The 57,671-nt window shown below is 71.5% G+C and carries 50 protein-coding genes (2 of these 50 only partly in view); 18 read left to right on the forward strand and 32 right to left on the reverse strand.

Annotation, left to right across the window (positions count from 1 at the left end; all coding sequences use genetic code 11):
• Nucleotides 1-615 carry the start of a xanthine dehydrogenase small subunit gene (locus tag HNQ07_RS05430; protein WP_229831863.1) on the reverse strand. Its footprint begins 792 nt before the window's first position, so 615 of the gene's 1,407 nt are visible here — the first part of the coding sequence; it begins with the start codon at nt 613-615; the stop codon falls past the left edge of the window.
• Between the two features lie 399 nt (nt 616-1,014).
• Between HNQ07_RS05430 and HNQ07_RS05435 the strand changes: the two genes are divergently transcribed.
• The 5 genes from HNQ07_RS05435 to HNQ07_RS05455 all read left to right on the forward strand — a co-directional run bounded on the left by HNQ07_RS05435 (nt 1,015) and on the right by HNQ07_RS05455 (nt 7,778).
• Nucleotides 1,015-2,418: an MBOAT family O-acyltransferase gene (locus HNQ07_RS05435; RefSeq protein WP_184109933.1), complete on the forward strand. Its 1,404-nt coding sequence runs from the start codon at nt 1,015-1,017 to the stop codon at nt 2,416-2,418.
• Nucleotides 2,419-2,435: 17 nt separating this feature from the next.
• Nucleotides 2,436-3,602: an alginate O-acetyltransferase AlgX-related protein gene (locus HNQ07_RS05440; protein WP_184109934.1), complete on the forward strand. Its 1,167-nt coding sequence runs from the start codon at nt 2,436-2,438 to the stop codon at nt 3,600-3,602.
• A gap of 39 nt (nt 3,603-3,641) precedes the next feature.
• Nucleotides 3,642-4,247, forward strand: a complete 606-nt coding sequence (locus tag HNQ07_RS05445) for an alginate O-acetyltransferase AlgF (protein ID WP_184109935.1) — start codon at nt 3,642-3,644, stop codon at nt 4,245-4,247.
• Nucleotides 4,248-4,312: 65 nt separating this feature from the next.
• On the forward strand, nt 4,313-5,971 hold the full coding sequence (locus HNQ07_RS05450) for an alginate O-acetyltransferase AlgX-related protein (protein WP_184109936.1): 1,659 nt from the start codon (nt 4,313-4,315) through the stop codon (nt 5,969-5,971).
• Nucleotides 5,972-6,128: 157 nt separating this feature from the next.
• Nucleotides 6,129-7,778: an FAD-binding dehydrogenase gene (locus HNQ07_RS05455; protein ID WP_184109937.1), complete on the forward strand. Its 1,650-nt coding sequence runs from the start codon at nt 6,129-6,131 to the stop codon at nt 7,776-7,778.
• Nucleotides 7,779-7,928: 150 nt separating this feature from the next.
• Here the strand turns inward: HNQ07_RS05455 and HNQ07_RS05460 are convergent, their stop codons facing one another.
• Both HNQ07_RS05460 and kynU read right to left on the reverse strand, forming a co-directional pair.
• Entirely contained in the window at nt 7,929-8,765 is an 837-nt protein-coding gene (locus HNQ07_RS05460) for a tryptophan 2,3-dioxygenase (protein WP_184109938.1), read from the reverse strand.
• The gene (gene kynU, locus HNQ07_RS05465; protein WP_184109939.1) at nt 8,762-9,994 is read right to left on the reverse strand and encodes a kynureninase; all 1,233 of its coding nucleotides are present in this window, start codon (nt 9,992-9,994) and stop codon (nt 8,762-8,764) included. The genes HNQ07_RS05460 and kynU overlap by 4 nt, the downstream gene beginning before the upstream one ends.
• Nucleotides 9,995-10,268: 274 nt before the next feature.
• Here kynU and HNQ07_RS05470 point away from each other — a divergent pair, with 274 nt between their 5' ends.
• Nucleotides 10,269-11,546, forward strand: a complete 1,278-nt coding sequence (locus HNQ07_RS05470; protein ID WP_184109940.1) for an AMP-binding protein — start codon at nt 10,269-10,271, stop codon at nt 11,544-11,546.
• A 51-nt stretch (nt 11,547-11,597) separates the two neighbouring features.
• Here the strand turns inward: HNQ07_RS05470 and HNQ07_RS05475 are convergent, their stop codons facing one another.
• The 3 genes from HNQ07_RS05475 to HNQ07_RS05485 form a co-directional block, all read right to left on the reverse strand.
• Nucleotides 11,598-12,473 (reverse strand): hypothetical protein, encoded by an 876-nt coding sequence (locus HNQ07_RS05475; RefSeq protein ID WP_184109941.1) that lies wholly within the window; start codon nt 12,471-12,473, stop codon nt 11,598-11,600.
• A 135-nt stretch (nt 12,474-12,608) separates the two neighbouring features.
• Entirely contained in the window at nt 12,609-13,943 is a 1,335-nt protein-coding gene (locus HNQ07_RS05480; protein ID WP_229831862.1) for a sensor histidine kinase, read from the reverse strand.
• A complete protein-coding gene (locus HNQ07_RS05485) occupies nt 13,940-14,623 on the reverse strand; it encodes a response regulator (protein WP_184109942.1) in 684 nt (227 codons plus the stop codon). Before HNQ07_RS05485 ends, HNQ07_RS05480 begins: the two co-directional genes overlap by 4 nt.
• A gap of 165 nt (nt 14,624-14,788) precedes the next feature.
• Between HNQ07_RS05485 and HNQ07_RS05490 the strand changes: the two genes are divergently transcribed.
• From HNQ07_RS05490 to HNQ07_RS05525, 8 genes are all read left to right on the forward strand, one after another.
• Complete coding sequence (locus tag HNQ07_RS05490; protein WP_184109943.1) at nt 14,789-16,225, forward strand: TolC family protein; 1,437 nt, start codon at nt 14,789-14,791, stop codon at nt 16,223-16,225.
• Entirely contained in the window at nt 16,222-17,268 is a 1,047-nt protein-coding gene (locus tag HNQ07_RS05495; protein ID WP_229831861.1) for a TolC family protein, read from the forward strand. The genes HNQ07_RS05490 and HNQ07_RS05495 overlap by 4 nt, the downstream gene beginning before the upstream one ends.
• Complete coding sequence (locus HNQ07_RS05500; protein WP_184109944.1) at nt 17,265-18,620, forward strand: efflux RND transporter periplasmic adaptor subunit; 1,356 nt, start codon at nt 17,265-17,267, stop codon at nt 18,618-18,620. The genes HNQ07_RS05495 and HNQ07_RS05500 overlap by 4 nt, the downstream gene beginning before the upstream one ends.
• Nucleotides 18,617-19,354, forward strand: a complete 738-nt coding sequence (locus tag HNQ07_RS05505) for an ABC transporter ATP-binding protein (protein WP_184109945.1) — start codon at nt 18,617-18,619, stop codon at nt 19,352-19,354. Before HNQ07_RS05500 ends, HNQ07_RS05505 begins: the two co-directional genes overlap by 4 nt.
• Nucleotides 19,351-20,679 (forward strand): ABC transporter permease, encoded by a 1,329-nt coding sequence (locus HNQ07_RS05510; RefSeq protein WP_184109946.1) that lies wholly within the window; start codon nt 19,351-19,353, stop codon nt 20,677-20,679. The genes HNQ07_RS05505 and HNQ07_RS05510 overlap by 4 nt, the downstream gene beginning before the upstream one ends.
• An 11-nt stretch (nt 20,680-20,690) precedes the next feature.
• Entirely contained in the window at nt 20,691-21,287 is a 597-nt protein-coding gene (locus tag HNQ07_RS05515) for a hypothetical protein (RefSeq protein ID WP_184109947.1), read from the forward strand.
• Nucleotides 21,288-21,459: 172 nt separating this feature from the next.
• Entirely contained in the window at nt 21,460-22,512 is a 1,053-nt protein-coding gene (locus HNQ07_RS05520; protein WP_184109948.1) for an Atu2307/SP_0267 family LLM class monooxygenase, read from the forward strand.
• 96 nt (nt 22,513-22,608) lie between these two features.
• On the forward strand, nt 22,609-22,914 hold the full coding sequence (locus HNQ07_RS05525; protein WP_184109949.1) for a hypothetical protein: 306 nt from the start codon (nt 22,609-22,611) through the stop codon (nt 22,912-22,914).
• A gap of 7 nt (nt 22,915-22,921) precedes the next feature.
• Here the strand turns inward: HNQ07_RS05525 and HNQ07_RS05530 are convergent, their stop codons facing one another.
• From HNQ07_RS05530 to HNQ07_RS05550, 5 genes are read right to left on the reverse strand one after another with little or no spacing between them, the layout of a single operon-like run.
• A complete protein-coding gene (locus tag HNQ07_RS05530; protein ID WP_308430869.1) occupies nt 22,922-23,977 on the reverse strand; it encodes an aldo/keto reductase in 1,056 nt (351 codons plus the stop codon).
• A 17-nt stretch (nt 23,978-23,994) separates the two neighbouring features.
• A complete protein-coding gene (locus tag HNQ07_RS05535; RefSeq protein ID WP_184109950.1) occupies nt 23,995-24,300 on the reverse strand; it encodes a UBP-type zinc finger domain-containing protein in 306 nt (101 codons plus the stop codon).
• A 15-nt stretch (nt 24,301-24,315) separates the two neighbouring features.
• The gene (locus tag HNQ07_RS05540) at nt 24,316-25,980 is read right to left on the reverse strand and encodes an FAD-dependent oxidoreductase (protein WP_184109951.1); all 1,665 of its coding nucleotides are present in this window, start codon (nt 25,978-25,980) and stop codon (nt 24,316-24,318) included.
• Between the two features lie 7 nt (nt 25,981-25,987).
• A complete protein-coding gene (locus HNQ07_RS05545; protein ID WP_184109952.1) occupies nt 25,988-26,428 on the reverse strand; it encodes an SRPBCC family protein in 441 nt (146 codons plus the stop codon).
• 22 nt (nt 26,429-26,450) lie between these two features.
• On the reverse strand, nt 26,451-27,422 hold the full coding sequence (locus tag HNQ07_RS05550) for an acetylxylan esterase (protein WP_184109953.1): 972 nt from the start codon (nt 27,420-27,422) through the stop codon (nt 26,451-26,453).
• A gap of 114 nt (nt 27,423-27,536) precedes the next feature.
• Here HNQ07_RS05550 and HNQ07_RS05555 point away from each other — a divergent pair, with 114 nt between their 5' ends.
• On the forward strand, nt 27,537-27,767 hold the full coding sequence (locus tag HNQ07_RS05555; protein ID WP_184109954.1) for a hypothetical protein: 231 nt from the start codon (nt 27,537-27,539) through the stop codon (nt 27,765-27,767).
• Nucleotides 27,768-27,816: 49 nt separating this feature from the next.
• A complete protein-coding gene (locus tag HNQ07_RS05560) occupies nt 27,817-28,053 on the forward strand; it encodes a hypothetical protein (RefSeq protein ID WP_184109955.1) in 237 nt (78 codons plus the stop codon).
• A 2-nt stretch (nt 28,054-28,055) separates the two neighbouring features.
• On the opposite strand, the gene HNQ07_RS05565 is transcribed toward HNQ07_RS05560, so the two are convergent.
• From HNQ07_RS05565 to dgoD, 3 genes are all read right to left on the reverse strand, one after another.
• A complete protein-coding gene (locus HNQ07_RS05565) occupies nt 28,056-30,104 on the reverse strand; it encodes a diguanylate cyclase (protein WP_184109956.1) in 2,049 nt (682 codons plus the stop codon).
• A 37-nt stretch (nt 30,105-30,141) separates the two neighbouring features.
• Entirely contained in the window at nt 30,142-33,141 is a 3,000-nt protein-coding gene (locus HNQ07_RS05570; RefSeq protein WP_184109957.1) for a bifunctional diguanylate cyclase/phosphodiesterase, read from the reverse strand.
• 93 nt (nt 33,142-33,234) lie between these two features.
• A complete protein-coding gene (gene dgoD / locus HNQ07_RS05575) occupies nt 33,235-34,383 on the reverse strand; it encodes a galactonate dehydratase (protein WP_184109958.1) in 1,149 nt (382 codons plus the stop codon).
• A gap of 100 nt (nt 34,384-34,483) precedes the next feature.
• Here dgoD and HNQ07_RS05580 point away from each other — a divergent pair, with 100 nt between their 5' ends.
• Entirely contained in the window at nt 34,484-35,266 is a 783-nt protein-coding gene (locus tag HNQ07_RS05580) for an SDR family oxidoreductase (RefSeq protein ID WP_184109959.1), read from the forward strand.
• Nucleotides 35,267-35,317: 51 nt separating this feature from the next.
• On the opposite strand, the gene HNQ07_RS05585 is transcribed toward HNQ07_RS05580, so the two are convergent.
• From HNQ07_RS05585 to HNQ07_RS05670, 18 genes are all read right to left on the reverse strand, one after another.
• On the reverse strand, nt 35,318-36,361 hold the full coding sequence (locus HNQ07_RS05585; RefSeq protein ID WP_184109960.1) for a phosphatidylglycerol lysyltransferase domain-containing protein: 1,044 nt from the start codon (nt 36,359-36,361) through the stop codon (nt 35,318-35,320).
• A 107-nt stretch (nt 36,362-36,468) separates the two neighbouring features.
• A complete protein-coding gene (locus HNQ07_RS05590) occupies nt 36,469-37,317 on the reverse strand; it encodes a hypothetical protein (protein ID WP_184109961.1) in 849 nt (282 codons plus the stop codon).
• Nucleotides 37,318-37,668: 351 nt separating this feature from the next.
• Nucleotides 37,669-39,606 carry a putative bifunctional diguanylate cyclase/phosphodiesterase gene (locus tag HNQ07_RS05595; RefSeq protein WP_184109962.1) on the reverse strand — a complete coding sequence of 646 codons (1,938 nt, stop codon included), beginning with the start codon at nt 39,604-39,606 and terminating at the stop codon, nt 37,669-37,671.
• A 210-nt stretch (nt 39,607-39,816) separates the two neighbouring features.
• Nucleotides 39,817-40,650, reverse strand: coding sequence for a 5-deoxy-glucuronate isomerase (iolB, locus tag HNQ07_RS05600; protein ID WP_184109963.1), 834 nt, complete (start codon nt 40,648-40,650; stop codon nt 39,817-39,819).
• Entirely contained in the window at nt 40,647-41,687 is a 1,041-nt protein-coding gene (gene iolG / locus HNQ07_RS05605; RefSeq protein ID WP_221274807.1) for an inositol 2-dehydrogenase, read from the reverse strand. The genes iolB and iolG (HNQ07_RS05605) overlap by 4 nt, the downstream gene beginning before the upstream one ends.
• The gene (locus tag HNQ07_RS05610; protein WP_184109964.1) at nt 41,680-42,507 is read right to left on the reverse strand and encodes a class II fructose-bisphosphate aldolase; all 828 of its coding nucleotides are present in this window, start codon (nt 42,505-42,507) and stop codon (nt 41,680-41,682) included. Before HNQ07_RS05610 ends, iolG (HNQ07_RS05605) begins: the two co-directional genes overlap by 8 nt.
• Nucleotides 42,504-43,514, reverse strand: coding sequence for a 5-dehydro-2-deoxygluconokinase (iolC, locus tag HNQ07_RS05615; RefSeq protein ID WP_229831860.1), 1,011 nt, complete (start codon nt 43,512-43,514; stop codon nt 42,504-42,506). The genes HNQ07_RS05610 and iolC overlap by 4 nt, the downstream gene beginning before the upstream one ends.
• Nucleotides 43,511-44,461, reverse strand: a complete 951-nt coding sequence (locus HNQ07_RS05620) for a TIM barrel protein (RefSeq protein ID WP_229831859.1) — start codon at nt 44,459-44,461, stop codon at nt 43,511-43,513. The genes iolC and HNQ07_RS05620 overlap by 4 nt, the downstream gene beginning before the upstream one ends.
• A 37-nt stretch (nt 44,462-44,498) precedes the next feature.
• Nucleotides 44,499-46,388: a 3D-(3,5/4)-trihydroxycyclohexane-1,2-dione acylhydrolase (decyclizing) gene (gene iolD / locus HNQ07_RS05625; RefSeq protein ID WP_184109965.1), complete on the reverse strand. Its 1,890-nt coding sequence runs from the start codon at nt 46,386-46,388 to the stop codon at nt 44,499-44,501.
• Nucleotides 46,385-47,458, reverse strand: a complete 1,074-nt coding sequence (gene iolG / locus HNQ07_RS05630) for an inositol 2-dehydrogenase (RefSeq protein ID WP_221274808.1) — start codon at nt 47,456-47,458, stop codon at nt 46,385-46,387. Before iolG (HNQ07_RS05630) ends, iolD begins: the two co-directional genes overlap by 4 nt.
• Nucleotides 47,459-47,530: 72 nt before the next feature.
• Nucleotides 47,531-48,364 (reverse strand): ATP-binding cassette domain-containing protein, encoded by an 834-nt coding sequence (locus HNQ07_RS05635; protein ID WP_221274809.1) that lies wholly within the window; start codon nt 48,362-48,364, stop codon nt 47,531-47,533.
• Complete coding sequence (locus HNQ07_RS05640; protein ID WP_184109966.1) at nt 48,361-49,404, reverse strand: ABC transporter permease; 1,044 nt, start codon at nt 49,402-49,404, stop codon at nt 48,361-48,363. The genes HNQ07_RS05635 and HNQ07_RS05640 overlap by 4 nt, the downstream gene beginning before the upstream one ends.
• 96 nt (nt 49,405-49,500) lie before the next feature.
• Complete coding sequence (locus HNQ07_RS05645) at nt 49,501-50,424, reverse strand: sugar ABC transporter substrate-binding protein (protein WP_184109967.1); 924 nt, start codon at nt 50,422-50,424, stop codon at nt 49,501-49,503.
• 120 nt (nt 50,425-50,544) lie between these two features.
• A complete protein-coding gene (locus HNQ07_RS05650) occupies nt 50,545-51,537 on the reverse strand; it encodes a LacI family DNA-binding transcriptional regulator (RefSeq protein ID WP_184110224.1) in 993 nt (330 codons plus the stop codon).
• A 352-nt stretch (nt 51,538-51,889) separates the two neighbouring features.
• A complete protein-coding gene (locus HNQ07_RS05655) occupies nt 51,890-52,885 on the reverse strand; it encodes a tyrosine-type recombinase/integrase (protein WP_184109968.1) in 996 nt (331 codons plus the stop codon).
• A gap of 97 nt (nt 52,886-52,982) precedes the next feature.
• Nucleotides 52,983-53,705 carry an ABC transporter ATP-binding protein gene (locus HNQ07_RS05660; protein WP_184109969.1) on the reverse strand — a complete coding sequence of 241 codons (723 nt, stop codon included), beginning with the start codon at nt 53,703-53,705 and terminating at the stop codon, nt 52,983-52,985.
• Nucleotides 53,702-55,510 carry a branched-chain amino acid ABC transporter ATP-binding protein/permease gene (locus tag HNQ07_RS05665; RefSeq protein WP_221274811.1) on the reverse strand — a complete coding sequence of 603 codons (1,809 nt, stop codon included), beginning with the start codon at nt 55,508-55,510 and terminating at the stop codon, nt 53,702-53,704. Before HNQ07_RS05665 ends, HNQ07_RS05660 begins: the two co-directional genes overlap by 4 nt.
• Nucleotides 55,507-56,556: a branched-chain amino acid ABC transporter permease gene (locus tag HNQ07_RS05670; protein ID WP_229831858.1), complete on the reverse strand. Its 1,050-nt coding sequence runs from the start codon at nt 56,554-56,556 to the stop codon at nt 55,507-55,509. Before HNQ07_RS05670 ends, HNQ07_RS05665 begins: the two co-directional genes overlap by 4 nt.
• A 590-nt stretch (nt 56,557-57,146) precedes the next feature.
• Between HNQ07_RS05670 and HNQ07_RS05675 the strand changes: the two genes are divergently transcribed.
• Nucleotides 57,147-57,671, forward strand: the 5' portion of a protein-coding gene (locus tag HNQ07_RS05675; RefSeq protein WP_184109970.1) for a LacI family DNA-binding transcriptional regulator. 483 nt of this gene lie beyond the right edge of the window; the window shows 525 of its 1,008 coding nt (coding positions 1-525); the start codon lies at nt 57,147-57,149; its stop codon lies off the right edge, out of view.

Here is a 57,671-nt window from a genome sequence, read left to right on the forward strand (position 1 = left end):
CAGCAGGTCCAGCGTTTCTCGCAGGGTTGCGGGGCGGTGAAATTCGCCGTCGGCGGCTTTGACGTGTGTGGTCGCCACGGCGGGTGCCGGCTGCGACCGCCGGGAGGCCAGCGGATCACCGTCCTCTGGCGTGCCCAGGGCGTGCGCGGCGTCCTGAATGGGGCGGTAGCCGGTGCAGCGGCACAGGTTGCCGCTCAGGGCGTGGATGTCAAAGCCGTTCGGCGCGCCGTGCTGCCCGGCCTCGCGGTCCGCGCGGTAGTACTCGGCGGCCATGCTGACCACGAAGCCCGGCGTGCAGTACCCGCACTGGGAACCGCCGCGCACCGCCATCTCGCGCTGGGCCGGGTGCAGGTGCTGCGGGCTGCCCAGGCCCTCGCTGGTCACGATCTCGCCGCCGTCCAGCGCGGCCAGCGTGAGCAGGCAGGCGTTCACGCTGTCGAGCCGCGTGTTCCCCCGGCCGTCGTCCCGGGCCACCAGCACCGCGCACGCGCCGCACTCGCCCTCGGCGCATCCTTCCTTGCAGCCGGTCAGGCCCTCGGCGCGCAGCCACTCCAGCACGGTCGTGTTCACGGCCGCGCCCGCCCGCCTGGGCGCGCCGTTGACGGTGATCGTCACGTTCTCCACCTTCCCTCCGTGTCCACTTGGGACGGAACACCCGGCGTCCACGCCCGTCAGCCTGGCGTGCCAGGGACGGACGCATGGTTCACGCCGGACGCGGTGTCGGGGGCGGGCCGCTGGTTATCCATGCAGAACAGCGGCCTGATTGGAACTGCCCCCAGCATAGCCCGCGCCGCGCGGAAACGACAGGTCGCCGTCTGGGCAGGGTGTCACGGGCGGGTGACCGGGTGAAAGGTGCTCACCACTTTCACTGGTCTTACGGTCAGCAGTCGGCAAGTTCATGAAGCTGCAACGTGAAAAACACCGTGTTGCAGGGCATACCCGTGAGATTCCAGTTGTAATCCTTTGCATACGTTCGGGTCAGGCGTCCGCCCCGCTTCCTCCCACGGTGAACTCATGGTCTTCAGCTCCTACATCTTCCTATTCGCATTCCTGCCCGCCTTCCTGCTGGCCTACGGCCTGACACCCGCCCGCTGGCGGTCGTGGACAATCCTGGCCGGCAGCCTGCTGTTCTATGGCTGGACCCAGCCGGCGTTCCTACTGCTGCTCGTAACCGTCATCGTGGTCACGTACGTCCTCGGCGGCCGGGTGCTCGCCACGCAGGGCCGGGCGCGCTGGGCGTGGCTGACTGCCGGCGTGGTCGTCAACCTCGGCCTGCTCGGGTACTTCAAGTACGCGAACATGACCGTCTCCAGCATGAACGGCGTGCGCGACCTGTTCGGCCTCGACCCCCTGACGTGGACGCACGTGGTTCTGCCGATGGGCCTGTCGTTCTACATCTTCCACGCCATCAGCTACCTCGTGGACCTGCACCGCGGGACGGCCAGGGCGCCGAAGAACATCGTGGATTTCGGGGCCTTCGTGAGCCTGTTTCCGCACCTCGTGGCCGGCCCGATCCTGAAGTTCCACCTGCTGGCGGACCAGTTCCGGGAACGCACCCATACCCCGGAGCAGTTCGCGCTGGGCGCGCAGCGTTTCATGATGGGCCTGAGCAAGAAGGTGCTGCTCGCCGACCCGCTCGCGCCGCTGGTCAACGCCGCGTACTCCGCTCCCCACCCCGGCGCGGCGGACGCGTGGCTGGGCAGCGTCGCGTACACCGTGCAGCTGTTTTTCGACTTCAGCGGCTACAGCGACATGGCCATCGGCCTGGCCCTGATGCTCGGCTTCAAGTTCCCCGAGAACTTCCTCGATCCGTACACGGCCACGTCCATCACGGCGTTCTGGCAACGCTGGCACGTCAGCCTGGGCACCTTCCTGCGCGAGTACGTGTACATCCCGCTGGGCGGCAACCGCCACGGCCTGACCCGCACGAACCTGAACCTGTTCCTGACCATGGCGGTCGGCGGGCTGTGGCACGGCGCGAACTGGACGTTTGTGCTGTGGGGCATGTGGAACGGCGGCTTCCTGGTGCTGGAGCGCGTGCTCAAGAAGAAATTTGGCCGGCCCCCGCCGCCCGTGTGGTACGCGGTGCCCAAGGTCATGCTGATCATCATCCTGGGCCGCGTGCTGTTCCGCAGCGACAGCGTCGCGCACGCCGGCGAGGTCTACCGCGCCCTGGCAGGCTTCAACGGCCTGAACTTCACGCCGGACGTCGCGTTCACCGTCACGCCGGAGCGGCTGGCCGTACTGGCGGCCGGGATCGCCGTCGTGTACGTCTCGCCGCTGTGGCGGTCGCGCAGCGCGCAGCTGCGGCCTGCCCTGGTCCGTACGGCGCAGTACGCGCTGACGCCGGTGTTCCTGCTGGCCGTCGCCACGCTGGCCGCGCAGCACTACGCGCCGTTCCTGTACTTCCAGTTCTGACCGCCGAGGACCGTGCCATGACGACGAACCCCACCACCCTCACCCGCCCCCCGACCCGCAGCGCGCCCCGCCGGGTGCTAGACGCCGCCCTCGCGCTGCCCCGGCCCCTGCTGGTCACCGGCGTGGCCTTCGCCGCCACGGTGGTTGGTGGGACCCTCGGCGCCCTCAGGGGCGCCCTGGTCACCGATGTCCAGCACCCGGTGACCGTGACGGCGTCGGCCCTGCTGTCCGGCCGGACGTTCCATGCCGCCGAAGCGCGCCTGGACGCCACCCTGCCGGGCCGCTCGGCGCTGGTCGCCACCGCGAACACCGCGCGCTACCTCACCACGCGCGGCGCGAGCGACGAGGTGCGGCTGGGCCAGGGCGGCTGGATCTTCCTGGCGTCCGAACTCGCCCCGCACCCGGACGCCGCGCGGCATATGCAGCAGCGCGCCGACCTGACCGCGCAGCTTGCCCGTGTCCTCGCCGCGCGTGGCGTGACCCTGCTGGTGGCCGTCAGTCCCAACAAGAGCCGGGTCGAGGCCGCCCACCTGAGCGGCGGCGCGCTGCCCGCGTGGCTGCGGGCGGAACCGGGCTACCGCGAGTACCAGGCGCTGCTGCGCGCCCGGGGCGTGCTCACCGCCGACCTGCTCACGCCCATGCAGGCCGCCGTGGCCGGCGCTGACCAGTACTACCGCACCGACACCCACTGGAACCAGGCGGGCGCGCGGACGGCCGCGCGGGCGGTGGCGGCCCGGGTGCGCGCGCTGGCCGGCGACCTGCCGCCGGCGACCTTCCGCACCACCGCGGCTCCGGCCACGCCCCGCACCGGCGACCTGCTGCGCCTGATGGGCCTGCACGTCGTTCCGGACGCGTTGCGTCCCCCCACCGACACCGAGGCGACCGAGACGACGGTCAGTGACGGGGGTGGCGGCGGCCTGCTGGGCGACGCACCCCAGGTGGTGCTCGCCGGCAGTTCCTACGGCCTGCGCGGCAATTTCGAGGGCGCCGTGCAGACCGCGCTGGGCAGCGCCATCACGAACGTGAGCCGCGAGGGGGCCGACTTCAGCGGCAGCCTCCGCTCGTACCTGCGCGACCCCGCCTTCACCGACACTCCACCGCGCGTGCTCGTGTGGGAGATCCCCGAACGCTTCCTGCCGCTCCCCGTGGCCGCCGAGGACCATGCTCCTCTCGCTCCGTTCTGAACCCGTCCGTCGCCTTCCCGTCACCCCTGTGAGGTTCGTATGCGCCACCATTCACTGATCCTGCCCGCCCTGCTCCTGCTGGGAATCGCCGCCGCTCAGGAGACCCTCTACGCCCCCGCTCCGCCCGCCGGGTCCGCGTTCGTGCGCGTGGCGAACGCCGACGCGGCCACCGCCGTGACCCTGGACGGCAAGGCCACCTTCCGGCCCGGCGCGCAGGCCGTAAGCGCCTATGTCGTCGTGCCGCAGGGCGCGCACACCTTCCGCGCCGGCAGCGCCACCCTGCGCGTGAACGTCGCGGGCGGCCAGTACCAGACACTGGTGCTCCAGGGTGGCAAGCTGCGCGCCCTGGACGCCGAACTGCCGGGCACCGTCACCCGTGCCCGCCTGACCCTCTACAACTTCAGCGACGCGCCCGCCTCGCTGATGACGGCCGACGGCCGGACCCGGCTGCTCACGGACGTGCCAGCCGGCAGCGTGAAATCCCTCAGCGTGAACGCCGTCAGCGCCGCGCTGGGCGTCTTTGCCGCCGACAAACCCGTCCAGACCTTCCCCACCGAGGCGCTGCGCGCCGGCGCGAGCTACAGCGCCTTCGTGTTCGGCGCCCACGCCGACCGCACCGCCGTGTTCGTCACGCCCGGCAAGTGACCGGCGCCCGCCGCTCCTCCCCGCCCACCCCCGTCATCCCGACCCATCTGCGAGGACTGCCCACCATGCCCCGGACCCTGCTGACCCTGACCGCCGCCCTGCTGCTCGCCCTGCCCGCCGCCCGCGCCGCCGCGCCCACTCCCGCCACTGACGTGCCCGCGAGTTGCGGCGACACCCTGGACAAGAAGGCCTGGATGTTCCAGGGCGAGCACGGGTACTTCTTCTACGGCGACGAACTGTCGGGCCGCTGGATGAACCGCCCGTGGGCCGACGCCCGCGCCGCCTTCGTGCCCGGCGCCGTGAAACTCGCCGCCGCGCTGAAAGCCCAGGGCGTGACGCTGGTCCTGGCCCCCGTGCCGCCCCGCTCCTTCGTGGCCGCTGAACAGCTGCGGGCCAGCAGCCCCACCCAGAAGACCTTCGACGCGAAGGCCGCGCAGGCCTTCTACACCGGCCTGGTCGCGGACCTGCGGGCGGCCGGCGTGCCCACCGCCGACCTGCTGACCCCGGCCCTGAAGCAGGGTGACGCCGGGCTCTTCCGGCAGGACATCCACTGGACGCCCGAAGGCGCCCAGACGGCCGCGCAGGTCGTGGCCGAGACCGTCAAGACGCTGCACATGCCGCTGGACGCCGCACCGTTCGTGAGCCTGAAGGCCGGCACGGTGACCCGGCAGGTGCAGGACCAGCCGGTGCTGGGGCAGATCGCGGCGCTGTGCTCGCTGACCGTCGCGCCGGAGACGTACGGCGACTACCAGACCCGGCCGGCCGGCCCCCTGGTCGCCGCTCCCGGCAACTTCGGCGCGAGCGAGGGCACGGTGCGCTGGGCCTTCGGTCCGGCCGCAAGCGTGTCGTACGCCGTGCCAGCGGCCGCGTCCGTCACCGTGACCGCCACCTTCGAGACGCCGCTGGACGGTCAGTCGGTCGAGGTGACGGCGGGCGGCAAGGTCATCGACACGATCGCAGGCCTCAAGAAGGGCGACAACGTGACGCGCACGTGGACGGTGGACGCCCGCGCCGGGGTGAACAGCGTGGAGTTCCGCTTCGCGGACTACAACGGCGGCAAGACGACCTTCGCGCCGGGCGACGGGCGCCCCATGGCCGTGATCTTCAAGAAACTGACCGTGTCGGCGGGCGGCGCGGTGTCGGACCTCGTGAAGGGCGACAGCGCGGGCAGTGGTCTGCTGGGCGGAGCGGCCGACGTCGTACTCGTCGGCGCGAGTTCGTCGCTGCCGTCCTTGAACTTCGGCGGCTTCATCCAGGAAGCGCTGGGCGCCCGCGTGGACAACGTGTCCTACGGCGGGGCCGGTGTGTTCTCCAGCCTCAAGGATTACCTGCTCGACGACGCCTACGCGCAGAGCCGGCCGAAGGTGCTGATCTGGCAGGTGCCGCTGCTGGGCGGCGCTGACACCGCTGAGTCCGACCTGCGCTTCGTGGAGGCCGCCGCCCTGAACGCCAAGGGCGGGACGGCCGCCCGCGGCTCCGGCAAGGTGGGCGTGGACACGGCGACCATGACGCCCCGCGCGGTCCGGGTGCATACCGCCGACGCCACCGTGACGGCCGTGACCGTCACCGTCACCACCGACGCGGGCACCAGAACGTTCACGGTGGCCAACTCCGACCGCATGACGCACCGCCAGGACTTCCTGCTGAGCCTGGGCGGCCTGGGCAAGGTCCAGCGGGTGGACGTCAGCGCCGCCGGCGCGCTGGAACTCAATGTGATGCCCTGAGCTCCCCGTGCGGCGTGGCGGCAACGGGGGCATGGGTGGCCCGGTCCCGCCACGCCGGCCGTTCCACCGCTCCAGGGCGTGACGTTCGTACAGCCGGAACAGGAGCGCCGTACGGCAGAATGGGTGCCGAACAGGGTGACGGATCGGGGAGGCGCACGTGGACGCGGACATCATCGTGGTGGGGGCCGGACTGGCCGGGCTGGTCGCCGCGGCCGAGGCGGCCGACGCCGGCAGGCGTGTCCTGCTGCTCGACCAGGAGGGCGAACAGAACCTCGGCGGGCAGGCCTTCTGGTCGTTCGGGGGGCTGTTCTTCATCGACTCGCCCGAGCAGCGGCGCCTGGGTATCCGCGACAGCCGGGAACTGGCCGGCCGCGACTGGGACGCGACCGCCGGCTTCGACCGGGCGGACGACCACTGGCCGCGGCAGTGGGCGCAGGCCTACCTGGATTTCGCCGCGGGCGAGAAACGCGCGTGGCTGCACGCGCAGGGCGTGCGCTGGTTTCCCATGGTCGGCTGGGCCGAGCGGGGCGGGCAGGGCGCGGCGGGACCGGGCAACTCCGTGCCGCGCTTTCACGTCACGTGGGGGACCGGCCCCGGTGTGGTCGAACCCTTCGCGGCCCGTGTCCACGCACACGTCGAGGCCGGGCGGATCACGCTGCACGTCCGGCACCGGGCGCTGGGGCTGACCTTTACGGGCGGCGCGGTCACGGGTGTGCACGGTGAGGTGCTGGAACCCTCGCGGCTCGAGCGGGGTGAAAGCAGCTCGCGCGCGGCCGTCGGGGCCTTCGAGTTCCGCGCGGACGCGGTGATCGTCACCTCCGGCGGTATCGGCGGGAACCACCGGCTGGTGCGGCAGTACTGGCCCACCGAGCGCCTGGGCCCCGCGCCGGACACCATGGTCTCCGGCGTGCCGCGGCACGTGGACGGTGAGCTGCAACAGGCCGTGCACGCCCAGGGTGCGCGGCTGATCAACGCCGACCGCATGTGGCACTACACCGAGGGCGTGCGCAACTGGCACCCGGTCTGGCCGGGCCACGGGATCCGCATCCTGCCCGGCCCGAGCAGCGTGTGGCTGGACCCCGGCGGACGGCGCCTCCCGGCCCCGCACTATCCGGGCTTCGACACGCTGGGCACGCTCACGCACATCGGCACGCACGGCTACCCGCACACGTGGTTCGTGCTGAACCGCGCGGTGATCCGCAAGGAGTTCACGCTGTCGGGCAGCGAGCAGAACCTCGACCTCACCAACCGCGACGTGCGCGCCGTGCTGGGGCGGGTGGGGGGCCGCGTGCCGCCGTCCGTGCAGGCCTTCATGGACAAGGGCGCGGACTTCGTGGTCGCGCCCACCCTCGACGACCTGCTGCGGCGCATGGACGCCCTGGCTCCCGACGCCGGCCTCGATCCGGAACGCGTGCGGCGCGAACTCCGCGACCGTGACCTGCAGATCGCGCACCCGGCCAGCAAGGACCCGCAGGTCGCGGCCATCCGCGGCGCCCGCGCCTACCTCAGCGAGCGGCTGGTGCGCGTCGCCAAACCCGCCCCCCTCCTGAACCCCGGCGACGGCCCCCTGGTCGCCGTGAAGCTGAGCGTCCTGACCCGCAAGTCCCTGGGCGGCCTGGAGACCGACCTGCACTCGCGCGTGCTGGGCCAGGACGCCCAGCCCATTCCCGGCCTGTACGCGGCGGGCGAGGTCGCGGGGTTTGGCGGCGGCGGCGTGCACGGCTACCGGGCGCTGGAGGGCACCTTCCTGGGTGGGTGCCTGTTCAGTGGCCGGGTCGCGGGCCGGGCCGCGGCCGGCGTTGACTGAGCAGCGCTCGCGCGCTCCGCTTCGCAGGAGGACAGGGTGTCGTTCACGGTGACGGCGCGCCGCCGCGTGACCGACGGCGCACGCCCGGACCCGGACCGGGAGCGGCTGTTGTCCTGAGCGCGCCCGGTCAGCCCGGTCCCGGCTACAGGATCACAGGTTCGTGCGGACGTCCCACAGTTCCGGGAACAGCACGACGCCCAGTACCCGCTGGAGGTAGCCGCTGCCGCTGGTGCCGCCGCTGCCGCCCTTCATGCCGATGGTGCGCTGCACGGTGGTCAGGTGGTTGAAGCGCCAGCGGCGGAAGTTGTCCTCGACGTCCAGCAGCTTCTCGGCCAGTTCGTACAGCTCCCAGTGGGTGACCGGGTCGCGGTACACCGTCAGCCAAGCCGCCAGCACGGCCGGGTGCGACGCGGGCGGCTGCGTCAGGTCGCGCTCCAGCACCGCCGCCGGCACGTCCAGACCGCGGGCGGCGAGCAGCCGCAGCGCGAGGTCGTACACGCTGGGCGCGCGGAGCGCGGCGTCCAGGCGGGCGTGCACGTCCGGCCGGTGCGCGAAGGGGCCGAGCAGCGTGGCGTGGCGGTTGCCGAGCAGGATCTCCACCAGCCGGTACGCGGCCGACTGGAAGCCAGATGCCTGCCCGAAGGCGTCGCGGAACTGCAAATAGTCGGCGGGGGTCATGGTCTTCAGGACCTCCCACGCCTGCGTGAGCTGCTCCTGCGCGCGTACCACGCGGGTCAGGCCCTTGAGCGGCGCGTCCGTGATACCTGCTGCGAGCTGCGTCATCGCCAGCGTCAGTTCGCGCACGATCAGGTCCAGCCACAGCTCCGAGACGTGGTGCACCGTGATGAACAGGTGTTCGTCGTGCGCGGCCGTGACGGGCTGGTGCGCGGCCTGGAGCGTGTCCAGGTGCAGGTACTCCCCGTACCCCAGCGAGCGCGTGAAGTCCATGTGCGCCCGGGCGGCGCTGTCGGGGTCGGGGCCGCTCATACGGGCGTCTCCGCACGGTCCAGCACCGCGCCGATGCCCTGCACGGCCCGCCACATGTCGGCGTGCGAGTGGTACAGCGGCGTGATCCCGAAGCGCAGGATGTCGGGCGTGCGGAAGTCCCCGATGATGCCGCGCTCTGTCAGCCGGGCCATCACTCCGCGGGCGTCCGGGTGGCGGTAGCTCACCTGGCTGCCGCGCTGCTCCGGCTCTGTAGGCGTCACGAGCTCCAGCGGATGACGTGCGGCAAGGAGCTCCATCAGCGCCATGAAGGTGGACGTCAGCGACAGCGACTTGGCGCGCAGGTCCGCCATCTCCACGTCCGCGAAGGCGTCCAGGGCGCTGTCCAGGGCGCTCAGGCCCAGCACCTGCGGCGTGCCGGGCACGAAGCGCCGCGCGCCGGGGGCCGGGCTGTACTCGCGGGCCATCTCGAACACGTCCGCGTGGCCCATCCACCCGCTGATCGCCACGGGCGCTCTGTCCAGGTGCCGCGCGGCCACGTACAGGTAGCCGGGCGCGCCGGGACCGCCGTTCAGGAACTTGTAGCCGCAGCCCACCGCGAAGTCTGCGCCCGCGCCGTCCAGATCGACCGGGAACGCCCCGGCCGAGTGCGCCAGGTCCCAGATCGTGAGGACGCCGGCCGCGTGTGCCCGCGCCGTCAGGTCCGGCAGGTCGAGCCGGCGGCCGGTGCGGTAGTCCACCTCGGTGAGCAGCAGCACGGCCACGTCGGCATTCAGGTGGTCGGCCACCTCGGTGTTCGGCACGCGGCGCAGCTCGTAGCCGCCGCCCAGCAGCGCGTTCAGGCCCTGGGCCACGTACAGGTCCGTGGGGAAGTTGTCCGCGTCCGTGAGAATCACGCGCCGGCCCTGCGGCGCGAGGTGCAGCGCGGCGGCCAGCGCCTTGAACACGTTGACCGTCGTGGAGTCGCCCACCGCGACCTCGTCCGGCTGCGCGCCGATCAGCCGGGCGAGCTTGGCGGCCACGCGCTCCGGGAGGTGCATCCAGTCGGCATCCCCCATCCACGAACGGATCAGCTGCTGGCCCCACTCGCGCTCTGCCACCCCCGCCAGGCGGGCTGGCACCGAGCGGTGCAGCGGCCCCAGCGAGTTGCCGTCGAGATAGAGCACGTCCGGCGGGAGCAGGAACTCGGCCCGTTTGTGGGCGAGGAGATCGCGCGCGTCGAGATCGAGAAGGTGGGCGGGGATGGTCGTGGCGTCGGTCGTTACGGTCATGGTCGCTCCGGGAACAGGGGAGAGGGCCGCCCGGCCGGGAGACGGGCCGGGAGTGGTGGGTGATCGACCGTCACGCGCGCAGCGGCCGACCCAGACGCGCACACCACCAGCCGTGCAGGGCGCGCGCGATGCAGTTCGCGCCGGCGCGGCCTTCCCGGTGTTCGGCGGACATACCCCGAGTATAGGCCGGGGGTGCGGGCACCCGGCCCGGCCCTAACGCCCGTTCGGTACACTGGCCGCACACTTCAGCCGTCCCCACCCCGGAGGAATGCCCGTGTTCCAGCCCGACCGTGAAGCCATGCCCATCCCGGAGCTGCGCGCCCTGCAACGGCGCCAGCTGCGCACCATGCTGGAGCGCCAGCACGAGCACGTGCCCGCGTACCGCGAGAAGTTCCGCGCCGCCGGGGTCACGCCGGACGACCTGAGCACCCTGGACGACCTCGCCCGCTTTCCGTTCACGCGCAAGGCCGACCTGCGCGACACCTACCCGCTGGGGCTGTCGTGTGTGCCGCGCTCGGCGCTGCGCCGCCTGCACGCCAGCAGCGGCACGAGCGGCAAGCCCACGGTGGTCGCCTACGACGAGCACGACCTGGGCGTGTTCGAGGAGGTCGTGGCCCGCTCGCTGTACGCGGCCGGCGCGCGGCCCGGCATGGTGTTCCACAACGCCTACGGGTACGGGCTGTTCACGGGTGGCCTGGGCACCCACGGCGGGGCGGCAAGGCTGGGTCTGTGCACCGTGCCGGTGTCCGGCGGCGGCACCGAGCGGCAGGTGCAGCTGATCGAGGACCTGCACCCCGAGGTGATCGCGTGCACGCCCAGCTACGCGCTGGTGCTGGGCGAGGCGCTGGCGCGGCGCGGGCTTGGCCCCGGCGACACCAGCCTGAAGTACGCGGTGCTGGGCGCCGAACCGTGGGCCGAGAAGACCCGCCACGAGGTGCAGGCCGCGCTGGGCGTGACCGCCACGAACATCTACGGCCTGTCGGAGATCATCGGCCCCGGCGTGAGCAACGAGGACGCCGCCGAGCAGCGCGGCAGCTACGTCTGGGAGGATCACTTCTACCCGGAGATCGTCGATCCCGAGACCGGTGACGTGCTCCCGGACGGCGAGTGGGGCGTGCTGGTCTTGAGTTCCATGACCCGCTCGGCCATGCCGATCCTGCGCTACTGGACCGGCGATATCACGCGCCTGCTGCCCGACGACAACGCCACTGGTCGCACCATGCGGCGCATGGACGCCATCCGTGGCCGCAGCGACGACCTGATCATCCTGCGCGGCGTGAACGTGTATCCCACGCAGCTCGAAGCCGTGCTGATCACGCTGGGCCACGTCAGTCCGCACTATCACGTGGTGCTGTCGCGCAGCGGCGTGCTGGACGAACTGACCCTGCGCGTGGAGGCCGAGGACAGCGCCGCGCTGAGGGCGGAGATCGAGCGGCAGGTGAAGGCGGTCGTGGGCGTGACCGTGCGCTGCGAACTGTGCGAGCCGGGCAGCCTGCCCCGCAGCGAGGGTGGGAAGCTGCGCCGCGTCACGGACCTGCGCGGCGCCCGCTGACGCAAAAAAAAGGTGGCGAGGATCTCCCTCGCCACCACGGTCAGGGGCGCTTCAGGGCGCCGGGGTCCACGTGACGGTGGCGCGCACGTACTTGCCGAGGTAGCGGTTCGAGCCGAGCGCGTCGGCCAGGCCGTCCACGCTGAGCTGGAAAATGGCCGGGCCGGCGGCCGGATCACCGGGGAAGGTCTTGAAGGTGATCGGCACACGGATGGTGGCGGGCAGGCTCGTCACGGTGTACGTGCGCGGTCCGGTCGCGTCGGCCACCGGGCCGTAGTACTCGGCTTCGTCGGGGATATACGGGCTGAGGCTGAAGGTGAAGCCCGGCAGGTCGCGCGAGTCGGCGTCCACCGTGAGCACCGCGTCCACCGTCTGGCCCGCCGCGGCCGTGACCGGCTCCATGGTGAAGCGCAGATTCACGGTGTTCAGCGTGACGCTCAGATCAAGGCTGGCGAGGTCCTGGCCGCCCCGCGACGCCACGAGCTTCCACGGCGCCGCTCCGTCCGGCTGCGGGAACACCACCTTGGTGGGCCGCAGCGTCACGGCCGTGGGGGCCTTACCGGGGGTGAAGGTCGCGGGGCTGACCTCGATCACGTCGCCGTCCCTGCCGTCCGCGCGTTCCGCCCGCAGCGAGATCGGCCCGCCGTTGCCGCCCGTCACGGTGACCGGAAGGGTGGTGGCCGTCCAGTGCGTCAGGGTCAGGGCCGTGGTGCTGGACGTGATGCTCAGGGGCTTCACGGCGGCCTCGGCCGGGGGCGTGGTCGCAGGAGCGGCGGCCACGGTCGACGCGGCGGCGGCCGGCTCGGGGGCGTTCACGTCCGATTGCGAGCAGCCGCACAGCAGCGACACCGCCACGAGCGCGATCAGCCCGGCGGCGCGCGGACGCAGGATATGGCGGTGGGCAGGACGGAGGGGAACGGAGACGCGCATATGCCCTCAGACTAGGCTCATGTGTAGCCCGCTGGATGGGCCGGTGCGTCATCGGCTTTTGGGCGTGCTCTAATGAATTTTATCCGTCCTGGCCTTCATTTATTCGGATTCGGTGAACCCTCCGCGCCCGGTTCGTCAGCTCGGCTGCGGGGTCCGCGGCAGGCTCACGCGGAAGCTCGCGCCGCCCAGGGCCTCGCTCTCGTCGGCGCGGGCCAGACCGCCGTGCGCGGCGGCCAGGGCGTGCACGATCGCCAGCCCCAGGCCGCTGCCGCCGGTGTCGCGCTGCCGGCTGTCGTCCAGGCGCGTGAAGCGCGTGAACACCGCCTCGCGGCTGCTCGCCGGAATGCCGGGGCCGTCGTCGTCCACGCGCAGCAGCACGGCGTCGTCGTGGGGCTCCACGCTGACCTCCACGCGGCCGCGGGCGTGTCGCACGGCGTTCTCGACCAGGTTTGCCAGGATCTGCCGCACGCGGTGCGGGTCCGCGAAGGCCTGCGCGGGGTGCGAGCGCAGCGTCAGGGCCACGCCGCGCGCCGCCGCCCGGTCCGTGAGGTCATGGACCACCTGGGCGCCCAGCGCGGCGAGGTCCGTCTGCGCCTGGTACAGCGGCAGCTGGCCGGCCTCCAGCAGCGTCAGGGTGCGCAGGTCGTCCACCAGCCGCGTGAGCACCTGCGTCTGGATGCTCAGCATCCGGACCTGATCGTGGTTCAGGGGGTACACGCCGTCCTCCAGCGCGTCCAGGCGGGCCTGGATCACCGCCAGAGGTGTACGCAGTTCGTGCGCGATGTCCGCAACGGCCTGCCGGCGCTCCTGCTCCAGTTGTTGAAGGTTCGTGGCCATCTCGTTGAAGGTGCGCGCCAGGTCCGCGACCTCGCGCTCGCCGCGGAACACCGGGGCGCGCACCGTGAGGTCCCCGCGGGCCAGACCCCGCGCCGCGCGGCTGACCGCACTGACCGGATGCGCCACCCGCCGCGCGAGCAGGAACGCCAGCAGCGCGGACGCGACCGCCGCGATCAGGCCCACCTGCACCAGACTGGCCTGGACCTGCCGCACGAAGTCCTGTGTGCGCGGCGCGAACACCCGCGGCCCACCGCCACCGTCGTCGCGCGTGCGGACCTTGCGGCCCTCGCTGATGGTGGTGTCCTGCCCGCCCGCGTTGCGGACGACGCCGCCCACGTCCGGGCTGCTCTGGCCGGGCGGCAGGTAAGGATCGGCCACCGAGCCCGTGCGCACCTCCGGCGTGGGCGCCTGCACGATCACCTGCCCGCGGCGCTGCGCCTCGGCCTGGGCGCGCAGGTAGGTCTGCATCTCGGGCGGCAGGCGGCGCACCTCGCGCTCCACCACCGCGTTCGACAGCACGAACATGCTCGCCACCGTCAGCAGCGACACCGCCAGCATCGCCAGCAGCATCGTCAGGGCCAGGCTGGGGCCGCGCCGCAGCCCGGCCCAGCGCAGCACCCGGGAGATGGTCAAGCGCCCACTTCCAGGCGGTAGCCGACGCCGCGCACGGTGTGCAGCAGGTTGCCCGCGCCCCCCGCGTCGAGCTTGCGGCGCACGCTGGCCAGGTGCGCGTCCACCACGCGTTCCAGCGCGTCGCTGTCCGGCAGAGCGGCGGCGAGCAGTTCCTCGCGGGTGAAGGCCCGGCCCGGCGCCTCGGCCAGGTGGCACAGCAGCCGGAACTCGGCGGGCGTGAGGTTCAGGGTATGCCCGTTCACACGGGCGATCACCGCGCGGCGGTCGACCTCCAGCACCCCCACCCGCAGCGGCTTCTCGTCGTCCTCCAGCACGGCGCTGGCGCGGCGAAGCACGGCCTTCACGCGCGCCATCACCTCGCGCGGGCGAAACGGCTTGACCACGTAATCGTCGGCGCCCAGTTCCAGGCCCACGATCTGGTCGGTCTCCTCGGCGCGGGCGGTGACCATGATCACCGGTGTCTGCCCGTCGGCTCGCACGGCCTTGAGGACGTCCAGGCCGCTCTTGCCCGGCAGCATCACGTCCAGCAGGATCAGGTCGGGGCTGGCGGCGCGGAACACCGTCAGGGCGCTCATGCCGTCGCCGGCGCGCTCGGTGCGGTAGCCCTCCTGGCGGGCGTAGGCCTCCAGCACCTCGGCCAGCTGCGGTTCGTCCTCGACAATCAGGATCAGGGCGCTCATGGCCGTATGGTAGGCGGCGCGCGTGAAGGGGATGCGAAGGCAGCGGGGCGTGACCGGGCGCTCTGAAGCAGCCTGAACTGCGTCTGAGACGGCCTGGACCCGCCTTCGACAAATCTTCAAATAAGCTGCGCGGTCCGTTCGTGAACGCGGCTAAGACTGCGCGGCATGACGCTCTGTCCCCGCGCTCCTGCGCCGCTGCTCCGCGCCGTGCTCACGGCCGGTCTCGCCCTGGGCGTGGCCGCCCACGCGCAGACCGCTCCGGCCCAGACCACGCCAGCCCAGTCCAGCCCGGCCCAGATCACCACGACCACCGCTCCCGCTTCCCTCACGCTGGACGCCGCGCTGGCGCAGCTCAGCGGCGCGCCCAGCGTGACACAGGCGCAGCTCTCGGTGCAGGTCGCGCAGAGGAACCTCGACGCGGCCCGCACCGCCCTGGGCCTGACCGTCAGCGTGACCGGCAACGCCGCGTACACCGGGCCGGGCACCGCCACGGCGTCCGACGGCACGACCACCAGCCTGTCGTCGTCGCTCAGCGGTAGCGCCGGCGTCAACGTCAGCCTGGGTCTGCTGCCGTGGTCGAACAACCAGAGCAGCCTGCGCGGCGCGCAGCGCTCGCTGGACCTCGCGCAGGCCAACCTGCTGGAAGCAGGCGCGTCGGCCCGGTTGAACGTCTCGCAGCAGTACTACGCGGCCGTGCTCGCCGTGGCCGACATCGACCTCGCCCAGCGCACGCTGGAGCTGCGTCAGCGCCAGCTGAGTGTGGCCCAGACCCAGCAGGCCGCCGGGAACGCCACCGCTGAGACGGTCCTGAACGCCCAGGCAGCCCTCCAGACGGCGCAGGCCGCGCAGGTGCAGGCCTCCGCCAGCCTGGACGCCGCCCGCCGTAGCCTGGGCGCGGCGCTGGGCCAGAGCGTGAACGCCACCGCCTTCCCCACCACGCCGGCCGAGACGGTCACGCTGCCGGACATCGCGGCCCTGGTCGCCCGCGCCCGCACCTCGCGCTCGGAGGTCGTGCAGGCGCGCAACACCCTGGCCGCCGCGCAGGACGCGCTGGACGAGCAGAAGCGCACCCAGACGCTGCCGGACATTAGCGCGTCGGTGCGCTACGGCCCCAGCGGCAGTGGCGGCCTGAGCGCGAACCTGAACCTCACGCAGGGCACGGTGGGCGCCGGGTATTCCGTGCCGCTGGGCGAGTCGTCGGGCAGCAGCACGTCGGACCGCATCAGCGCCAGCATCAGCGGCTCGTACGTGGTGTACTCGCCGGCTGCGGCGGCGCAGGTGTCGGCCGCCCAGGCGTCGGTCACGCAGGCGCAGCTTAGCCTCACGGTCGCGCAGCAGACCGTGGAACTCGACGTCCGCACCCGCTCCTCCACGCTCCAGACCAGTGTCATCGCCGTGCAGACCAGGGCCACGGCTGTGCAACTCGCGCAGACCGCGCTGGACACCGCCCAGGCCCGCCTCCAGGCCGGTACCGGCACCGCCGACGACGTGTCGGTGGCCGAACTCGCCCTCGCCCAGGCGCAGCGCGACCTTGTGTCCGCCCGCGTCACCGCCCAGCTGAACCTGCTCCAGCTGACCACCGCCGCCGGAGGCCCCGCATGATGTCCCGTACCCGTTCCCTGACCGCCCTGACCGCCGCCCTGCTAGTGCCCGCCGCGCACGCCCAGTCGGCGGCCCCGGTCAGCCTGACGGCCGCCGTGACCGCCGCGCTGGCCAACAACACCGACGTCAAGACCGCGCAGGCGAACCTGGACAAGGCGCAGGCCGCCAACCAGGCGGCGCAGGCCGACCCCAGCTCGCTGGTCGCCGCGAAGCTGAGCGCGAAGAACACCGCCACGCTGGCGCAGGCGCAACTGCGCGGCGCAAAGCTGGGCGCGCTGCAGAACACCGTCACCGCCTACACGGCGCTGCTGGAAGCGCAGGAGAACGTCACCCTCCAGACGCTGCAGGTGCAGGTAGACACCAAGAACGTGCAGGTCGCGCAGGTCAAGCTCGGCATCGGCAACGCCACCCAGCTGGACGTCACGAACGCCCAGAACACCCTGGCGAGCAGCCAGCAGAACCTCGCGGACGGTAAGGCCCAGGTGAACCTCGCCAGCGCGCGGCTGGCCACCCTGACCGGCCTGGGCAGCGGCGTGCGCGCGGCCGGGGCGCCCACCGTGCCCAAGCTGACCAGCACGCAGGCGACCTTGCAGGGCGGTCTGGGGAACCTCAGCGCCGTCACCTCGGCCGCGGGCGACCTGGCCCTGGCGCAGCTGAACGTCAAGCTCGCGGACAACGACTTCACCCCGGCCCGCACCCTCCAGGACGCGAAGACCGCCCTCGCCAACGCCCAGCGCAGCGCCGACAGCGCCAGCAAGACCGCCACCCAGAGCCTCGCCAGCGCGTACCAGGCCGCCCAGAACGCCTACGAACTGCTGGCCGTGGCCCAGAGCCGCGAGGCCGCTGCGCAGAAAACCGCCACCCAGGACGCCGCGCGTCTCAAGAGCGGCACCATCAGCGCCGTGGAACTCCAGAACACCCAGCTCGCGCTGAAAAAAGCGCAGTACGCCCGGCTCCAGGCGCAGGACAACGTGCTCACCGCCCTCGCCTCGCTGTCCGTGGCTGCCGGGGTGAATCTCACCGGCATCGGCGGCAGCATATGACCACGACCTCGACTCCGGTCCGCGCGCGGCCTGCCCGGCGGCGCTGGCCGTGGGTGGTCGCGGGCGTGGTGCTGCTGGCGGGCGTGGGCGGCGGAGTGTACATGGCTCGCACCCGAACAGCCGCGTCCGCCACGCCCGCCGTCACGACCACCACGCAGGCCGCGACGCCGGGCGTGCTGCGTGTGAGCGTGAGCGGCCCCGGCACCCTGGAAGCGAACGTGACCCGCACCGTCGGCGCTGACCTGACCGCCACGGTCGGCGCGGTGCCGGCGGTGGGCGAGCGCGTCACGAAGGGTCAGTTGATCACCACCCTGCAGAGCGACACCGTGACCCAGGACGTGCAGACCGCGCAGCTCAACCTCGACAAGGCCCGCGCGGCGCTGGACGCCACCCGGGCCAGTCAGGCGAACTCGGCGGCGGGGCGCAGCAGCTCGGTCACGCAGGCGAGCAGCAGCGTCACGCAGGCCGAGCAGGCCCTCGCAGACGCGCAGCGGACCCTCAGCGGGCAGCGGCAGCTCAGCGCCATCGGCGCGGTCAGCGCGCAGGCCCTGGCGGACGCGCAGTCGGCGGTGGTCAAGGCGCAGCAGACGCTGGACTCGGCCCGCGCCTCCCTGAGCGCCGCGCAGACGCAGGCGGCCACCGGCGGCAGCAGCGACACGCAGAACCTTCGCAGTCAGCAGATTGCGGTGCAGCAGGCGCAGGATGCCCTGGCGACCGCCCTGAAGGCCCGCGCGGACCTCAAGGTGTACGCGCCGATCAGCGGCGTGATCAGCACCGTGTCGGCCACCGAGGGCACGGTCGTGACCAGCGGCGCGACCATCCTGACCCTGCTGGACGACACCACCCTGAACCTGCCGGTGCAGATCGACGAGACCGAGATCGCCGGCGTGAAGGTCGGCCAGAGCGCCGACGTCACGCTGGACGCCTACGAGGACCAGACCTTCAGCGGCAAGGTCGTGCGCGTATCGCCCGGGGCGACGCAGAGTAACGGCATCTCGGTGTTCACGGCGACGGTGCAGCTCGGCAACCCGGACGGCAAGCTGCGGGCCGGCATGACCGCCGAGGCGGAGATCATCCAGAGCGAGGCGCGCGGCCTGCTGGTGCCCAGCAAGGCCATCCAGACGGTGCGGACCCGCTCGTACGTGCAGGTGCCGGGCGCGGCCGGTGCAGAGCCTGAACGCGTGCGGGTCGAGACCGGCGCGACCGACGGCACAAACACGGTCGTGACCGGCGGCCTCACGGCCGGGCAGGAGGTCATCGTGCCCGGCAAGGCCAGCACGTCGGGCAGCGCCACGCGCCAGACGCAGACCTCCGGCGGCTTCGGCGGCCCGCCTCCCGGGGGTGTGCCGTGAGCGCGCCCGCCGCGCGCCCGGCCGTCGTGGACATTCAGGGCGTCCGCAAGGTGTACGAGACCGGCGACATCGTGTTCGAGGCCCTGAAGGGCGTGAGCGTGCAGATCATGCAGGGCGAGATGGTCGCGCTGATGGGTCCGTCGGGCAGCGGCAAGACCACGCTGATGCAGATCATCGGGCTGCTCGACCGGCCCAGCGCCGGCACGTACCACCTGGGCGGGCGCGACGTGACCACCCTGAGCGAGAACGAGCGGGCGGCGGCGCGCAACCAGGACATCGGCTTCGTGTTCCAGGCCTTCCACCTGCTGCCGCGCTTGAGCCTGGTCGAGAACGTCGAGGTGCCGCTCACCTACGCGGGCGTGCCCTCGCGCGAGCGGCGCGAGCGCGCCATGCACGTGCTCGCGCGGGTGGGTCTGGACGCCAAGGCGGCGAACCTGCCCAGCCAGATCAGCGGCGGCCAGAAACAGCGCGTCGCCATCGCCCGCGCCCTGGCCGGCAGTCCGCGCCTGCTGCTCGCAGACGAGCCGACCGGTAACCTCGACACCCGCACCAGCGACGAAGTGATGGCCTTTTTCAGCGAGCTGCACCGTGAGGGCACCACGGTCGTGCTGGTCACGCACGAGAACGACATCGGCGCGTACGCCGAGCGCGTCGTGCGCGTCCGTGACGGCCTGATCGAGAGCGACACCCGGCAGACCCCACGCGAGTCGGCGGTGCTGGAGGCGCACGCATGACGACCACCTCGACCGAACGCGCTCCGGCCGCGCCGCCCGCGACCGCCCCGCGCCGCCAGGGTGGCGGCATCGGCCTGGGCGGAGCCTTCACCATCGCGTGGCGGGCCATCATCGGCACGCCCATGCGCAGCATCCTGACTGCGCTGGGCGTGATCATCGGTGTGGCGGCTGTCGTGGCGCTCACGGCCATCGGCCAGGGCAGCACCGCCGGCGTCACGCGTAACCTCGAATCGCTGGGCACCAACCTGCTCACGGTGGGCAGTGCGCGCGGCTTCGGCGGCGGCAGCCTGGTGCGCGGCGGCCCGCGCCAGACCGTGACCGTCAAGGACGCCGAGACGCTCGCCACCACCTTCGGCGCCCGCGTGGCCGGGGTGGCGCCCGCCGCGCAGGGCAGCGTGCAGGCCAAGCTGGGCAGCAACAACACCCAGGCGACCGTGGTCGGCACGTGGCCCGCGTACGAGACGGTGCGCAACAGCCCGGTGGAGACCGGCGCGTACTTCACGCAGGCGGACGTGGACGGCAAGAAGCGCGTCGCGGTGATCGGCCACCAGGTGTTGCTCGACCTGTGGGGCGACGGCACGGACGGCAGCGCCACCGACGACCAGGCCATCGGGCAGCGTATCCGGCTGGGCACCGTGACCTTCACCGTGAGCGGCGTGCTGCCCGACAAGGGCAACTCCGGCTTCGGCAACGCCAACGGCCAGATCCTGATTCCGCTCAGTACCTACCTGCAGCGCTTCTCGCGCACCAACTCCGCGAGCGGCGAGCCCACCGTGAACAACGTCTACCTGCAGGCCACGGACGCCAGAGACCTCAAACAGCTCCAGTCGGACGTCACGGACGTGATGATGACCCGGCACAAGCTGACGGACCCCACCGCCCTGGACTTTCAGGTGCAGAACCAGGCGGACTCGCTGGCCAGCCTGAGCGCCATCACGAACACCCTGACCATCCTGGTCGGCGCGATCGCCGGCATCAGCCTGCTGGTCGGCGGCATCGGGATCATGAACATCATGCTGGTGTCGGTCACCGAGCGCACCCGTGAGATCGGCGTGCGCAAGGCGCTGGGCGCCCGGCCCCGCGACATCCTCACGCAGTTCCTGGTCGAGGCGTCGCTGCTGTCTGTCAGCGGCGGCGTGATCGGCATGCTGCTGGGCGTGGCCGCGGCGTTTGCCGGCCGGGCCTTTTCCATCACCCCCGTGTTCTCGCCCACGCCCATGATCGTCGCGTTCGTGTTCAGCGCGCTGGTCGGCGTGTTCTTCGGCTACTACCCCGCCGCCCGCGCCGCGCGGCTCGATCCCGTCGATTCCCTCCGCTACGAGTAAGGAGTCCCACCATGAAAGCCACCCCCGTGATTACCGTCGGCCTGACCCTCGCCACCCTCGCGTCCGCCCAGCAGGGCGGCCAGACGACCCGCCAGATGACGCCCGAGATGCAGGCGCGCATGAAGCAGATGCAGCCGATCTTCGATCTCGCCCAGGACCTCCGCCTGTTGCCGGACCTGGAAAAAACCCCCTCGACCGCCATGACCAAGGCGCAGGCCAAGCAGCTGCTGCCGATCCTGCTGGCGATCCAGAAGGCCGCCAGCGTCCAGCCGAACGACGCCAAGAAGTATCTGTCGCAGATCGAGGACAAGATCATGACAGACAAGCAGCTCACCGCCATGGACGACCTGCAGCTCAAGGCCGAGCAGGAACGCGCAGCCCGGCGCGCTCAGGCGCAGGCTGGCGGGACCACTGGCGGCGGCGTGCGGATTCCCGGCGTGCCCGGTGCGGGCGGTTTCGGCCCCGGCGGCTTCGGCGGCGGCCAGCGAACCGGTGCTCAGGCGGGCGGCCAGGGCGCGGGAGGCCAGCCCGGCCAGTTCAACCCCTTCAAGCAGGGCCGCCAGGCCGACGCGCTGAAGGCGTACATCGCGGTGCTCCAGAAGAAGTGAGTCGTTCCGTGGGCCGGTGGTGGACGGGATGCCGTCGCTGCCGGCCCGGTCGGTTGCGTCGGCAGCCGGGTCATCTGCTTGCTTTGCAAAATAAACCGATTCGGAATACCATCTGTACGAGCTGGGCGCAGCGGGACCGCTTGGAACCGACATGCGTCCACAGGAGCCCGCCATGCAGATAGGAATCGACAGCTTTGCCGCCGTGGTGTCGGACCCGGCCACCGGCGTGACCCTCAGCGCCAGCCAGCGCCTCCAGCACCTGATCGAGGAGATCGAGACCGCCGACCGCGCCGGCGTGGACTCCTTCGGCGTGGGCGAACACCACCGCCAGGAGTACCTCGACTCGGCCCCGGCCGTGATCCTGGCGGCTGCCGCTTCCCGCACCGATCGCATCCGCCTCACGAGCGCGGTGACGGTGCTCAGCGCCGCCGATCCCGTGCGGGTCTTTCAGGAATTCGCCACCCTCGACCTGCTCTCCGGCGGCCGGGCCGAGATCGTGGCCGGCCGCGGATCGTTCACGGAGGCCTTCCCGCTGTTCGGCCTGGCCCTCCAGGACTATGACTCTCTGTTCGCCGAGAAGCTCGACCTGCTGCTCAAACTCCGTGAATCCACGCAGGTGCACTGGACCGGGCAGCACCGCGCGCCGCTGACCGGGCAGGGCGTCTACCCGCGCCCCGTGCAGAGCCCGCTTCCGGTGTGGCTGGGCGTGGGCGGCACGCCGCAGTCCTTCGTGCGGGCCGGCCTGCTGGGCCTGCCGCTGATGGTGGCGATCATCGGCGGGGACCTGCGGCAGTTCCGGCCGTTGATCGACCTCTACCGTGAGGCCGGTCGCCGCGCCGGGCACGCGCCGGAGTCGTTGAAGGTCGGTGTGCACGCCTTCGGGTTCGTGGCCCCCACGACCACGCAGGCGCTGGACGCGTTTTACCCGGGCTACGCGCGGATGCTGGAGACCGTCGGCCGGGAACGCGGCTGGGCGCCGCCGCGCCGCGCGCAGTTCGACGCGGCGGCCGGTCCCGGCGGTCCCTACCTGATCGGCGATCCGCAGACGGTGGCCGAGAAGGCCCTGTGGGTGAACGACGTCCTGGGCGGCATTGACCGCCTGACGTTCCAGATGACGAACGTGTTGCTGCCGCACGCGGGCATGCTGGAGGCCATCGACCTGCTGGGCGGCCGGGTGAAACCGCTGGTGCAGCACGCGCTCGCCCAGGGCGTCCCCACCACGTAGTTCCGGGCGGTCATGCGCCGATCACGGCCCCTGACGATGCTGTGGTCAGGAAGGCCGCCCCATGCCCGGGCCGCCGTCCGACAAGGGGGGAGGAGCATGATCCGTACGAAACACGTCACGAGCGGCAACTGGCGCACCGTGGAATCTTTCTGGAACGCCACGGGCACCGCGTTCTTCGAGGCTCCGGCCGGCGCGCAGGTCAAGGTGCGCTACGGCGTCGGGTGGTTCGGCTTCGATTCGCAGAAGCAGTCACTGGACGGCACGCACGTGAAGACCCTCAAGGTGGGGCGCGGCTCGATTGCCTACGCCCGCATGCAGGTGCGCGTCAAGCAGACCACCGACGTCCGCTACGACGTCTACCCGGGCAACGTGGCGATCACCACGCCCGAATTGCAGTTCTGAGGGACCGTCAGGCCGGAGGTGGGCTGAGGATCGCCTCGATGCGGGCCAGTTCGTCGTCCGAGATCGGCCCGGCACCCAGCGCGCCGATGGCGTCCGTGATCTGCTCGGGGCGGCTCGCGCCGATCAGCGCGGACGTGACCTCCGGGTGGCGCAGCACCCACGCGAGCGCGAGCTGCGCCAGCGTCTGCCCGCGCGCGGCGGCGATCTCGTTCAGCGCCTGCACCTGCGCCACCCGCTCCGGCGTGACCTGCTCGGCTTTCAGGAAGCCCGTGGCGCTCGCGGCGCGCGAGTCGGCCGGGATGCCGTTCAGGTATTTGGTGCTCAGCAGCCCCTGCGCGAGCGGACTGAACACGATGGCGCCCACGCCCTCGTCCCGCAGGGCGTCCAGCAGGCCGTCGGGTTCCAGCCAGCGGTTGAACATCGAGTAGCTGGGCTGGTTCAGCACGAAGGGCGTGCCCAGGTCACGCAGCAGGCCCGCCGCCCGGTGCAGCAGCGCGGCCGGGTAGTTGCTGACCGCCGCGTACAGCGCCCGGCCGCTGCGCACGATCTGGTCGAGCGCCATCATGGTCTCTTCCAGCGGCGTGTTCGGATCGGGGCGGTGGTGGTAGAACACGTCCACGTAGTCCAGCCCCATGCGCTTGAGGCTGGCGTCGCACGACGCGATCAGGTATTTGCGGCTGCCCCAGTCGCCGTAGGGGCCGGGCCACATGGTGTACCCGGCCTTGCTGGAGATGATCAGCTCGTCGCGGAACGGGGCGAGGTCCTCGCGCAGCAGGCGGCCGAAGGTGAGTTCGGCGCTGCCGGGCGGCGGGCCGTAGTTGTTCGCCAGGTCGAAGTGGGTGATGCCGCCGTCGAAGGCCGTGCGCACCATCGCGCGGGCGCTTTCAAAGCGGTCGACGCCGCCGAAGTTGTGCCACAGGCCCAGCGAGATGGCGGGCAGCAGCAGGCCGCTGCGGCCCGCGCGGCGGTAGGGCAGCGAGTCGTAGCGCTGCGGACGGGGATCGTAGACCATCGTGACCTCGGTGGGAGCAGGGGAGGGCGGCGGGAAGCGGTGTGCCGTCACACTCTAGCGGCTGGCCGTCAGCGTCCGTCCTTGCGCCACGGGCCGCTCCACAGCGGGCCGCTCGACGGTTCCAGCATCACGCGGTCCACGTAGCACCACAGCCAGTCCTCGCCGGGCTCGGCACTCTGCACCAGCGGGTGCCCGGTGGCGTGGTGGTGCTTGGTCGCGTGTTTGTTCTTGCTGGAGTCGCAGCAGCCCACGTGTCCGCACTCCAGGCACACGCGCAGGTGCACCCATGTATCGCCCGTCTTCAGGCAGTCCTCGCAGCCGTCCGCGCTGGGGGCCACGGCCTCAATGGTGTCCAGGTGCGTGCATTTCGTCATCGGCTCCTCCTTGCCCTATGCGGTCTGCGGCCCTTGCAGAGCGAGGTACTGGTGCACCAGGGCGATGCTCATGCTGCCCTCACCCACGCCGGAGGCCACGCGCTTGATCGAGCCTCGCCGCACGTCCCCCGCCACGAATACACCCGGCACGCTGGTCTCCAGCAGGAACGGGTCGCGGTCCAGCGGCCAGCGGTTCTGCGGCGCGAGGTCCAGGCCCGAGCACACGTAGCCGCGCTCGTCGCGCAGCACCGTGTTCCCCAGCCACTCGGTGCGGGCGTCCGCGCCGATCAGCACGAACAGCGAGTCCGTCTGCAACGCCTCGTCCTCGCCGGTGTCGCGGTGGTGCACCGTCAGACCCTGCAGGTGGGTGTCGCCGTGCAGCGCGGTGACCTCGCAGCGCTCGCAGATCCGCACGCCGTGCCGGGCGCGCAACTGGTCGATCAGGTACTGCGACATGTCCTTCTCGATGTGGTCCGCGCGGATCAGCAGGGTCACGGAGCGCGCGTAGTTCGCGAAAAACATGGCCGCCTGCCCAGCCGAGTTGCCCCCGCCGATCAGGTACACGTCCTTGCCGCGCGTGCCGGGCGCCTCCGTGCGGGCCGCGCCGTACCACACGCCGCGCCCCACGAACCGCTCCGCGTCCGGCAGCGGCAGCTTGCGCCATTCCACGCCCATGGCGAGCACCACGCTGCGGGCGACCACGCGCGTGTCGCCGTCGAGCACGACGGTGTGCTCTCCGCGGCCCGGCTCCAGCGCGGTCGCCTCGCGGGTGGTCACGACCTCCGCCCCAAAGCGCCGGGCCTGCCGCAGCGCCCGGGCGCTGAGTTCCGCGCCCGACAGTCCGGTGGGAAAGCCCAGATAGTTCTCGATGCGGCTACTGGTGCCCGCCTGCCCGCCGGGCGCCTGCTTCTCGACCAGCAGGGTACACAGGCCCTCCGAGGCGCCGTACACCGCCGCCGCCAGCCCCGCCGGCCCGCCGCCCAGGATTACCACGTCGTACGCCTCCTGATGCGGATCGACCTGCAGGCCCACCCGCACGGCCAGCTCGCGCACGCTGGGCCGGCGCAGCATGTCGCCGCCTGGCAGGAGTACCGCCGGCAGCGCGCCGTCCTCCACGCCCGGCGGGATGTCGCATGCCAGCGCGGGCGCGCCGGGGTCCAGCCAGCGGTACATCACCTGGTTGCGCGACAGGAAGTCCCGCAGGTCGAAGCAGTGCAGGTCGTCGGCGTGGCCCACCACCCGCAGCGTGTTCGCCGGCGCGCTCAGGGTCACGCGCTTGAGGTTCCCGACCCGGCGGGCCATGTTCGCCAGCACCCGGCCCTGGAGCACCTCCGAGTGCGTCAACAGCGCCAAGAACTCCGGGCCGTCGAGCCGCATCAGGCGCGCGTCCGTGCGGGCCTGCAGGTTCACCGTGGCGACCGTGCCGAGCAGCAGCGGCACCTCGCCGAACGAGTCGCCCGGTCCGTAGGTGTCGAGGTGGTGCAGCGTCCCGCCCACGTCCTTGGTGACGTCCAGTTCGCCGGCCAGCAGCACGAAGAACGCCACCGAGTCGCCCTCCTGCACGAGGTATTCGCCCGCGCTGAGCTGCAGGTCGGCCGCGTCGAGGGCCGCCGCGTGCAGCACGGGCTCGTCCAGCCCCTCGAACAGCGGCAGGCCGCGCAGCAGTTCCGTTGTGATCACCGCGGTCTCACGGCGCCGTGGCGGGCGTGTCCAGCGACTCCGCGTACGTGCGGAAGTTCTCCAGGATGGCCTGCCACCCGGCGCGCTGCATGTCCGGCGGGTGCTGGCTCTCGGCCTCGAAGGTCTCGGTCACGCGGGTGGTGTCGTCGTCTACCGCCTCGAAGGTCACGAGCACGGCCCGGCCGTCCCCGATGGTATACGCGAGGCGCTCTCGCGGCTGCACCGCCGTGTACTCACCGCCGAACTCGAACTCCACGCTGCCGTCGCGCGCGGCCATGGTGGACGAGAAGGTGCCGCCGGGCCGCAGGTCGTTCACGGCGCGCGGACAGTGCCAGTCGTCGCTGGCGTGGTTCCACTGCGTGATGTGCTCCGGCCCTGTCCACGCGATCCAGACCGTGTTCAGCGGCGCGTGCACCAGCGTGTCGACCGTGATGGCTGATCCGTCCATATGTCCTCCCTGTCGGCGGCGCTCAGCGCGCCGGCCAGTGCTGGGCCAGAAAGCGCAGTTTCTCCAGCGTGTGCACGTTCTCGCCCCCCTCGTGGCGGTTGAACTCGTACACCCGGATGTCCTTGTCGCCCGCGTAGGCGTTGAAGGCCGCATACACCGTGCTGGGCGGACACACGTCGTCCATCAGGCCCACCGAGAACAGTGCACTGGCCTGCGCGCGCGCCGCGAAATGCACGCCGTCGAAGTACGCGAGCACGCCGAACACGTCCTCGGCGCGGTCCTTGTGGGTCTTGAGGTACGTCACGATCTCGCCGTACGGGAACGAATCCACCAGCCGCGCCGCCCGGTCGTAGTGGCACAGGAACGGCACGTCCGGCAGGCACAGCGCCGCGTCGGTCAGGCCCGCCGCCGCCAGCGCGATCCCGCCGCCCTGGCTGCCGCCCACCACCGCGAGCCGCGAGCCGTCCACGTCCGGGTGGCTGCGCGCGGCCTCCACGGCGCGCACGGCGTCTGTGAACACCCGGCGGTAGTAGTACGTGTCACGGTGCGCGACGCCGCGCGTCATGAAGCCCGGCACCTGCGGCCCGCTGCCCGGCGCGTCATCGGGCGTGTCGCCCTGACGCCACACGCTGCCCTGGCCGCGCGTGTCCATGATCAGGTGCGCGTACCCGGCGCTGGCATACGTCAGGTGATCGGTCGCCAGGCCGCGGCCGCCGCCGTAGCCGATGAATTCCACCACGCACGGCAGCCGGCCGTCCCGGGCACGCGGCAGCGTCAGCCAGCCCTTGACCGGCTGACCGGCCCACCCGGCGAAGGTCACGTCGTACACGTCCACCGTCCGGTACGGCGTGTCCACCCGCTCGAAGGTGGCGTTCAGGTCGTGCGAGCGCGCGCCTTCCAGCGTGCCGCTCCAGAAGGCGTCGAAGTCGGCCGGGGCGGCGTGGGGCGCGCGGTAGGTACGGAGCTGGTCCAGCGGAAGGTCGAACAGTGCCATGCGGTCTCCTTGACTGCGCTGAGTATGCCGTAGCTGCGGCCGTCCGCCCGGGTGGTCATGACCGGCGCCCGTCCGGTCATTCCCCGATCATGCGGCGGGGCCTACCGTGCGCGCATGACTGCTCCAGCCGCATCGCCGTCCACGCCCGCGTCGGCCGGGCTCGACACCCTCCACCACTCCTTTCTGGCGCTGCTCGCCGGAGTGCCCGCGCCGGGGCCGCGCCGCGACGTGAACGGCACGCTGCGGGCGCTCCTCGACCAGCACCCGGAGCTGGAACTGCTGCCGCTGGAACTCCTCGCGCAGGACGTCGTGGGTGACCGGACGCGGCCGTCCCCCCGCCCCTGACGGCCGCAGGTGCGGTCACGCGGCCTGCCGTCCGGGCCTAAGCTGGGTCATGCTCGCGGACCACGCCCAGACTGCCGACGCGAATGCGGCCCGCGCCGCCTTCGACGCCGCCGCGTGGACGCTGTGCGAGCTGGCCCGCGACCCGGCGTGCCCGCGCCTGCCGGACGCCGCGTGGAACGCCCTGCTGTGGGGACAGCGCGCCACCGACCGCGCGGAACTCGGACGGCACACGGACGTCCTGCTCGACCACGTGCGCCAGCTGAGCGCGGCGCTGGCGCGCGGCTGAACCTACCCCGGCACGCCGGCCGCCGAGCCGAGCTGGTAGCGTTTCGAGCGCCACGACCACTCCAGGATGCCGCCCACCCGCACCTGTTGCAGCTGCACGTAGCGCGCCAGGGCCGGGTTCACCTCCGGCCCCAGGTCCGGCAGGTGCTGCTCGACCGCGATCAGGCGCTCGAGTTCCTGGTGGTACATGGCCGCGGCGGCCTCCAGCGCGTCCTGCAACCCCAGCCCCCGTTCCTGGCGCAGCACCAGCACCAGGTTGTGCACGTCCCCGCCCTGGAGCTCCTTTTCCAGCGAGATGATGTCGTTCGACCAGCACACCGCGCGGTTGGCGTGCTGTGTCAGGGCGTGCACCGCCGGGTGGGCCTGGGCGTCGCCCGGCAGCCGCAGGTGGTCGACCAGGCTCAGGAAGGCCTCGTCGATCGCCAGCCCGGCCGTGAGGGGCCGCATGCGGACGTACTCGTCCAGGGCCGGCACCACGCCGCGCGCGCGGTTGTCTGCTTCCCACGCCAGCGACCCGAAGTACGCCGTGACGTGCGCCGCGAGCTCGTGCAGCCACGCGTCCCCGCCCGCGTCGCGGAGGCGGCGGCTGAGGTCCGCGATGGCCCACGCCAGCGGCTCGTCGTCCGGCAGGGGTGGCTGGCCGCGCAGGGCCGCGAGCAGCCGCGACGTCAGCACGCGCAGCCGGGGCGGGTCCTTGCCGATCCCGGACGCGTCGCAGCGGTCGTCGTGCAGGAACATCACGCTGTACCAGTCGGCCATCAGGCGCAGCGCGTCCGGGTCCGCGCCGGGGTGCAGGGCGGCGGCGAGCTGCGCGAAGGCGCCCGCGAAGTTCACCCGCGACACGTCGTCCTGCGGGCCGAGTTCGAAGGTGGACAGCCAGCGGCTGGTCGCCTGCGCGACCGCGTGATGCGGCGTGGGCGGCGCGACCGGGAAGGGATTGCGCAGCGCCGGGACGCGCAGCGGCGTGTCCACCTTCACCAGCGCGCCCTCCACGCGGTTCTTGCCGGCGTTCTTGGCGGCGTACAGCGCGGCGTCCGCCCGCGCGATCAGCTGCTCGGAGGTCTCGTCGTCGCGGTACGCGGCCACGCCGAAACTGGCCGTGATGTGCCCCGCCCCCGGCATGACGTGCCGTTCGAGCGCCACGCGCAGCCGCTCGGTCAGGGCCAGCGCGTACGGCAGGTCGATCTGCACGGCCAGGATCAGGAATTCCTCGCCGCCCCAGCGGCCGAGCAGGTCGGTGCCGCGCACCTCACGCTGCATCACGGCCGCCGCCTGGCGCAGTACCTCGTCGCCCACCACGTGCCCGTGGCGGTCGTTCACGGTCTTGAAATCGTCCAGGTCGAACAGGATCACGCACCACGGCGTGCCGTAGCGCTTGCTGCGCAGCACCTCGTGGCTGAGCTGGAGTTCGAGCTGCCGGCGGTTGCTGATCCCGGTCAGCGGGTCCAGGTGCGCCAGCCGGTGCAGATCGCCCACCCGGTCCTGCAACGCCAGCACCTGGTCTTTCAGGGCGGACAGCACGGACACCAGCGTCAGGATGATGCCCTCGGCGAGGTGGTACTCCAGCAGCCGGGCGGCAGTCATGCCGCCGGTCCACACGCCGTACACGCCGATCAGCACGCTCACGCCGTACACGGCGGCCGAGCGGATCAGCGCGCGGCGCGGCGACTCGATCAGGAACGCGAGCAGGTACACGAACGGCGTCCAGATGAACAGTTCGGCCAGCGCCGAGTCCGGCGGCACCGAGTGGTCGAGCACCGACGACAGGTATTTCGTGAGGAAGGCCAGCACTGCGAGGGCGTAGAAGCCCTGCTCGGTCCAGCGCAGCGGCACGCGCCCGCTGACCAGGCCCAGCAGCAGCGCCAGTGTCCCGGCGGCCAGGACCGGCAGCGCCAGGCTGTTGAAGGTCGATCCGGGCTCGCCGTGGCTCAGCAGGAAGATCACAGTCGCCGCGACCAACGTGACCGGCAGGATCAGCAGGTACGTCCGGCGCCGCAGCAGACTGAGGGTCTCCGTGCCGTCCTGGGCCGGGGCTGGGTCGTGGGCTCGCACCTGCGCGGAGCATACCAAGCCGCCGCCCCGGGCGGGATCAATGTGGCGGCGTGAGCATGGACGCCGACCGCGGCGACGTCCCGGCAAGGCGCGCCGACCAGTCCTGCACGAAGCGCTCGAAGTCCGCTCCGTCCAGCCCGGGCGCGATCAGCCAGCCCTGGTGCAGGTCGCAGCCCACCTCGCGCAGGGCGTCCGCCTGGGCCTGGTGCTCCACGCCCTCGGCGACCACCGCCATGTCCAGCGCGTGCGCGAGCTGCAACGTGGCGCGCATGATCGCGCGGCTCTCCCACCCGCCCTGCGACGGTTCCCCGATGTCGCGGATGAAGGCCCGGTCGATCTTGAGTTCGTCCACCGGCAGCGTGCGCAGGCTGTGCAGGGTGGAGTAGCCGGTGCCGAAATCGTCGATCGAGATCCGCACGCCCTCGTCCCGCAGCGCCTGGAGCATCGCCCGGGCGGACGCCGGGTTGTCGATCAGGCCCGTCTCCGTGACCTCCAGCACCAGCCGGTGCGGGTCCAGGCCGCTGCGTTCCAGCGCGCGGCGCACGTGGTGCTCGAACTGCGCGTCCTGCAACTGGGTGCTGGAGACGTTCACGCTGACCGTCAGCCGCGGGTTCGCCCAGCCCGCCGCGTCGCGGCACGCCGTGTCCAGCACCCACGCGCCCAGGCCGCCCATCAGGCCCGTGAGTTCCGCCACCGGGATGAACTGGTCCGGGGTGATCACGCCCAGGGTGGGGTTGGTCCAGCGCAGCAGCGCCTCGGCGCCGTACAGCTCGCCGGTGCTGGAGCCCACCTGCGGCTGGTACACCAGACGGAACTCGCGGCGCGGCAGCGCCTGGCGCATGGCGGTCTCCAGCGTGAGCGCCTGGATGCCGGAGCGCACGGTGGGCTCGAACACGTGCGAGAAGCGCTGCTGGCGCTTGGCCTGGTACATCGCCGCGTCCGCCTGCCGGTGCAGGGTCTCGGCGTCGGGCGCGGTGTCCGGCGCCACGCTCCAGCCCACCGAGGCCTGCAGCAGCAGCGGTGGGCCGCTCGCCAGCTCGAACGGCTGGTCGAATACGCTGCGCAGATCCTGCACCATCGCCGGCATCTGGCCGGGGTCGCTCAGCAGGAACGCGAACTCGTCTCCGCCCATGCGGGCCAGGGCCAGCAGGTCGTGGCGCTGCGCCAGCGTGGTCAGCCGGCCGGCCAGCAGCCGCAACAGCTCGTCCGCCGTCGGGTGGCCCAGGCCGTCGTTCACCTGCTTGAAGCGGTCGAGGTCGATCAGACCCAGGGCGAGCTGCCCGCCCTCCTGCGCGACTCGCCGCAGTTCCCAGTCCAGCCGCGTGCTGAAGGTCCAGCGGTTCATCAGTCCCGTCAGGGGATCGGTGTACGCCAGCTGCTCGAGCTGCCGCCGCTGCACGTCGCGCTCCAGCAGCAGGGCCAGGGCCGGGGCGCGCAGTTCCAGCAGGTCCGTCAGGCCCTCCGGCACATCCTCCTGGGTTTCGTGCGCGGCGAACAGCACGCCAAGCATGCCGCCGTCCTGGTCGTACAGCGCGAGTTCGGCGGTGCTGCTCACGCCCAGCCGCGCGATCTGTGCGGGGTCCAGGCGTCCGTCGAGCTGCGCGGGCAGGTTGTGGAACACCAGCGGCCGGCCGGTCCGGTCCGGGTCTCGGCGCTGCCACAGCTCCCGCAGGAACGCGGGCGCCGTGTCCTCCAGCGTCGCCTGCAACGAGGCCGGCGCGTCCCCCAGCACGCGCAGGGCGCCCGCGTCCGCGAACACCACCGCCGCTCGCCAGCCCGGATGCCACACCTCCACGCCGCCCAGCATGGCCATCACGCTGACGTCCAGCGGCCGGCCCCGCAGGGCCAGCAAGTTCGCCTCGACGAGCCGCAACTGCACGTCCTGCGCGCGGTGGCGGTCCGTCACGATGCGCAGGTCCACCGCCCAGTGCGTGCACGTCCGAGCAGCGTCCAGGATGGGGCTGGCGGTGAGTTCCAGCCACTCGCGCAGGTCCGGCAGGAACAGCACGTACGTGCCGCCGCGCTGGCCGCCGGTGTGCTGCCGGGTCAGCCGCGCGCGCAGGTCGTTGATGGCCGCCAGGTCCCGCACGCCGAACGGCCAGCGGTGCAGCGGCACGTCCTCCAGATCGTGCAGGCCGTGGCGGCGCAGCAGCGCGTACAGCGCCGGGTTGCCGTACTCCATGGTGAGGTACGCGTCGCCGGGGCAGACGTTGATCACCATCAGCGCGTCCAGGGAGGTGCTCACCATGGTTTCCAGCAGCGTCAGGCGCCGCGTCTGTTCCATCGACTGCGTGATGTCCGACCCGAAGCCGATCATCACGTCCAGCGAGCCGTCCGCCCGGAACACCGGCGTGTACGCGCGGCGCACCACGCGGTGCCCGTTCGGAGTGGGGAACAGTTCCTCCCAGTGCACGGTCGCCCGCTCGTCGAGCGCCCGGCGGAAGTGTTCCTCGCGGCGCTCGGCCACGCGCTGCGGGTACCCGCGCCACGCCACGAACTCCCGGTCGGTCTTGCCGACGATCTGCGCCCGCACCTGCGGATCGCCGACCGCGGCGGGGTTGCAGTACAGGTAGCGGCCCTGCGCGTCCAGCACGGCCAGTTCGGTAGGCAGGCTGGCGAGCACCTGGCCCGAGAACGCGAGTTCGCGCTGCGGCGCCGCCACAGGCTCAAGCGTCAGGACCACGACGGCCTGGCCGCCCGGCAGGGTCAGCCGCGTGCCGTGCAGGTCGCAGGGCAGCGCCGCGCCGTCGCCGGTCATGAGGTCGAAGCTGCGGCGGGGGAGCGCCGCGCCGCCCTGCGCGAAGGCGGCCACGCCGGCATGGACCTCGTCGCGGTCGGCGGGCGCGGTCAGGGCCGCGAACGACTGCCCGAGCAGCACCGATGCCGGGAGGGCCAGCCGGCGTTCCAGCTCGGCCGTGATGAGCAGGACATCCAGGGTTAGCGCGTCAAGGACCGCCAGCGGGTCCGCGCTGGACCGGAAGGTCTCCAGAACGGCCGCCCGCGCCGCGTGTCCCGCACCTCCTGGCGACGATTCCATAGCGTGGAGTGTACCGGGCAGGTCCCGGCCACGCCGCGCGGTTTCCGCCTTCATCCGGTATTCATGCGCGGGGGGGGCTGCCCGCCCCCGCGCTCACCACTCCGCGACGCTGCCGTCCGCATGGCGCCACAGCGGATTGCGCCAGCGGTGCCCCACCCGGGCCAGTGCGCGGACGTGCTCCTCGTTCACCGTGACGCCCAGCCCCGGGCCCTGCGGAATGGGAACGAATCCACCGCTGTACGCGAACACCGCCGGGTCGCTCAGGTAGTCCAGCAGGTCGCTGCCCTCGTTGTAGTGGATGCCCAGGCTCTGCTCCTGGATGGCGGCGTTGTGCGCCACGGCGTCCAGTTGCAGGCACGCTGCCAGCGCAATCGGCCCCAGCGGGCAATGCGGCGCGATCGCCACGTCGTAGGCCTCGGCCATCGCGGCGATCTTGCGGCACTCCGTCAGGCCGCCCGCGTGCGACAGGTCCGGCTGGAGGATGTCCGCCAGGCCCTCCTGAAGGACCGTCTTGAACTCCCAGCGGGAATACAGCCGCTCGCCCAGCGCGATCGGCGTGGTCGTCACCCGGCGCACCTCGCGCAGCGCCTCCACGTTCTCGCTGAGCACCGGTTCCTCGATGAACAGCAGCCGCATCGCGTCGAGTTCACGCGCCAGCACGCGGGCCATCGGCAGGTGGACGCGCCCGTGGAAGTCCACCGCGACGCCGAAATCCGGCGTGGTGGCGTCGCGCACCGCCTGCACGCGGGCGAGCACCGCGTCGATCTTCGACGGCACGTCCAGGTAGCTCAGTTCCTCGGTGGCGTTCATCTTGACGGCCGTGAAGCCGGCCGCGAGCGCGGCGCGCGCCGCCCGGGCCACGTCGTCCGGTCGGTCGCCGCCGATCCATGAGTACACGCGCATGCGGTCGCGCACCGGACCGCCCAGCAGCTGGTACGCGGGCGCGCCGTACACCTGCCCCTTGATGTCCCACAGCGCCTGGTCGATGCCCGCGATGGCGCTCATGAACACCGCGCCGCCCCGGTAGAACCCGCCCCGGTGCATGACCTGCCACAGGTCCTCGATGCGCGCCGGGTCCTGCCCGATCAGCAGGTCCGACAGCTCCTGCACGGCCGCCTGCACGGTGTGCGCGCGGCCCTCCACGACAGGCTCGCCCCACCCGCTGACGCCCTCGTCGGTCTCGATCTTCAGGAACAGCCAGCGCGGCGGCACCACGAAGGTCTCCAGGCGCGTGATCTTCACGGAATCCCTCCGCCGCGTGCGGGGACAGGCTCGGCCGGCCGCTGGGTGCGCATCACCGGCATTGTTCCACGCCCGTGTTGCGTGGGCCTATGCTCCGGCCATGTCCGAGCCGACCACCGCGCCCCGCTCCCTCTTCGACCTGACCGGCCGCCGGGCGCTGATCACCGGCAGCAGCGGCGGTATCGGCCTGGAACTCGCGCGCGGCCTGGCGCAGCACGGCGCGGCGGTCGTGCTCAACGGCCGCACCGCTGCCCGCGTGACCGGCGCCGTGGACGCCCTGCGCGCCGAGGGACTGGACGCGACTCCGGCCGTGTTCGACGTGACGGACGAGGCCCAGGTCGGCGCGGGGATCGCCCGGGTGCTTGCGGACGGCGACCTGCACGTCCTGATCAACAACGCGGGCATCCAGCGGCGCGGCGCCCTGGTCGACCTGCCGCTCGCCACGTGGGACGAGGTGCTGCGCACCGACCTCACCGCGCCCATGCTGGTGTCGCGGGCGGTCGCGCCGCACTTCCTCGGCCGGGGCAGCGGCAAGATCGTGCACGTCCTGTCGGTCATGAGCGAGGTCGGGCGGCGCAGTGTCGCGCCCTACACGGCGGCCAAGGGCGGCCTGAAGATGCTCACGCGCGCCATGTGCGCCGAGTGGGCGCCCGGCGGCGTGCAGGTGAACGGCCTCGGCCCCGGGTACTTCCGCACCGACATGAACGCTGCCCTGCTGGCCGACCCCGCCTTCACCGCGTGGGTGGAGGGCCGCACGCCCGCCGGCCGCTGGGGCGACCCACGTGAGCTGGTCGGCGCGGCCGTGTTCCTGTCGGCGCCGGCCAGCGATTTCGTGAATGGACAGGTGCTGTACGTGGACGGCGGCATGCTCGCCGTGCTGTGAGGTGGGGCCAGCCGAGCACGCTCAGGGCGCACCGCCACATCCGCACTCCGGCTACGACACCGGCGACGGGCTGAGGGTCCGGCGGGTCTGGCCCGGTGGCGTCCACAGCGGCTGGGCCAGCGGCCACAGAGGACCGGGCACCGCGAGCCGCAGCACCGCCCACGCGGCCAGCGGCAGCGCGGTGACCGACGGCACGATCAGCCACTCGTCCTCGCGGTCGTCCGCGCCGAACTGCGCCTTAAAGTGCTGCAGGCCGTCCACGTGGTACCAGCGCGCCACCACGGGTCTCAGGAAGCGCAGGTGCAGGCGCCCGGCGTGGCCGGTGAGCGGCACGCCGCCCAGCGTGACGCTGCTCGCGCCCTCGGCCCCGAAGGTCTGCAGCGCGTGCGCGACCACGCTGGCGGCCGTGCCGCGCGGACTGCGCTCGTCGCGCACCACGTCCTCCAGGTACCACCCGCGGCGGCCGGGCAGCGGAGACGCGGACACGAACGCGAGCAGCGTGCCGTCCGGCGCAGTCGCCACGAACGTTCGTTTCAGCCCTGGGTGCTGCGCGGGGTCGAGCTGGAAAATCCAGTCCAGGCCGGTGCCCGCGCGGCGTCCCGCCAGCCACCGCCGGGCCAGCGTCCGCAGCGCGGCGCGCAGTTCCGCGTCCGGCCCGTGAACCTCACGCACCCGAACACCCTGGCGCGCCGCCCGGTTCATGTCGTTGCGCAGCCGGGCGTAGCGGTTGCCACGCGGCGCCCAGTGCCGCGGATCGAGGTACGACGCCTCGCCCAGGTGGACCGCCAGCAGGCCCAGGTGCACGGCGACCGTTCTCACCGCCGGGCCGACCGGCGCGAGGATCGCCGTGCGTCCCGCCCGCCGGGCCTGTACCAGGAAGGCGCGCAGCAGATCGGGCAGCGCGTCCGCCGGGGCGAGCGGTTCGCCCGCCACCCACGCCCGGCCGACCACCCGGTACGGGATGCTGCCGGTCACGCCAGGGGTCTCGAACAGCTCGATACGGTCGTCGATGGCGACCAGCGAGGACGGATTGCGGGCATACCGGGCGTGGTGCTCCAGGGCACGCCGGACAGCCGGCTGGGTGGGCGGGGTCATCTCACGCCACGCTAGCCACGGCCGCTGGGAGGAACATGAAACGCCGCGGTGACCCGCACTGGGCGAGGGGCGCCGCCGACATGTCGGCGGCGCCCCTCCGGGGTCGCTCAGGCAGGGGTCAGGTGCAGGGTCATCTCGCTGACGACCGCATCGGAGGCCGACGCCGCGCACGCGTACGTGCCGGGAGCCGTGGGCGTGACCTCGAAGCGGGCGCTTTCGCCGGCCCAGCAGAAATCCAGCGCCGACATCGTCGCGGCCGCGACGCGGTAGGGCGCGCGGTAGTGGCGGCTGGCGACGACGCCCAGCTGGCCCATCAACACCGCGACCGGCATGGCCGGGAAGTTCTCGAAGTGGCCGGCGCAGGCGTCGCGGGGAATCTCGGGCAGCGTCAGCACGGTCGTGTTCCCCTCGGTGGTGAAGTCGCCGGTGGGGGGATCGGGCATGCGGTCGTAGTTCAGCACGCTGAAGGTCGGGTCGTACTTGGAGCGGAACAGCCGCCTGAACGACGCGTCGCTGAGGATGGTGTACGTCACGCGCAGGTGCGCGAGGTCCCGGCCGCCGGCGGTGATCACGATCTCGGCCACCGCCTGGCGCTTGTTGCGGTCGAGCACCGTGGCGCTGAAGGACACCTCGGAGCCGTACGGCGCCGCGTTGGCGAACCCGGTGTACGACGCGTCCTGCGCGAGGTAGTAGCGGCGGTCGTCGTCGTCGAAGGCGAGGGCCACGGCGCACAGGCCGCAGATGGCGGCGTGGCGGCTGATCTCGCCGGCCTGCATGGGCCCCTGCTCGGCGGTGGCGCGCGACTCGGCGGTCGCCTCGGCCATGAACGTCCCGTCGAAGAGGCGCAGGTTCTGCAGGGCGAAGTAGGGGGCCCGCACGCAGATACGCTTCATCAGGTGGTGGGTGTCCACCGGGCTGAACAGGGTCGGAAGGGAGGCGCGGCTGTGATCGAGCATGGGGAAGCTCCTCGGGGGGTAGGGAGAACTGTTGAGTAGTCTATAGAAAAGCTTCATGAATATGCAACTGCCTTCACAACCGCTCCGGTGTGAGAGTTCTGTCAGAACGGTCGTGAAAAGCCGGGACCGTCCAGCACGTCCCATTCCCGAACGGGCAGGGTCACGGAAATGCCGCTGGACCCCGCCGTTCATGAGGCAGGCGTGAGCCCCCGAATGGGGGTACTCGTGGGATGAACTTCACGTGAGGCGCCGGGCAGGGTTGGTAAACGCCCATTCCCTGACCTTGCCAAGCTGCGTCCACCGCCATGACGACGTCCCGCCCAGAACGGGCGGGAACCGTGTCCAGCGGGATCAGTGCAGCGGCTTGCCGGTGGGGCGGGGCGCGAACAGGGCGGGCATCACGAACGCTTCCAGCGCCGCGTCCTCCGCCAGTGGGGGAGACAGGAAGTACCCCTGCCCCAGGTCGCAGCCCAGGTCGCGCAGCATCTCGAGCTGCTTGCGGGTCTCCACGCCCTCGGCCACCACCTGCAACTCCAGGGTGTCCGCGATGCCGATCACGGCCTCGATCAGCGCCAGGGCGAACTGCGGCGCGCGGCGCGGCGCGCTCAGGTCGGTGATGAAGGACTTGTCGATCTTGATGCAGTTGATGGGCAGGTCGCGCAGGTACGCCAGCGAGGAATACCCGGTGCCGAAGTCGTCGATGGCGATCTTCACGCCCAGCGCCTGCAGGTCGCGCAGCGAGGACTTCACCACGTCCAGGCGGCGCATCACGGCGCTCTCGGTCAGCTCGATCTCCAGTGACGACGCGGGGAGGTCCGCGGCCTGGAGCGCGTCCCGCACGATGTCCACGAAATCCGGCTGGATGAACTGGAGCGGCGATACGTTGACGCTCACCGTCACCGCCAGCCCCGTGATGTCGTTCCAGCGCCGGGCCTGCCGGCACGCCGCCCGCAGCGCCCACGCGCCGAGCGCGATGATCTGCCCGTTGTTCTCCGCGATGGGAATGAACTCTGCGGCGGAGATCGCCCCGAGTTCCGGGTGGGTCCAGCGCAGCAGGGTCTCGAGTTTGCGCACCACGCCGTCGTCCAGCGAGCAGATCGGCTGGTACATCACGTGCAGCTCTCCGTTCGCCTGCGCCTGCCCCAGCGCGCGCTCGACCTGCTTGAGCCGCTCGATCGCGGAGTCCGTGTCGGCCTCGTAGCGGCGCACGCCCGCCTTGCCGTAGCTCTTGACGGTGTACATGGCGCTGTCGGCGTGCTGGATCAGCAGCTGCGCGTCCCGGCCGTCGTCCGGAAATACGCTGATCCCGATACTCGCGGTGAGGTTCACGATATGGTTGCCGGCCACCATCGGCTGTGACAGTTCGGCCAGCACGTGGTCCGCAATGTTCTCCGAGCGGCCGCTCGGGCCGGGCACCAGGGCGACGAATTCGTCCCCGCTCAGGCGCGCCACGAAGGTGCCGGGGCCGGCCGTCCGCTCCAGCCGGCGCGCGGTCTCCTGCAGCGCGAGATCCCCGATGCGGTGCCCCAGCGTGTCATTGACCAGCTTGAAGCCGTCCAGGTCGATGAACAGCAGAGCGAACGGCACCTCGCGGGCGATGGTGTCCTCGATGACCTCGTCGATGCGCTGGCGGTTGGGCAGGCCCGTCAGGAGGTCCGTGCCGACCAGCTGCCGCATGGTGTCCACCTCGGACATGCTGCGGACATAGCGGTCCTTGAAGCCAATGAAGGCGTTCGTCACCACGAACAGCGCCACGTTCGCGAGGTTCAGTTCCAGCAGCGCGTACGTGATGCCCTGGGGTGTCCCGGTGAAGAACGACCGCACCAGATACAGGCCGCTGACCAGGAAAAACAGCGTGAAGAAGACGATCGATGCCAGCCGGGCGCTGCGCAGGCGTGGAATGAAGAACGACAGCACCTGCAACGCCGGAATCCAGAAGAACGTCTCGGTCATCTGGAGCTGCACCACGTACGTCTGCGGGATCAGAAACAGGATGAAGACCAGCTTGCCCAGGAACAGGGCGCTCATGGCGAACACCAGCGCCGTCACCGCCATGTTCGTCAGGGTGGGCCGGCGCCACAGCAACCCGGACAGCGCGAGCAGCAGCACCATGGCGAACGGGTATGTCACCTGGTCGAAGGTGCTGCCCTGTCCGCTGGGGACGTCGAAGGCCATGCCGATCGCGAAGGCGAGGGCGGCCAGCGGCAGCGCGAAGAGGAGTGGACGCCGCCACTCGATCTCCGGCTGTGACCGGGCGCGCAGATCTGCTTCGGTGGGGAGCCTGGCCATGACTGGCTCAGATGCTATGACGTCGTATCTCTCAGATTCCTTTCACGCGTTGGCGGGTCCCGTCCCCCGTTGCCGGAACGTCGGTTGACATCGACTCAATTTTGGTTTACGCCGGCTTCACGTGCTGCTCACGTGGTGTGGCTGGAGCGGAGTCGCATGTCCGGCGACTTCGCTCCAGCCAGGCTTTCCAGGACTGGTGCCCGGGTGTCTCTACTTCTGTCCAGCCCGCACGGGGATCGGCAGCGCGAGCGCTCGGCCTCCCCAGTCCTGCCGCATCCACCCCCAGTCGGGCTCGTCCACCGGGGGCGTGCGGCGCGCGTCACCGGTCGCCTCGCCCGCCATGAAGTTCAGGTAGTACACGTTGCTGCCCGGCGCCGCCGCGACCGGGTGGTACCCGCGGCGGCTGAGAATCACGTCGCCGTCCCGGGCGACCAGGGCCTCGTCGTCGCCGTCCTCGGGGGAGTAGTTGCGGTGGATCGCCCAGCCGTGGGCGGGCTGCACGCGGTAGTGGTACGTTTCCTCGATGTAGAGGCTGCTCAGCTGCCCGTCGTGGCGGTGCGGTGGCCACCCGCTCCAGTTACCGCTGGGCGTGTAGACCTCGTACACCAGCAGCCGCTCGGCCGCTTGGTCCGGCCCCAGCACGTGGCTGACCTGCCGGGTCGCGTTCGCGCCGCCCCTCATCTCGACCTGGATGTCCTCCGGCCGGACGAGCCGCACCGGCAACGTGCCGGTGGCGGGAGCGCCGCCGTGCGCGAAGGTGCCGGTGCCCTCCACGCGGTACGCCGTGCCCGGCGGCAGGTACACCACGGTCGGCAGTTCCTCGAACACCCCGCGCCGCGAGACGTCGTGCGTGGCGCCCCGCACCGTGACGTGCAGCGCTCCCTGTTGCGGCACGACGGCGACCTCGTTCGCGCCAGTGTGGCCGTCGTGCGCGGCGCCGTCCAGCGTCACCACGCCGAAGGACAGGTGGGTCCAGCCGGCGCTGGCGGGCGTGAGGTCCACCTGCCCGGCCGCGTCGGGACGCAGATGGTCCCTGGAAGTCACGGCGTCGCCTGCACGTCCTGAACGCGCACCGGTCGGCCCTCCTTCAGGCTGCGGGTACACGCCAGCGCGAGCCGCAGCGACTCGACCGCGTCGTGGGCGCCCGGCGTGGGCGCGCGGCCCTCGCGCAGGGCCAGCACGAACGCGGCGATCTCGGCTCGGTACGCGTCCCGGAAGCGGTCCATGAAGAAGTGGTAGTGGTCCATGCCCACGCCCTCGCCGTAGCGCAGCAGCGCCGTCTTCGGCGTCGCGTCCATGACCAGCTTGCCGCCAGACCCGAAGACCTCGGTGCGGACGTCGTAGCCGTACACGGCGCGGCGCGAGTTCTGCACCACGCCCTGCGCGCCGTTCTCGAAGCGCAGCAGCGCGGTGGTGGTGTCCACGTCCCCGATCTCCCCGATGGCCGGATCGACGTTGACGCTCCCCACGGCAGTCACCTCGGTGACCTCGCCCACCAGGAAGCGCGCGATGTCCAGGTCGTGAATCGCCTGATCGAGGAATACCCCGCCGGAGATCTTCAGGTACTCCAGCGGGGGCGGCGCCGGGTCGCGGCCGGTCGCGCTGAACTGCTCGATGACGCCGACCTCGCCCGCGTCGATGCGCTCCCTGGCCTGGATGTACGGCGCGTCGTAGCGGCGGTTGAACCCGATCTGGAAGGGCACGCCGCGCTCCTGCACGATGCGCATGACCCGCTCGGTCTCGGCCAGATCGGCGGCCACGGGCTTCTCGCAGAAGATCGCCTTGCCGGCCAGCGCCGCCGCCTCGATCAGCGCGGCGTGCGTGCTCGTCGGCGTGACGATGATGACGGCCTCGACGTCCGGGTCATGGATGGCGTCCAGGGGGTCCGCATACGTGCGCGCCGCCCGCGTCAGGCGCGCGACGGTCTGCGCGGCCGCCTCCACCGGATCGGCAACGGCGACCACCTGCGCGTCCGGCAGACCGATCAGGGCGTGGCCGTGCTCGACGCCCATGCGGCCGGCACCGAGGATGGCGAAACGGAGGGGGGGCGGAGCGGTGTTCATCGTGGCGGGGTCAGTCATGGTCGTGTCCTTGGGGGTGCAGGAAGTCGAGGTAGGGTGCGGCGGCGTCCCGGACGGCCGCGCGGATGGCCGCGTACCCGGCGCGGTGCGTGGGCAGGCCGGGCGACGCCGCCCACGCGGTCCGCACCGCGCGGTACAGGGCGCTGCCGATGTTCACCTTGGTCACGCCGGCGGCCACCGCGGCCCGCAGGTCGGCCGGGTCGATGCCGCTGCCGCCGTGCAGCACCAGCGGCCCGCCCACCCGCTCTCCGATGCGGCGCAGCAACCCGAGGTCGAGTCGGCTGGCGTGGCCGTGCTCGCTGCCCACCGCGCACGCGATCAGGTCGGCGCCGGCGTCTCGCAGCGCGCGGGCCTGGTCGGGGTCGGTGGTGTCGAGCACGTTGTCGTCGGCGCCGGGCAACCCGAAGCCCTCGGCGCTGACTTCCAGGGCCGCGCCGCACGCGCGCGCGATGACGGCCAGGTGGGCGGTCACGCGCCGGGTTTCCTCGAAGGGCAGGCCCTGGCCGTCGAACATCACGCTTCCGTAGCCGGCGCGCAGGCACGCGACCACCTGATCCACGTCCCGCCCGTGGTCGAGGTGCAGCGCGACCGGCACGCGGACCTCGTCGGCCAGCGCGCGGACCATCTGCGCGAACACGTGCGGGCTCGCCTGGGCCAGGTCCGCCGGGTACGTCTGGAGGATCACCGGGCGTCCGGCGGCCTCGGCGGCCTCAACACATCCCCTGGCCATCTCCAGCGAGCAGACGTTGTACGCCGGCAGGGCGTAGCCGCCGGCCAGCGCGGCGGCGTACAGCGGCCGGGCGTCCGCGTACCACGTCACGCCGGGCCGTCCATCAGGGCCTGGACCTCCGCCCACGTGGGCGTGAAGTTCGCGCAGCCGATCCGCGTGACCACGATGGCCCCGCACGCGTTCCCGACCCGCGCGGCCCCCGGCCAGTCCAGGCCTCGCAGCCGCCCGGCGACCACGCCTGCCGCGAATGCGTCGCCGGCGCCCAACACGCTCAGCACCTCGACCGGGAAGCCCGGCACGGTCACGGCCGCCTCGCCCTGTCGGTGGACGGTGCAGCCGCGCGCGCCCTCCTTGACGATCACGACCGGCACCTCCGCGAGCAGCGCGGCCGTGTTCGCGGCCACGTCGCCGCGGATCTCCGGCGCGGTGATCATCGAGTGGCGGATCGTCACATCGGCGGGATCGCGCAGCAGGGCGGCGTTGATCTCCTCCTCGGTGCCCAGCACCACGTCCACGTCGCGCAGCAGCGCCCGGATATTCAGGCCGTACCCCAGCAGGCCCGGCCACATGTCCGCGCGGAAGTCCAGGTCGAGGTACACCGGCACGCCCGCTCCGTGTGCCCGTCTGGCCGCGTGCAGCGTGGCGGAGCGCCCGGGATCGCGTGCCAGCGCCGAGCCGTTCACCACCAGCGCCCGCGCCGCCTCAATGGGCGCGGCGTCGATGTCGGGGATGCCCAGCTGGATGTCGGCGGCGTTCTCGCGGTAGAAGGTGATCGGAAAGCGGTCCGGCGGCTGGATGCCCAGCAGCACCGCGCTGGTGCGCGTGCCGGGCTTGCGGGGGATGTAGCGCGTCTCGACGTTCTCCCGCTCCAGGCCGGCCAGGATGAAGTCCCCGACCTGATCCTCGCCCACCGCCGTGAGCAGCGCCGAGCGCACGCCCAGGCGGCTCGCGCCCACGGCGATGTTCAGCGGACTGCCGCCCAGGTACGCCCCGAAGCGCGTGATCTCGGAAAACGGCGCGCCGATGTCGTCCGAGTACAGGTCGATGGACGAGCGGCCCACCGTGAACAGCTCGGTGCCGGGGGTCGGGTCCGTCACGCGCTGGTCCCGCCCGCCAGGCCGCGCAGGTAATCCAGATTCGCCGTCGCGCTCACGAGCGGCTCGCCCATGCCCGGCAACACGTCCTGCTCGACCGTGATCCAGCCCGCGTACCCGCCGCGTTCCAGTTCGCCCAGCACGGCCGGGAAGGGCACCACACCGCGACCCAGCTCGCAGAACACGCCGGCACCGACGGCCTGCTGGTATGTCAGGCCCTGGGTGCGGGCGTGGGCGGCCACGTCGGCGGACATGTCCTTGAAGTGCACGTACCACACGCGGCCACGCAGGGCCTTCAGGCCCTCCAGCACGACTGCCGGGTCGCTGGTGCCGCTGCCGTACAGGAAGTGCCCGGTGTCGAACACCAGGCCGACCAGCGCCGGATCGGTGCGCTCCAGGAAGGTGGCGATCTCGGCCGGCGTCTCGACGTACCCGCCGCAGTGGTGGTGGAACACCGTGCGCAGGCCCGTCTCGGCCCGCACCGCGCGGGCGATGCGCTCGGCGCCGGCGGTGAAGGCGGCCCAGCCGGCGTCGTCCAGCGACAGGTCCGGCGTGATGTGCCCGGCGTTCTGAAGTCTTGGCGCGTCCCGGCTGTGCTCGTCGGCCAGCACGACCAGCGGCGACCACCCGTCGCCCACGTCCGCCACCGCCGCGAGCTGCCGGGCAATCCTCAGCACGCGCGCCTCGCCCTCCGCGTGGGCGGCCGGGTCGCGCAGGTACACGCCCTCGTACGCACCCAGCATGGTCAGGTTCCGGCTGTGCAGGGCCGCGCGCAGGGCGGGGATGTCGGTCGGGAGGTAGCCGTAGTCCCCGAGTTCGGTGCCCCGGTAACCGGCCAGCACGAGTTCGTCCAGCATGCGCGGCGCGGGGACACCCTCGCCGAAGCCCTCGATGGTGCCCCACGAGCAGGGCGCGTTGCCGAACCGGATGGAGGATGGGGATGCGCTCACGACAGCTCCTGTGGGATAGGGAAGGGGGGGCGGCCGGTCATCCGGCGTCCGGGGTGGTCGCGGCGGAGTACGGCACCTGCTGAGCGAGGTGCTGCTCGTAGGCCCGGCGCGCCGCCGTGACACCTGGCTGCGCCGACACGGCCGCGATGGGCACGTCCCACCACGACTCGAAGCCCGGCACGCGCTCGCGCAGGTTCACCGGCACCACGACCACGTGCACGCCGCCCTGGGCGTGCGCGGCGTCCACCGCCGAGCGCAACTCGGCCAGCGTGGCGGCCTGGAGCGCGTGCGCGCCCATGCCCTGCGCGTGCTTCACGAAATCCAGCGCCACGGTGGGTCCGTCGGTGCGGCCAGTGTGCGGATCGCGGTGGCGCAGCTCGTTGTTGAAGCTGGGACTGCCGCACTCCATCTGCAGGCCCCGGATGCTCATGAACGCCCGGTTGTCCACCAGCACGACCGTCAGGTTCACGTTCTCCGCGACAGCTGTCACGAGTTCCGAGTTCAGCATCAGGTACGAGCCGTCCCCGACCATCACGACCACGCGCCGCTCCGGCTCGGCCAGCGCCACGCCCAGGCCCGCCGGGATCTCGTAGCCCATGCAGGAAAAGCCGTACTCGACGTGATAGGCCCTGGGATCTTCGGCGCGCCACAGCCGCACGAGGTCGCCGGGCATGCTGCCGGCGGCGCAGATCACCGTGGCGTGCCCGCCGACCACGTCGTTCACGGTGCCGATCACGCTGCCCTGCGACGGCGGCGTGCTGCCGGTGTCGGCCCGCTGGGCGTCCACGGCCGCGGTCCACTCCTCACGCAGCGCGGCGATCTCGGCCGCATACTCGGGCGCGACGGTGTGGTCCGCCAGCGCCGCCGCGAGGGCCACCAGCGCGTCCCGCGCGTCCGCGACCACGCTCAGCGCGCCGAGTTTGGCGGCGTCCATCGGCACGACGTTCACGCCGATCACGCGCACATCCGGCGCGAAGGCGGTCTTGCTGGCGGTCACGAAGTCGCCCAGGCGCGTGCCCACCGCGACGATCAGGTCGGCGTCGCGTGCCAGCCGGTTCGCGGCCAGCCCGCCGATGGCCCCGATCGGCCCGGCGTTCTGCGGGTGGTTCCACGGCACCGCGCCCTTCCCGGCCTGCGACTCGCAGAACGGCAGCCCGGTCGCCCCGGCCAGCGCGGCCAGCGCCCCTTCCGCCCCGCTGTAGATCACGCCGCCGCCGCCCACGATCAGCGGCCGCTTCGCCGCGCGGATCAGGGCCGCCGCGTGCCCGATCAGTTCCGCCTCGGGTGGGGGCCGACGGACGCGCCACACGCGCTCGTTGAAGAAGGCGTCAGGCCAGTCGTAGGCCTCGGTCTGCACGTCCTCGGGCAGCGACACCACGACCGCGCCGGTCTCGGCCGGGTCGGTCAGCACGCGCATCGCCTCCGGCAGCGCCGACAGCAGCTGCTCGGGCCGGGAGATCCGGGTGTAGAAGCGGCTGACCGGCCGGAAGCAGTCGTTCACGCTCACGTCGTGCTCGGTGGGGTGCTCCACCTGTTGCAGCACGGGGTCCGGCAGGCGGTTGGCGAAGAAGTCGCTGGGCAGCAGCAGCACCGGCAGGCGGTTCACGGTGGCCAGCGCCGCGCCGGTGAGCATGTTCGTGCTGCCAGGGCCGACCGAGGCCGTGCACGCGTAGGTCTGGAGCCGGCCCCGGTGCCGGGCGAACGCGGCGGCCACGTGCACCATGCCCTGCTCGTTCTGCGGGCGGTAGGTGGGCAGATCAAGCGCGTCCCCGTATTCCTCCAGCGCCTGCCCCAGGCCCGCCACGTTGCCGTGCCCGAAGATGCCCCACACGCCGGGAATAAGCCGCTGCCGCACGCCGTCGCGCTCGCTGTACTGCGCCGCCAGGAAGTGCACCACGGCCTGCGCGACCGTCAGGCGGCGGGTCACGACCGGCCCTCCAGCGGAAACTCGTTCATGATCTCCTCTCCGAACTCCGGCACCCGCACCGTCTCGCCGGTGACCAGCGCGTGCTGCGCGGCCAGGGCCAGCTGCAGCGAGTGCAGCGCGTCCCGCACTGAGGGCGTGAGCGCGTGGCCTGTCTGCACGCCGCGCGCGAATGCGGTGATCTCCGCGGCGTACGCGGCGGGAAAGCGCTCGCTGAAATGCCGGGGCCGGTCGTGCGACACGCCCCGCGCGTCATAGACCGTCAGGTCCGGGCGGCGGTCCTGCTCGATGTGCAGCCGCCCCCGCTCGCCCAGCACCTCGGTGCGGATGTCGTAGCCGTACGCGGTGCGCAGGCCCACTTCCAGCGTGCCGAGCGCGCCGTTCTCGAAGCGCAGCAGGGCCAGGGCCGTGTCGTGCTCGCCGTGGTCGGCCAGCTCGGGCTTCACGAGCGCCCCCCCGATGGCCCGCACCTCGGTCACCTCGCCCACCAGGAAGCGCGCCAGGTCCAGGTCGTGGCCGCCCATGTCGACCATCAGGCCGCCGGCCGTGATCAGGTACCCGGTGGGCGGGGGTTCGGGGTCGCGGCCCACCGCGCGGAAACCCTCCAGCCGCCCCAGTTCCCCGGCGTCGATGCGGCGCTTGGCGTCCACGTAGGCCGGATCGTAGCGGCGCTGGAAGCCCACCTGGTTGGGCACCCCGGCGGCCTCGACGGCGCGCACGGCGCGGGCGGCGTCCTCCAGGGATTTGGCCAGCGGCTTCTCGGTGAAGATGGCCTTCCCGGCGCGGGCGGCCGCCTCGATGGCGTCGGCGTGCGTGCCGGCCGGCGTGCTGATCAGCACGGCCTCGACGTCCGGCTGGGCCAGGACGTGGGCGAGGTCCGTGCTGGCCTGCGCGCCCAGCTCCGCGGCGACGTGGCGGGCATGGTCCTCGCTGACGTCCATCACCCAGGTGATCTGCACGCCGCGCACGGTCGCCAGAACCTGCGCGTGCGCCTGGCCCATGCGGCCCGCGCCGATCATGGCGCAGCGCAGCGCGCCGCCGGGACGCGGGGAAGCGGGGGGGTGATCGGTCATCAGTGGCCTCCGGAGGTCATGCGGCGCATGACCGCGGGTGAAGGGGACAGGGTGGGCATCTCAGGTGGGCCATCAGGCCTTGGCTTGGGGGCGCAGGCCGTCCTGGTGCGCGATCTCGGACAGTTCCACGCTGAGTTCCTCCAGCGCCTCGCCGCCCGCCATCATCTCCAGCAGGGCCTCGCGGGTGGTCTGGTCACGCGTGAAGGTGCCGTAGCTGCGGCCCCGGTTCAGGATCGTGAAGGTGTCCCCGACTGCCCACGCGTGGTGGACGTTGTGCGTGATGAACACCACGCCCAGCCCGCGCGCGCGCGCCTGCAGCACGTACTTGAGCACCATGGCTGCCTGGTTCACGCCGAGCGCGCTGGTGGGCTCGTCGAGGATCAGCACCTTCGCCCCGAAGTACACGGCCCGCGCGATGGCCACGCACTGCCGCTCGCCGCCGGAGAGCGTGCCGACCGGCTGGTCCGGGTCGCGCACGTCGATGCCGATCTTGCGCATCTCCTCCTGCGCGACTCGGGTGGTGGTCGCCTCGTCCATGACCTTGAGGCCCAGGACGCGCCGGGTGGGTTCACGGCCCAGGAAGAAGTTGCGCTTGATGCTCATCAGCGGCAGCATTGCGAGGTCCTGGTACACCGTGGCGATGCCGAGTTCCAGCGCCGCGCGGGGCGTTGCCAGCACGGCCCGCTGGCCGCCCACGCGCACCTCGCCCTCGCTGGGCTGGTGCACGCCGGACAGCACCTTGATCAGGGTGCTCTTGCCCGCGCCGTTGTCGCCCAGCAGGCAGTGCACCTCGCCGGGGTAGACGGTCATGTTGATGTCCTTCAGGGACGTGACCGGTCCGAAGTACTTGCTGGCGCCCGCCACCTCGATGGCCGGCGTGCCGCTGCGGTCGGGCGGGGCCGTCACTTCTTCCTCCTCAGCAGCATGGCCCGGCTGCGCAGGGCGTTGTTCAGGATCACGGCGCCCAGGATCATCGCCCCCACCATCACCTGGAACCAGTCGGAGTCCACGCTGGTGTAGATGATGCCCTGCTGCACCATGCCCAGGATCAGCGCGCCGATGCTCGCGCCGATCACGCTGCCGTACCCGCCAGTCAGCAGGCACCCGCCGATCACGGCGGCGGCCACGGTGTTCAGTTCGAGCTGCGTGCCGCGCAGCACGTCCGCGCTGCCGTACTTGGTGACCTGAATGATCGCGACCAGTGTGGCGGCCATGGCCGTGAGCATGAACAGGATGGTCTTGACGCGGCGCACCGGCACGCCCACGTTGCGCGCGGCGTTCGCGTCGCCGCCCACGGCGAACACCCAGTTGCCGAACCGGGTCGTGTTCAGCACGACGGCCATGACGGCCGTGAGCAGCAGCCACCACCACACCGAGGCGGGCACGCCCAGCAGGTTGCCGCTGAACGCGTGTCCTAGCGGCGTGTTGACCTGATCGTCGATGCCCTGCACCAGGGTCAGCTTGGTGATCAGTTTGGTGAAGCCCAGCGACGCGCCGCGCAGCACGAACAGCATGGCGAGCGTCACGATGAAGCTCGGCAGGCCGGTCCGCAGCACCAGCCAGCCGTTCAGCCAGCCGATGGCCGCCGCGACGGCGAAGGTGATGGGAATGGCCACGATCAGGGGCAGGTGCCCGTGGTCCGGGTGGATCAGCAGCGCCAGCACGATTCCCGCCGCGCCGAGCATGGACCCGACCGACAGGTCGAACTCGCCGCCGATCATCAGCAGGCCCACGAACACGGCCACGATGCCGACCTGCGCGGCCACCTCCAGGTAATTCACGGTGCCGCTCAGCGACAGGAAGCCGGAGCGTCCGGCGGCGAGGGTGAAGATCACGAAGACGAGCAGCAGCCCGGCCAGCGCCCCGAACTCCGGCCGGGAGAGCAGGCGCTGCCACGGGCTGCGGGGGGCCAGGCGCTCGTCGGGAGCGGCGGTGCGGGCGGTCATGGCGTCTCCGTCGTCATGGGCGTGGGGTCATCGGTGTGGTCATGGATGCTCCTGCGGGCGGGGGAGGCCACGGCGGACCTTCCCCGCCCGGCGGTCTCAGCGGATGCCCTTCTTGGCGAGGTCGACGACCTGCTTGGCATTCTGCGGCGTCACGAAGCCGGGGCCGGTGTAGATGATGTCGCTGGCGGTCATCAGGCCGTAGCGCTTGTAGTTGGTGAGCAGCACGACCGGCAGGTAGCCCTGCAGCCATTGCTGTTGGTCAATAGCGAAGGTCATCTTGTTCGCGCTCAGGGCGTTCAGCACGCCGGTGCTCAGGTCGAAGGTGCCGAACTTGACCTTGCTGAGCATGTTGCCGGCTTCCAGCGCCGACAGCACTGGCTCGGCCGCCGAGGGGCCCAGCGTGAGGATGCCGTTCGTCGTGGGGTTTTTCTGCATGTACGCGGTGACGGCGTTGCGGATGGCCGTGGGATCCCCGATCTTCACGGGCAGCACGTCGCCCTTGCTGCCCAGGCCGTCGAAGAAGCCCTTGCAGCGTGCGTCGAGCGAGGCGTTCCCGACTTCCTGGTTGATGCACACGGCCTTGGTGACGCCCAGCGCCTTCATGCGCTTGCCCGCCCCGACGCCGGCCGGGTACTCGTCCTGCCCGACGTGCGCGAGGATGCCGAGGCTGGCGGCCACGTCGCTGCCGGAGTTCATGGACACGACCGGAATACCGGCCTTCACGGCCCGCTGGATGGCGGCCGAGAGGGCGGTCTTGTCGGGAATGGTCACGATCAGGCCGTCGGGTTTGCTGGCCACGGCCGCGTCGATCAGCTGGCTCATGCGCACCATGTCGAAGGTGTCCGGTGCGCGCCACTCGACCCGGACGCCCATCTCCTTGGCCGCTTCCTCGGCTCCGTTTTTCGCGACGCTCCAGAAGGGATCGGCGGCCTGCCCGTGCGACACGACCACGATACGGATGTTCTGGGCGGCGGAGGTGGACGCGAGGGCGAGCAGGCCGAGCAGTGCGAGTGTCTTCATGTGGATCTCCCGATGCGCTGAGTGAGGGCGGGGGGTGAACTGGCCGGAGCCAGGGACGACCGAGATGAGATGTTCACAAACGTTTGCAGATAATGAGTGGAGGACGGCAACAGGTCATCGTTATGGCGGCGCCACCGACCCGCGCGCGATGAACGGCGCGTCGAGCCGCACGTGGTGGGGCACGTCACCGTCGGCCAGGGCCGCGATCAGCACCTCGCACGCGCGGACGCCCAGCTCGTAGGTGGGCTGCGCGACCACGCTGATCGGCGGTTCGTGCAGCAGCATCAGGCGGGAATCGTCGAAGGACGTCAGCGAGATGTCGCGCGGCAGTTTCAGGCCCAGCGAGCGCATGGCGATGATGGCGCCCACGGCCATCTCGTGGTTGCTCACGAACAGCGCCGTGGGCCGCGCACCAGGGGAGACGTCCAGCAGCTCGAGGGCCGCCGCGCGACCACTGGGTTCCAGGTCGTTGCCGTAGCGGACCAGCGTCTCGTCGTAGGCCACGCCGCCCTCCGCGAGGGCGTCCCGGAAGCCCTGGTGACGTTCCTGCGCGGTACTAACGTGCAGTTGCCCGAAGATGGCCCCGATCCGCTGGTGCCCCTGCGCGATCAGGTGACGCACCGCGTCGCGGGCGCCCGCGCGGTTGTTGACCTGCACGGTATGCGCGCCGTCCATGCCGCTCTGACGGTCGAGTTCCACGACCGTCAGGCCCCTCAGGAGCTGGGCGTGCAGGGCGGTGTGCGCGCTGGGAATCAGGATCAGGCCCTGCGGCATGTGGCTGCGCAGAATGGACAGCGCCTCGCGCTCGCGGGCCGCCGAGTCGTCGCTGGTGAACAGGATGACGTTCAGGTCGTTGCGCTCGGCGGTGTCCTGCACGCCCTTGACCAGCGTGGCGTGAAAGGGATTCAGGTCCGTGACGACCAGGCCGATGGTGCGTGAGGTCTGCTGCTTGAGACTGCGCGCCACCTCGTTCTGCCGGAAGCCGGTCGCCTCGACGGCGTTCATGATCCGCCGGCGCGTGCGTTCGGCCACCAGCTCAGGCCGCGACAGGGCGCGTGACACCGTGGAGGGCGAGACTCCGGCAAGGGCAGCGATCTCAGCGAGACGGTTCACGGTCAAGCGCGCACTCCAAAAAACATGAGAAGCCTACAAACGTTTGCGCTGACTCATGCAAAAAGAGTGGCGCACGCGACACGGCGCGGGGAAGCAGTCGATGTTGAACTTCCCACAGCCTACGCAGCCGCGGCAGGACCTGTCAATGTGTGACCGTGGGTCAGCAGCCCGCGGGCCTGGTGTCCGGGCCGGTGGTGACCAGTGGTCCACGCTGCCGCGCGCTTCCCGGGACCTGACAGCGGACCCGCCGCCGTCAATGCCGTGCCAGCGCGCTCCGAGCAGACAAGCTCACAGGACGGCCAGGAAGGCCCCTCGGACGCGTGCCGAGGGGTACAGGACCCGGGAATTCACGTCACCAGCCGGCCAGCTCGTCCTTCAGGTCGTCCACCGCGAGCAGGGCGTAGCCCCGGCGGGTCGTGTCCACCGACGCGTGGCCCAGGTGGGCGGCGACCCGGCCGAAATCCCGCACCTGCTGGAGCAGCCGCGTGCCCGAATACTTGCGCCCCGGGTGGAACCCCCGGAACTCCACGCCCGCGCGCCGGAACGCCCGGCCGAGGTGGTAGCGCGCCGCCTGCTGCGTGGCGTAGCGGAACACGAACTCCGGCGCGCGGCCCTCGGGGCGGTAGCGGCCGTGCTCCGGCCCACCCGGCGCGTGCAGCGCGCGGAAATGCCGGGCGGCCCGGGCCAGCCGGGCGCTCATCGCCACCCGCCGGGCCTTGCCGCCCTTGCCGTGGCGCACATGCAGGCGCCGCGCTCCCTCTTCGATGTCCGCCCACGTCAGCGCCAGCGCTTCACTGATCCTCAGGCCCGCGTGGGCGACCAGCAGCAGCAAGAAGCCCTCGTGGAGGTCGGCGCCCTCCAGCACCTCCACGAGTTCGTCCTCGGTGTACGGCGGGCGTTTCTCCAGGCCGCTGGTCGGATCGCGCGGCACCCGCACGTCCCCCCAGGGATCGGCCTCGGTGGCGCCCGCCCAGCGCAGCGCCCGGTACAGGCAGCCCGCCGCCGCGACCTTGAGCTGCACGCCCGCCGGTGCGCGCCCCGCGCTCAGCATCGCCTGCACGTAGCGCTGCGCGTCATGCCGGCCCGGACGCAGCACGTTCACGGCGTGGTCTGTGGCGTACGCGACGAACTGCCGCACGCCCAGCGCGTAGGCCTCGACGGTGCGCGGACTGGTCAGCACGCCGCGCTGGCCCTGTTGGGACAGGTACGCCAGCGTCAGCGACACCAGCACGTCCACGTCCTTGTCGCCGGCCGCCCGGACCGCCCGGCGCTTCAGGTCCTCGTCTGTCAGGGCGAGCCATTCGTCCGCGCGGGCGAGCGCCGTGCCGCGGAAGCGGTCGAGGGTCATGCCGGGCAGCGTAGCATCTTTTCACCTAACAGATCTTAGGTGAAAAAGTCTGGGGATCTGGCCGAGACGGTCGGACACCATGCGCCGTCCGCCATCTTCAGCTCCCCAGGTAGCTCGCGGTCAGGTCCGGATGCTGCGCGAGGTCGGCGGCCGGGCCGCTCAGCTTGACCTGTCCGGTCTCGAGGACGTACGCTCCGTCGCTGATCGCCAGGCTCGCGCGGGCGTTCTGTTCAACCAGCAGCACCGTGACGCCCTCGTCGCGCAGGCCGCGCACGATCTGGAGGATGTCGCGCACGATCAGCGGGGCGAGGCCCAGGGACGGCTCGTCCAGCAGCAGCAGGCGCGGCCGGGCCATCAGCGCCCGCCCGATGGCGAGCATCTGCTGCTCGCCGCCGGAGAGCGTGCCGGCCAGCTGCGAGCGCCGTTCCAGCAGGCGGGGAAAGCGGTGGTACACGCCGTCCAGATCGCTGCGCCACGGCTGCCGGCGGCGGCTGTACGCGCCCAGCACGAGGTTGTCGTGCACGCTCATGCTGGCAAACAGGTCACGGCGTTCCGGCACCAGGCTCATGCCGCGCGCCACCCGGCCCTCCAGCGGCACCGTCCGCAGGTCCTCACCGGCATACGTGATGGTCCCCTGCGACGGCAGCAGGCCCATCACGGCGTTCATCAGCGTGGTCTTGCCGGCCCCGTTCGCGCCGATCACGCTCACGATGTGGCCGCGCGGCACGCTCACGCTGACGCCGCCGAGCGCCTCCACCCGCCCGTAGCGCGTGTGCAGGTCGCGGACGTCGAGGAGCGCCGGCTGGTCGGAGCCGGTCACGCGGCCCCCGGGGCGTCCACGTCCACGCCCAGGTAGGCCTCGCGCACCGCCGGATTGCCGCGCACGTGGGCGGGCGTTCCCTCCGCGAGCGTGCGGCCGGAGTTCATCACGACCAGCCGGTCGACGAGGTTCATCACGAGGTCCATGTCGTGCTCGACGATCAGGATGGTGAGACCTTCGCCCCGCAGCCGGCGCAGCAGCGCGGCCAGGTCCTGCTTCTCGCCGTAGCGCAGCCCGGCGGCCGGCTCGTCCAGCAGCAGCAGCGTCGGGGCGGCGACCAGCGCCCGCGCGACCTCCAGCACCCGTTGCTGGCCCAGCGGGAGGTTTCCCGCCAGTGCGAAGGCCTGTGCGCCCAGCCCGACGCGCTCGAGCTGCGTCATCGCCTCTTGCTGCAGCGCGGCCTCCTCGGCTCGTTCCAGGTGCAGCATGCTGCGCGGCACGCCGGCCCGCACGCGGGCGTAGCCGCCCATCATGGCGTTCTCCAGCAGCGTGAGGTCCGGCAGCACCCTCACGTGCTGGAAGGTGCGTGCCATGCCCAGGCGGTGGATGGTGCCGGCGTCGGCGCCCGTGACGTCCTGCCCGGCGAACGTGATGCGCCCGGCCGACGCCGCACTGACGCCGGTGATGAGGTTGAACATGGTGCTCTTGCCCGCGCCGTTCGGGCCGATCAGCCCCAGGATCTCTCCGGCGTGCAGGTCGAAGGACACGTCGTCGACCGCGCGCAGGCCGCCGAACTGTTTGCTGGCGCCCTCCACGGTGAGCAGCGGCGTGCCCGGCGCCGGCGGAGTCGGCGTGCCCAGGGCTGGTCCTGCCGGGAGTAGGCGCGGCGGTTCCGGCGGCAGCAGCCGCTCGATCAGGGGCCACAGGCCCCGCCGCGCGAACTGCAGGATCACGATCACCAAGATGCCGAAAACGATCACCTCGAAGTTGCCATGCACCCGCAGCAGGGCGGGCAGGACGTCCTGCAACACCTCGCGCAGCTCCGTGATCAGCGCCGCGCCGAACACCGCACCCAGCACCGACTGCACGCCGCCGACCACCGCCATGAACAGCACCTCGATGCCGGCGGCCAGGCTGAAGGGCGTGGGATTCACGAAGCGCTGGGCGTGCGCGTACAGCCACCCAGCCACCGACGCGAACAGCGCCGAGAGGACGAACACCTCGATCTTCAGCCGGACGTTGTTCACGCCGAAGGCCTCGCCCACGACCGGCCCGCCGCGCAGCGCCCGCATGGCCCGTCCGACCCGGCTGCGCAGCAGGTTCGTCGAGAGCGCCATGACCAGCAGCAGGGCCGCCAGCGCGAGGTACGCGAAGGTCCGCGGCGACGTTAGCCGCGCGCCCAGCACCGGCACCGGCGGGATGTCCGTGATGCCGGTGAAACCGCCCAGGGCAGGCGTGTTGCCGAACACGTAGTACAGGCTGATGCCCCACGCGATGGTCGCCAGCGGCAGGTAGTGGCCCTGCATCCGCAGCGTGACCAGCCCCAGCACCCACGCGATCAGCGCCGTGATCGCCAGCCCGACTGGCAGCGACAGCCACGGGCTGACGTGGTGCTGCGCCGTGAGGAGCGCTGTGGTGTATGCCCCAACGCCCATGAAGGCCGCCTGCCCGAAGCTGGTCAGCCCCACCACCCCCGTCAGCAGCACCAGCCCGACCGCCACGATGGCGAAGATCATCACGTTGACGAGCAGCGTGACCTGAAAGAGCGGCAGCGTGACCGGGAGCAGCAGCGCCACGGCCAGCAGCGCGGCGCCCAGCAGCGAGCGCATGGGCGGGCGTCCGGCAGGGGCGACGCGGGCGCTCATTCCTCGTCCTCAGGGACGTGGCGGGTGACCAGCGAGCGCCACAGCAGCACCGGCAGGATCAGCGTGAACACGATCACTTCCTTCCATGCCGACAGGCTGAAGGACGCGAAACTCTCGATCAGGCCGACCAGCACCGCGCCGGCTGCCGCCAGAGGAAAGCTCACCAGCCCACCGATGATGGCGCCCACGAAGCCCTTGAGACCGATCAGGAAGCCGCTGTCGTAGGTCATGGCGACGGACGGCCCGATCAGCATGCCGCTCAGCGCGCCGATCAGGGCTGCGAGGAAGAAGGTGAGGGTGCCGGCCGACGACGGGCTGATGCCCACCAGCCGTGCCCCGACGCGGTTGACGGCCGTGGCCCGCAGCGCCTTGCCGACCATGGTGCGTCCAAAGAACACGTACAGCCCCAGCATCAGCAGCGCCGAGACCGCGATCACCAGCAGGCTCTGCTGGCTGAGGATCACCTGCCCGAGCCGCAGCTGGCCCTCCACGAACGGCGGCGTGCGCGATCCCTCCGGCCCGAAGTACACCAGCGCCAGCCCGGAGAGCACCAGGTGCAGCGCGACCGACGCGATCAGCAACACGAGCACCGTGGCGTTCTGGAGGGGCTGGTACACCACCCGGTACAGCAGTGGGCCCAGCGGCGCGACCAGCAGCAGCGTCAGCGCGCAGTCCGCCCACAGCCCCAGGCGCAGCGGCGCCAGCGCGTGCAGCACGAGCCAAAGGCCCAGGCCCATGCCTACCGCCGCAGCGAGGGTGAGCAGACCGGCACGCGCGCGACCCGCTCTGAGCTGCCCGGCCACCTGCGCCACCGTGGCGAGGCCGAGCAGGGTCAGCAGCAGGGTCAGCGTGCCTGGCACCTGTCCGGTCTGGAGGGCGGCCAGGGTCAGCGTGCCAAACACCACGTACTCGCCGAGCGGGATGTAGATGATACGGGTCACCGCGAACACCAGCACGGTCGCCAGCGCGAGCAGCGCGTACACCGCGCCGTTGGTCAGGCCGTCGGCGGCCAGGATGGGAAAGATCGACGGATCGAACATCTGCACGGGAAGCTCCTGAAGGGCTGGAAAGCGACCACTCCAGCACCCCGGCGCGGGCCGGGTCGGTGATGAAACGGATGGGGACGGACGTTGTCTCCCCAGCCTACCGTCAACACAGGGTCGGCCGGCGCGAGGCTGCTCTCTCCAAGGACAGGCCAAGGAAGGTATCGAATCAAGTAGTAGATATGATGTGAAAGATCATGAGCAGGACTCCTGCTCAGCGAATTACCATCTGTGCTCAAACAGAGCAAGTGCCAGAAAAGGCAGGCGGAAGGATTGCCATCCAGAGAGCATATGCACAAGCGAAGGCACGTAGAACACCAGCTTGTCAGAGACAGCCGACACGCCGAAACCCACACTTAATCGGCACTTCATATCTAGTCCCTGATCTCTGATCACACACCCTGTCCTTTTACCCAAGTGCGCTCCGTGCCTCATATCCACTACCAAATATACATTCCCCATCGATCCAGCTCGGCTCAGTCAGACATCCCCTAGTGCGACTCCGGGTCACCTCTTGACAGCAGCCGAATCCTATGGTTCTATACTTTTGAACGTTCAAATCAAGAGCACTCCCACCACTGAGAGGGGAGCATATGACCCGTACGACCTTGAAAGATGTCGCCGCACATGCCGGGGTGTCCCATCAGACGGTCTCCAACGTCCTGAACGACCACCCTTCGATCCGCCCCGAAACGAGGGCACGCGTCCTCTCGTCCATCCAGGCCCTCGACTACCATCCCAACCAGGCCGCCAAGGCGCTGCGTGAAGCGCGCGTCACGACGCTGTGCTGCGCATTTTTCGGGCACGACCCCGAACAGATCGGTGACCCCTACCGCAACCTCGTGCAGTCCGCCTTCATCGCGGAGGCGCAGGCGCACGGCTACAGCGTCACCACCGCCTTCGTGAACGGGGGCGGCGCGACCCGGGCCACCTTCGACACCCTCCGCCAGCGCTTCCTGCAGCGGCAGTTCGGCGGCGCCGTCATTGTCGGTACCACAGTCACGGCTGAGCAGCACCACACCATGCGGTCATGGCACCTGCCCGCAGTCCTGTTCGACCATCACCTGCCCAGCCCAGACGCCGTCGGCATCAGCGCCGATTACCACAACGGCATGCAA

The organism is Deinococcus metalli (assembly GCF_014201805.1).
GTDB classification, from domain to species: domain Bacteria; phylum Deinococcota; class Deinococci; order Deinococcales; family Deinococcaceae; genus Deinococcus; species Deinococcus metalli.

Excerpts from the sequence above, each read along its gene's own strand:
- HNQ07_RS05435 (WP_184109933.1), top strand. The coding sequence starts at position 1,015 with ATGGTCTTCAGCTCCTACATCTTCCTATTCGCATTCCTGCCCGCCTTC.
- HNQ07_RS05440 (WP_184109934.1), top strand. The coding sequence starts at position 2,436 with ATGACGACGAACCCCACCACCCTCACCCGCCCCCCGACCCGCAGCGCG.
- HNQ07_RS05445 (WP_184109935.1), top strand. The coding sequence starts at position 3,642 with ATGCGCCACCATTCACTGATCCTGCCCGCCCTGCTCCTGCTGGGAATC.
- HNQ07_RS05450 (WP_184109936.1), top strand. The coding sequence starts at position 4,313 with ATGCCCCGGACCCTGCTGACCCTGACCGCCGCCCTGCTGCTCGCCCTG.
- HNQ07_RS05460 (WP_184109938.1), bottom strand. The coding sequence starts at position 8,765 with ATGAGCGGCCCCGACCCCGACAGCGCCGCCCGGGCGCACATGGACTTC.
- kynU (WP_184109939.1), bottom strand. The coding sequence starts at position 9,994 with ATGACCGTAACGACCGACGCCACGACCATCCCCGCCCACCTTCTCGAT.
- HNQ07_RS05475 (WP_184109941.1), bottom strand. The coding sequence starts at position 12,473 with ATGCGCGTCTCCGTTCCCCTCCGTCCTGCCCACCGCCATATCCTGCGT.
- HNQ07_RS05485 (WP_184109942.1), bottom strand. The coding sequence starts at position 14,623 with ATGAGCGCCCTGATCCTGATTGTCGAGGACGAACCGCAGCTGGCCGAG.
- HNQ07_RS05490 (WP_184109943.1), top strand. The coding sequence starts at position 14,789 with ATGACGCTCTGTCCCCGCGCTCCTGCGCCGCTGCTCCGCGCCGTGCTC.
- HNQ07_RS05495 (WP_229831861.1), top strand. The coding sequence starts at position 16,222 with ATGATGTCCCGTACCCGTTCCCTGACCGCCCTGACCGCCGCCCTGCTA.
- HNQ07_RS05500 (WP_184109944.1), top strand. The coding sequence starts at position 17,265 with ATGACCACGACCTCGACTCCGGTCCGCGCGCGGCCTGCCCGGCGGCGC.
- HNQ07_RS05510 (WP_184109946.1), top strand. The coding sequence starts at position 19,351 with ATGACGACCACCTCGACCGAACGCGCTCCGGCCGCGCCGCCCGCGACC.
- HNQ07_RS05515 (WP_184109947.1), top strand. The coding sequence starts at position 20,691 with ATGAAAGCCACCCCCGTGATTACCGTCGGCCTGACCCTCGCCACCCTC.
- HNQ07_RS05520 (WP_184109948.1), top strand. The coding sequence starts at position 21,460 with ATGCAGATAGGAATCGACAGCTTTGCCGCCGTGGTGTCGGACCCGGCC.
- HNQ07_RS05525 (WP_184109949.1), top strand. The coding sequence starts at position 22,609 with ATGATCCGTACGAAACACGTCACGAGCGGCAACTGGCGCACCGTGGAA.
- HNQ07_RS05535 (WP_184109950.1), bottom strand. The coding sequence starts at position 24,300 with ATGACGAAATGCACGCACCTGGACACCATTGAGGCCGTGGCCCCCAGC.
- HNQ07_RS05545 (WP_184109952.1), bottom strand. The coding sequence starts at position 26,428 with ATGGACGGATCAGCCATCACGGTCGACACGCTGGTGCACGCGCCGCTG.
- HNQ07_RS05550 (WP_184109953.1), bottom strand. The coding sequence starts at position 27,422 with ATGGCACTGTTCGACCTTCCGCTGGACCAGCTCCGTACCTACCGCGCG.
- HNQ07_RS05555 (WP_184109954.1), top strand. The coding sequence starts at position 27,537 with ATGACTGCTCCAGCCGCATCGCCGTCCACGCCCGCGTCGGCCGGGCTC.
- HNQ07_RS05560 (WP_184109955.1), top strand. The coding sequence starts at position 27,817 with ATGCTCGCGGACCACGCCCAGACTGCCGACGCGAATGCGGCCCGCGCC.
- HNQ07_RS05570 (WP_184109957.1), bottom strand. The coding sequence starts at position 33,141 with ATGGAATCGTCGCCAGGAGGTGCGGGACACGCGGCGCGGGCGGCCGTT.
- HNQ07_RS05580 (WP_184109959.1), top strand. The coding sequence starts at position 34,484 with ATGTCCGAGCCGACCACCGCGCCCCGCTCCCTCTTCGACCTGACCGGC.
- HNQ07_RS05585 (WP_184109960.1), bottom strand. The coding sequence starts at position 36,361 with ATGACCCCGCCCACCCAGCCGGCTGTCCGGCGTGCCCTGGAGCACCAC.
- HNQ07_RS05590 (WP_184109961.1), bottom strand. The coding sequence starts at position 37,317 with ATGCTCGATCACAGCCGCGCCTCCCTTCCGACCCTGTTCAGCCCGGTG.
- HNQ07_RS05595 (WP_184109962.1), bottom strand. The coding sequence starts at position 39,606 with ATGGCCAGGCTCCCCACCGAAGCAGATCTGCGCGCCCGGTCACAGCCG.
- iolG (WP_221274807.1), bottom strand. The coding sequence starts at position 41,687 with ATGACTGACCCCGCCACGATGAACACCGCTCCGCCCCCCCTCCGTTTC.
- iolG (WP_221274808.1), bottom strand. The coding sequence starts at position 47,458 with ATGACCGATCACCCCCCCGCTTCCCCGCGTCCCGGCGGCGCGCTGCGC.
- HNQ07_RS05640 (WP_184109966.1), bottom strand. The coding sequence starts at position 49,404 with ATGACCGCCCGCACCGCCGCTCCCGACGAGCGCCTGGCCCCCCGCAGC.
- HNQ07_RS05645 (WP_184109967.1), bottom strand. The coding sequence starts at position 50,424 with ATGAAGACACTCGCACTGCTCGGCCTGCTCGCCCTCGCGTCCACCTCC.
- HNQ07_RS05655 (WP_184109968.1), bottom strand. The coding sequence starts at position 52,885 with ATGACCCTCGACCGCTTCCGCGGCACGGCGCTCGCCCGCGCGGACGAA.
- HNQ07_RS05665 (WP_221274811.1), bottom strand. The coding sequence starts at position 55,510 with ATGAGCGCCCGCGTCGCCCCTGCCGGACGCCCGCCCATGCGCTCGCTG.